Annotated in this window: 48 protein-coding genes and 2 pseudogenes (2 of these 50 cut by a window edge); 22 read left to right on the top strand and 28 right to left on the bottom strand. The window is 58.9% G+C overall.

Annotation, left to right across the window (positions count from 1 at the left end):
- The 6 genes in view from ureA to ureG are tightly spaced (at most 53 nt apart) and all read left to right on the top strand, a layout consistent with a single transcriptional unit that may run on beyond the window.
- Window positions 1-107: the 3' portion of an urease subunit gamma gene (gene ureA, locus PQR40_RS17590; RefSeq protein ID WP_408509499.1), read on the top strand. It extends 196 nt beyond the left edge of the window; 107 of the gene's 303 nt are visible here — the last part of the coding sequence; its start codon lies off the left edge, out of view; its stop codon occupies window positions 105-107.
- A gap of 8 nt (window positions 108-115) precedes the next feature.
- Window positions 116-421: an urease subunit beta gene (locus PQR40_RS17585; protein WP_408509486.1), complete on the top strand. Its 306-nt coding sequence runs from the start codon at window positions 116-118 to the stop codon at window positions 419-421.
- A 53-nt stretch (window positions 422-474) separates the two neighbouring features.
- The gene (gene ureC / locus PQR40_RS17580) at window positions 475-2,181 is read left to right on the top strand and encodes an urease subunit alpha (protein WP_408509485.1); all 1,707 of its coding nucleotides are present in this window, start codon (window positions 475-477) and stop codon (window positions 2,179-2,181) included.
- A gap of 3 nt (window positions 2,182-2,184) precedes the next feature.
- Window positions 2,185-2,910 carry an urease accessory protein UreE gene (gene ureE / locus PQR40_RS17575; RefSeq protein WP_408509484.1) on the top strand — a complete coding sequence of 242 codons (726 nt, stop codon included), beginning with the start codon at window positions 2,185-2,187 and terminating at the stop codon, window positions 2,908-2,910.
- On the top strand, window positions 2,897-3,577 hold the full coding sequence (locus PQR40_RS17570; protein WP_408509498.1) for an urease accessory protein UreF: 681 nt from the start codon (window positions 2,897-2,899) through the stop codon (window positions 3,575-3,577). The genes ureE and PQR40_RS17570 overlap by 14 nt, the downstream gene beginning before the upstream one ends.
- 10 nt (window positions 3,578-3,587) lie before the next feature.
- Window positions 3,588-4,241, top strand: coding sequence for an urease accessory protein UreG (gene ureG / locus PQR40_RS17565; RefSeq protein WP_408237345.1), 654 nt, complete (start codon window positions 3,588-3,590; stop codon window positions 4,239-4,241).
- A gap of 4 nt (window positions 4,242-4,245) precedes the next feature.
- Here ureG and PQR40_RS17560 read toward each other — a convergent pair whose 3' ends face one another.
- From PQR40_RS17560 to PQR40_RS17540, 5 genes are all read right to left on the bottom strand, one after another.
- A complete protein-coding gene (locus PQR40_RS17560; RefSeq protein WP_408509483.1) occupies window positions 4,246-4,995 on the bottom strand; it encodes a Fic family protein in 750 nt (249 codons plus the stop codon).
- A 128-nt stretch (window positions 4,996-5,123) separates the two neighbouring features.
- Window positions 5,124-6,440 carry a lipid IV(A) 3-deoxy-D-manno-octulosonic acid transferase gene (waaA, locus tag PQR40_RS17555; RefSeq protein ID WP_408509482.1) on the bottom strand — a complete coding sequence of 439 codons (1,317 nt, stop codon included), beginning with the start codon at window positions 6,438-6,440 and terminating at the stop codon, window positions 5,124-5,126.
- Window positions 6,441-6,516: 76 nt separating this feature from the next.
- Window positions 6,517-7,401, bottom strand: a complete 885-nt coding sequence (gene kdoO, locus PQR40_RS17550) for a Kdo hydroxylase KdoO (RefSeq protein WP_408237336.1) — start codon at window positions 7,399-7,401, stop codon at window positions 6,517-6,519.
- Window positions 7,402-7,454: 53 nt separating this feature from the next.
- Window positions 7,455-8,456, bottom strand: a complete 1,002-nt coding sequence (gene waaC, locus PQR40_RS17545) for a lipopolysaccharide heptosyltransferase I (RefSeq protein ID WP_408237333.1) — start codon at window positions 8,454-8,456, stop codon at window positions 7,455-7,457.
- A 322-nt stretch (window positions 8,457-8,778) separates the two neighbouring features.
- A complete protein-coding gene (locus PQR40_RS17540) occupies window positions 8,779-10,173 on the bottom strand; it encodes a phosphomannomutase/phosphoglucomutase (RefSeq protein WP_408509481.1) in 1,395 nt (464 codons plus the stop codon).
- 294 nt (window positions 10,174-10,467) lie between these two features.
- Between PQR40_RS17540 and PQR40_RS17535 the strand changes: the two genes are divergently transcribed.
- Genes PQR40_RS17535 through galE form a run of 4 tightly spaced genes read left to right on the top strand, consistent with a single transcriptional unit; the run spans window position 10,468 to window position 14,788 of the window.
- The gene (locus tag PQR40_RS17535) at window positions 10,468-11,730 is read left to right on the top strand and encodes an oligosaccharide flippase family protein (protein WP_408509480.1); all 1,263 of its coding nucleotides are present in this window, start codon (window positions 10,468-10,470) and stop codon (window positions 11,728-11,730) included.
- Window positions 11,727-12,554 carry a glycosyltransferase gene (locus PQR40_RS17530; protein ID WP_408509479.1) on the top strand — a complete coding sequence of 276 codons (828 nt, stop codon included), beginning with the start codon at window positions 11,727-11,729 and terminating at the stop codon, window positions 12,552-12,554. The genes PQR40_RS17535 and PQR40_RS17530 overlap by 4 nt, the downstream gene beginning before the upstream one ends.
- A 50-nt stretch (window positions 12,555-12,604) precedes the next feature.
- The gene (locus PQR40_RS17525) at window positions 12,605-13,753 is read left to right on the top strand and encodes a glycosyltransferase family 4 protein (protein WP_408509478.1); all 1,149 of its coding nucleotides are present in this window, start codon (window positions 12,605-12,607) and stop codon (window positions 13,751-13,753) included.
- Between the two features lie 12 nt (window positions 13,754-13,765).
- Window positions 13,766-14,788: a UDP-glucose 4-epimerase GalE gene (galE, locus tag PQR40_RS17520; RefSeq protein ID WP_408509477.1), complete on the top strand. Its 1,023-nt coding sequence runs from the start codon at window positions 13,766-13,768 to the stop codon at window positions 14,786-14,788.
- A gap of 805 nt (window positions 14,789-15,593) precedes the next feature.
- On the opposite strand, the gene PQR40_RS17515 is transcribed toward galE, so the two are convergent.
- The 3 genes from PQR40_RS17515 to PQR40_RS17505 form a co-directional block, all read right to left on the bottom strand.
- Window positions 15,594-15,959 (bottom strand): HVO_A0114 family putative DNA-binding protein, encoded by a 366-nt coding sequence (locus PQR40_RS17515; RefSeq protein WP_408509476.1) that lies wholly within the window; start codon window positions 15,957-15,959, stop codon window positions 15,594-15,596.
- Between the two features lie 105 nt (window positions 15,960-16,064).
- Entirely contained in the window at window positions 16,065-18,080 is a 2,016-nt protein-coding gene (locus PQR40_RS17510; RefSeq protein ID WP_408509475.1) for an AAA family ATPase, read from the bottom strand.
- Between the two features lie 36 nt (window positions 18,081-18,116).
- Window positions 18,117-18,476: a hypothetical protein gene (locus PQR40_RS17505; RefSeq protein WP_408358841.1), complete on the bottom strand. Its 360-nt coding sequence runs from the start codon at window positions 18,474-18,476 to the stop codon at window positions 18,117-18,119.
- 1,049 nt (window positions 18,477-19,525) lie between these two features.
- Here PQR40_RS17505 and PQR40_RS17500 point away from each other — a divergent pair.
- From PQR40_RS17500 to PQR40_RS17460, 9 genes and pseudogenes are all read left to right on the top strand, one after another.
- A pseudogene (locus PQR40_RS17500) lies at window positions 19,526-20,027 on the top strand (Rossmann-fold NAD(P)-binding domain-containing protein); the annotation flags it as partial.
- Between the two features lie 342 nt (window positions 20,028-20,369).
- Window positions 20,370-21,125, top strand: a pseudogene (locus PQR40_RS17495) (sugar phosphate nucleotidyltransferase); the annotation flags it as partial.
- Between the two features lie 99 nt (window positions 21,126-21,224).
- A complete protein-coding gene (locus PQR40_RS17490) occupies window positions 21,225-21,464 on the top strand; it encodes a hypothetical protein (RefSeq protein ID WP_408509497.1) in 240 nt (79 codons plus the stop codon).
- A complete protein-coding gene (locus PQR40_RS17485; RefSeq protein WP_408358845.1) occupies window positions 21,461-21,748 on the top strand; it encodes a cupin domain-containing protein in 288 nt (95 codons plus the stop codon). The genes PQR40_RS17490 and PQR40_RS17485 overlap by 4 nt, the downstream gene beginning before the upstream one ends.
- Before the next feature lie 224 nt (window positions 21,749-21,972).
- On the top strand, window positions 21,973-22,266 hold the full coding sequence (locus tag PQR40_RS17480) for a toxin-antitoxin system TumE family protein (protein WP_408358847.1): 294 nt from the start codon (window positions 21,973-21,975) through the stop codon (window positions 22,264-22,266).
- On the top strand, window positions 22,263-22,607 hold the full coding sequence (locus PQR40_RS17475; RefSeq protein WP_408358849.1) for an HVO_A0114 family putative DNA-binding protein: 345 nt from the start codon (window positions 22,263-22,265) through the stop codon (window positions 22,605-22,607). The genes PQR40_RS17480 and PQR40_RS17475 overlap by 4 nt, the downstream gene beginning before the upstream one ends.
- Before the next feature lie 1,446 nt (window positions 22,608-24,053).
- The gene (locus tag PQR40_RS17470) at window positions 24,054-25,073 is read left to right on the top strand and encodes an integrase domain-containing protein (RefSeq protein WP_408358851.1); all 1,020 of its coding nucleotides are present in this window, start codon (window positions 24,054-24,056) and stop codon (window positions 25,071-25,073) included.
- Between the two features lie 28 nt (window positions 25,074-25,101).
- The gene (locus PQR40_RS17465; RefSeq protein WP_408509474.1) at window positions 25,102-25,731 is read left to right on the top strand and encodes a hypothetical protein; all 630 of its coding nucleotides are present in this window, start codon (window positions 25,102-25,104) and stop codon (window positions 25,729-25,731) included.
- 224 nt (window positions 25,732-25,955) lie between these two features.
- Window positions 25,956-26,828: a hypothetical protein gene (locus PQR40_RS17460; protein ID WP_408509473.1), complete on the top strand. Its 873-nt coding sequence runs from the start codon at window positions 25,956-25,958 to the stop codon at window positions 26,826-26,828.
- Between the two features lie 1,309 nt (window positions 26,829-28,137).
- On the opposite strand, the gene PQR40_RS39080 is transcribed toward PQR40_RS17460, so the two are convergent.
- Entirely contained in the window at window positions 28,138-28,374 is a 237-nt protein-coding gene (locus tag PQR40_RS39080) for an HVO_A0114 family putative DNA-binding protein (RefSeq protein ID WP_494478197.1), read from the bottom strand.
- A gap of 742 nt (window positions 28,375-29,116) precedes the next feature.
- Window positions 29,117-30,667, bottom strand: coding sequence for a methyl-accepting chemotaxis protein (locus tag PQR40_RS17455; RefSeq protein WP_408509472.1), 1,551 nt, complete (start codon window positions 30,665-30,667; stop codon window positions 29,117-29,119).
- Between the two features lie 269 nt (window positions 30,668-30,936).
- Between PQR40_RS17455 and PQR40_RS17450 the strand changes: the two genes are divergently transcribed.
- Together PQR40_RS17450 and PQR40_RS17445 are read left to right on the top strand one after the other, a co-directional pair.
- The gene (locus PQR40_RS17450; RefSeq protein ID WP_408509496.1) at window positions 30,937-32,034 is read left to right on the top strand and encodes an MraY family glycosyltransferase; all 1,098 of its coding nucleotides are present in this window, start codon (window positions 30,937-30,939) and stop codon (window positions 32,032-32,034) included.
- A 103-nt stretch (window positions 32,035-32,137) separates the two neighbouring features.
- Window positions 32,138-32,983, top strand: coding sequence for a glycosyltransferase family 2 protein (locus PQR40_RS17445; protein WP_408509471.1), 846 nt, complete (start codon window positions 32,138-32,140; stop codon window positions 32,981-32,983).
- Between the two features lie 46 nt (window positions 32,984-33,029).
- Here the strand turns inward: PQR40_RS17445 and PQR40_RS17440 are convergent, their stop codons facing one another.
- The 16 genes from PQR40_RS17440 to PQR40_RS17365 form a co-directional block, all read right to left on the bottom strand.
- Entirely contained in the window at window positions 33,030-34,916 is a 1,887-nt protein-coding gene (locus tag PQR40_RS17440) for a polysaccharide biosynthesis protein (RefSeq protein WP_408509495.1), read from the bottom strand.
- A gap of 12 nt (window positions 34,917-34,928) precedes the next feature.
- Window positions 34,929-35,951, bottom strand: coding sequence for an MraY family glycosyltransferase (locus PQR40_RS17435; protein WP_408509470.1), 1,023 nt, complete (start codon window positions 35,949-35,951; stop codon window positions 34,929-34,931).
- An 8-nt stretch (window positions 35,952-35,959) separates the two neighbouring features.
- Window positions 35,960-36,916, bottom strand: a complete 957-nt coding sequence (locus PQR40_RS17430; protein ID WP_408509469.1) for a UDP-glucose 4-epimerase family protein — start codon at window positions 36,914-36,916, stop codon at window positions 35,960-35,962.
- Window positions 36,913-37,758, bottom strand: coding sequence for a glycosyltransferase (locus PQR40_RS17425; RefSeq protein WP_408509468.1), 846 nt, complete (start codon window positions 37,756-37,758; stop codon window positions 36,913-36,915). The genes PQR40_RS17430 and PQR40_RS17425 overlap by 4 nt, the downstream gene beginning before the upstream one ends.
- A gap of 232 nt (window positions 37,759-37,990) precedes the next feature.
- Window positions 37,991-38,602 (bottom strand): methyltransferase domain-containing protein, encoded by a 612-nt coding sequence (locus PQR40_RS17420; RefSeq protein WP_408509467.1) that lies wholly within the window; start codon window positions 38,600-38,602, stop codon window positions 37,991-37,993.
- 391 nt (window positions 38,603-38,993) lie between these two features.
- Window positions 38,994-40,079, bottom strand: coding sequence for a hypothetical protein (locus PQR40_RS17415; RefSeq protein WP_408509466.1), 1,086 nt, complete (start codon window positions 40,077-40,079; stop codon window positions 38,994-38,996).
- Window positions 40,080-40,088: 9 nt separating this feature from the next.
- A complete protein-coding gene (locus PQR40_RS17410; RefSeq protein WP_408509465.1) occupies window positions 40,089-43,709 on the bottom strand; it encodes a rhamnosyltransferase WsaF family glycosyltransferase in 3,621 nt (1,206 codons plus the stop codon).
- A 172-nt stretch (window positions 43,710-43,881) separates the two neighbouring features.
- The gene (locus tag PQR40_RS17405) at window positions 43,882-47,604 is read right to left on the bottom strand and encodes a glycosyltransferase (protein ID WP_408509464.1); all 3,723 of its coding nucleotides are present in this window, start codon (window positions 47,602-47,604) and stop codon (window positions 43,882-43,884) included.
- 17 nt (window positions 47,605-47,621) lie between these two features.
- Entirely contained in the window at window positions 47,622-48,368 is a 747-nt protein-coding gene (locus tag PQR40_RS17400) for an ABC transporter ATP-binding protein (RefSeq protein WP_408509463.1), read from the bottom strand.
- Window positions 48,369-48,376: 8 nt separating this feature from the next.
- The gene (locus tag PQR40_RS17395) at window positions 48,377-49,159 is read right to left on the bottom strand and encodes an ABC transporter permease (protein WP_408509494.1); all 783 of its coding nucleotides are present in this window, start codon (window positions 49,157-49,159) and stop codon (window positions 48,377-48,379) included.
- Between the two features lie 67 nt (window positions 49,160-49,226).
- Complete coding sequence (locus tag PQR40_RS17390; protein ID WP_408509462.1) at window positions 49,227-50,114, bottom strand: glycosyltransferase family 2 protein; 888 nt, start codon at window positions 50,112-50,114, stop codon at window positions 49,227-49,229.
- 381 nt (window positions 50,115-50,495) lie between these two features.
- Window positions 50,496-51,383, bottom strand: a complete 888-nt coding sequence (gene rfbD, locus PQR40_RS17385) for a dTDP-4-dehydrorhamnose reductase (RefSeq protein WP_408509461.1) — start codon at window positions 51,381-51,383, stop codon at window positions 50,496-50,498.
- A 7-nt stretch (window positions 51,384-51,390) separates the two neighbouring features.
- Window positions 51,391-51,942 (bottom strand): dTDP-4-dehydrorhamnose 3,5-epimerase, encoded by a 552-nt coding sequence (gene rfbC, locus PQR40_RS17380; RefSeq protein WP_408509460.1) that lies wholly within the window; start codon window positions 51,940-51,942, stop codon window positions 51,391-51,393.
- Window positions 51,927-52,820, bottom strand: a complete 894-nt coding sequence (gene rfbA / locus PQR40_RS17375; RefSeq protein WP_408509459.1) for a glucose-1-phosphate thymidylyltransferase RfbA — start codon at window positions 52,818-52,820, stop codon at window positions 51,927-51,929. Before rfbA ends, rfbC begins: the two co-directional genes overlap by 16 nt.
- A 9-nt stretch (window positions 52,821-52,829) precedes the next feature.
- Window positions 52,830-53,891 (bottom strand): dTDP-glucose 4,6-dehydratase, encoded by a 1,062-nt coding sequence (gene rfbB / locus PQR40_RS17370; RefSeq protein WP_408509458.1) that lies wholly within the window; start codon window positions 53,889-53,891, stop codon window positions 52,830-52,832.
- 447 nt (window positions 53,892-54,338) lie between these two features.
- Entirely contained in the window at window positions 54,339-55,250 is a 912-nt protein-coding gene (locus PQR40_RS17365) for a GDP-mannose 4,6-dehydratase (RefSeq protein WP_408225832.1), read from the bottom strand.
- A 202-nt stretch (window positions 55,251-55,452) separates the two neighbouring features.
- Here PQR40_RS17365 and PQR40_RS17360 point away from each other — a divergent pair, with 202 nt between their 5' ends.
- Complete coding sequence (locus PQR40_RS17360; protein ID WP_408390531.1) at window positions 55,453-56,331, top strand: symmetrical bis(5'-nucleosyl)-tetraphosphatase; 879 nt, start codon at window positions 55,453-55,455, stop codon at window positions 56,329-56,331.
- A gap of 9 nt (window positions 56,332-56,340) precedes the next feature.
- On the opposite strand, the gene PQR40_RS17355 is transcribed toward PQR40_RS17360, so the two are convergent.
- Window positions 56,341-57,192, bottom strand: a complete 852-nt coding sequence (locus tag PQR40_RS17355) for a lysophospholipid acyltransferase family protein (protein ID WP_408509457.1) — start codon at window positions 57,190-57,192, stop codon at window positions 56,341-56,343.
- 37 nt (window positions 57,193-57,229) lie between these two features.
- Window positions 57,230-57,671: the end of a dihydroorotase gene (locus PQR40_RS17350; RefSeq protein WP_408509456.1), read on the bottom strand. 839 nt of this gene lie beyond the right edge of the window; only the last 442 of its 1,281 coding nucleotides appear in the window; its start codon lies beyond the right edge, outside the window; it ends in the stop codon at window positions 57,230-57,232.

Raw genomic sequence — 57,671 nt, 5'->3', positions numbered from 1 at the left:
GCGCCGATGTGATGGAAGGCGTGCCGGAAATGATCCCCGACGTCCAGGTCGAAGCCACGTTCCCCGACGGCACCAAGCTCGTCACCGTTCACCACCCGATCCCGTAAGGCGGCCCATGATTCCCGGCGAACTCCTCATCGACGACGGTGAACACGAACTCAATGCGGGCCGCGACACCGTCACGGTGGTCGTGTCGAATACCGGCGACCGTCCGGTACAGATCGGCTCGCACTATCACTTCTACGAAGTGAACGAGGCGCTGTCGTTCGATCGCGAAGCGGCACGCGGCTTCCGCCTGAACATTGCGGCGGGCACTGCCGTGCGCTTCGAGCCTGGCCAGGAGCGCACCGTCGAACTGGTCGAACTGGCGGGTGACCGCGTCGTCTACGGCTTCAACGGCAAGGTAATGGGCAAGCTCTGACGCCCCTTCGGGCGCTCGCGCTGACCACCCTGCTCATTTCCGGACCCACACACATGACATTACGCATTGGCCGCCGCGCGTACGCGGAGATGTTCGGCCCCACGACCGGCGACCGCGTACGCCTCGCCGACACCGAACTGCTGATCGAAGTCGAACGCGACTTCACGACCTACGGCGAAGAAGTGAAATTCGGCGGCGGCAAAGTGATTCGCGACGGCATGGGCCAGTCGCAACGCGTACATGCCGACGTCGTCGATACGGTCGTGACGAATGCGGTGATTCTCGATCACTGGGGCATCGTCAAGGCCGACATCGGCATCAAGAACGGCCGCATTGCCGCGATCGGCAAAGCGGGCAATCCCGACATCCAGCCGAACGTGACGATCGCGATTGGCGCGTCTACCGAAGTGGTCGCCGGCGAAGGCCTGATCGTGACCGCAGGTGGCATTGATACGCACATCCACTTCATCAGCCCGCAGCAGATTGAAGAAGCGCTCGCGAGTGGCGTGACGACGATGCTCGGCGGTGGCACGGGTCCGGCAACGGGCACGAATGCGACGACTTGCACGCCGGGTCCGTGGCATCTCGAACGCATGCTGCAAGCGGCCGATGGTTATCCGATGAATCTCGGCTTTCTGGGCAAAGGCAACGTGAGCCTGCCGCAACCGGCGCTCGAACAGATTGCCGCGGGTGCGATCGGCCTGAAGCTGCATGAAGACTGGGGCACGACGCCGGCTGCAATCGACAATTGCCTCTCCGTCGCTGACGACACCGACACGCAGGTCGCGATCCACACGGATACCTTGAACGAAGCCGGTTTTGTCGAAGCGACGGTAGCCGCGTTCAAGGGCCGCACAATCCACACGTATCACACGGAAGGCGCAGGCGGCGGCCACGCACCGGACATCATCAAGGTCTGCGGTGAAGCGAACGTGCTGCCCTCCTCTACGAATCCGACGCGTCCGTACACCGTCAATACACTCGAAGAACATCTCGACATGCTGATGGTGTGTCACCACCTGGACCCGTCGATTGCGGAAGATATCGCGTTTGCCGAGTCGCGTATCCGTCGCGAGACCATTGCTGCCGAAGACATCCTGCACGACCTCGGCGCGTTGTCGATGCTGTCGTCGGATTCGCAGGCAATGGGGCGCGTGGGCGAAGTGATCATCCGCACGTGGCAAACCGCGCACAAGATGAAGGTGCAACGCGGCGCGCTGCCTGAAGACAACGCCCGGCACGACAACTTCCGCGCGAAGCGTTACATCGCCAAGTACACGATCAATCCGGCCATCACGCATGGTATCTCGCATGAAGTCGGCTCGATCGAACCCGGCAAGTGGGCCGATCTGGTGTTCTGGGAGCCGGCGTTTTTCGGCATCAAGCCCTCGCTGATTCTGAAGGGCGGCATGATCGCGATGGCGCAGATGGGCGACCCGAACGCGTCGATCCCCACGCCGCAACCGGTCCACTATCGCGAGATGTTCGCAACACGTGGCGGTGCACTGGGACGCACTTCCCTGACCTTCGTCTCGCAGATGGCCGCGGATGCGGGCGTCGGTGAACGCTATGGTCTGAATAAGCGTATCGTGGCCGTGAAGAACTGCCGCAAGATCACCAAGGCAGACATGATTCACAACGCGTGGCGCCCGGCGATCAGCGTCGATCCGGAAACCTATCAGGTGATCGCCGACGGTCAGTTGCTGACCTGCGAACCGGCCACTGTGCTGCCCATGGCGCAACGCTACTTTCTGTTCTAAACCATGCGCACTATCAACAAACTGATTGCGCCGCATCTGAAGCTCGCGCCCGTGCTGGTGAAGCGCGCGCCGACCTTGACGCTTGCTTTCGACGAGCGTCGCAAGAGCCGTCTCGCGGCAACGCTCGATAACGGCGAGGAAGTCGCGCTGCTGCTGCCGCGCGGCACTGTGCTGCGCGACGGCGATGTTCTGGTCGCCGACGATGGCGGTCTGGTGCGCGTGGTCGCCGCGCCCGAAACGGTGCTGGTTGTCCGCGCGAAAGACGCGTTGACGCTGACACGTGCCGCGTATCACCTCGGTAATCGTCACACGCCGGTCGAAGTCGGCACAGATTATCTGAAGCTCGAATACGACCCGGTGCTGGCCGATATGCTGAAGCGCATCGGCGCCAGCGTGGATCAGGTGTCGATGCCGTTCCAGCCGGAATCCGGTGCGTACGGCGGCGGTCACAAGCATGGTCACGATGAGACCTTCGCGGAAGACTACGCGTTAGCGCAGCAGGTATTCGGCGAGCATCATGGGGGTGAGCATTCGCACGATCATGCCGATGGTCACTCGCACGAGCACGGACATGACCACTCGGATCATGAGCACGGTCATAGCCACGCGCAGGGTCACGCGCATGAGCATGACCACGGCAACGACCACGCGCACGATCACAAAGACGACGATCATGTCCACGACGAATCGTGCGGCCACGGGCATCACCACCACCATGCGCATCGCTGAACTCACAGCGCTGCTGCATCTTGCGTCACCGGCACTCCCGATCGGCGCGTTCAGCTACTCGCAGGGTCTCGAAGCCGCGATCGAAGCGCAACTCATCACCGACGCTGATTCCGCGCGGGAGTGGATCGCGAGCGGTTTAACCGATGTGCTCGCGCGCGGCGAACTGCCGTTTCTCGCACATCAGATGGAACGCTGGCGTGCGCATGATGCAGACGGCTTGCGAGAGGCGAACAGCGAGTTCCTGGCAAGCCGCGAGTCGGCGGAGTTAAGGCGCGAGACGGAACAGATGGGTTGGTCGTTGCGACAGTTGTGCGTCTCGCTGGAATGGGGCGACGCAGAACGGCGCACGACGCTGGGATCGCTCAAGCCCCTGGCCCAACCCACGGCTTTCGCCTTCGCCGCATACGCACACGATGCAGCACCTGACGCCGCCCTCGCCGCCTACGCCTTTAGCTGGGTGGAAAACCAGGCCGCCGCCGCGTTGAAGGCGGTGCCGCTCGGCCAACTCGCCGGCCAGCGCATCATCGTCGCCTTGCGCGAGCCAATCGACGCCGCCGTCACGCGAGCGTTGGCCACTTCACCCGAAGACATCAACACCTTCGCGCCGCAATTGGGCATTCTGTCGGCGCGTCACGAGTCGCAGTATTCGCGGCTCTTCCGCTCATAAAAAGACCATCATGAACGCACCCCATCACCCCGCTCATCCGCCTGTCCGTACGAAGAAGCTGCCGCCGCTGCGCGTGGGCGTCGGCGGCCCGGTCGGCTCGGGCAAGACCACGCTGCTCGAAATGCTGTGCAAGGCGATGCGCGAGCAGTACGACCTCGTCGCGATCACTAACGACATCTATACAAAGGAAGATCAGCGTTTGCTGACCGTGGCGGGCGCGTTGCCGGCCGAACGGATCATGGGTGTCGAAACGGGCGGCTGCCCGCACACGGCGATTCGCGAAGACGCGTCGATCAACCTCGAAGCAGTAGACCGCATGCTAACGCGCTTTCCCGATGCGGATATCGTGTTCATCGAGTCGGGCGGCGACAACCTGGCGGCGACCTTCAGCCCGGAATTGTCGGACCTGACGATCTACGTGATCGACGTGGCAGGCGGCGAAAAGATTCCGCGCAAAGGCGGCCCAGGCATTACGAAATCGGATCTGCTGGTGATCAACAAGACCGATCTCGCGCCAATGGTCGGCGCGAATCTGGAGGTGATGGCGTCGGACGCGAAGAAGATGCGCGGCGAGCGGCCCTTCGTGATGTCCAATCTGAAGGCGCTCGACGGACTGGATGTGGTGGTGAAGTTTATCGAGAAGAAGGGGTTGCTGAAGGTTTAAAGTCTTACTCGCCCGGATGGCATTCAAGCAGAAATGCCATCATCTCCGTCGCGTCTTTCGACAGATAAAATCGCACCATCTTCTCGTTGAAATCGCCAGCGCGCTGCGCCGGTACACTGATCGCGTCGATACCATTCGACATCAATATGCCGTTCATCATGAAGCGTGACGTGCGTTTGTTGCCGTCGAAGAAGAACTGCTGCAACGCGCCGAACAGGAAGAAAGCGCAACCCCGTTCAAATGCACTTGAAACCTGATCGGTCAGCGCACGCGTGCCAGTGGCAAAAACCCGGTTGAGTTCAGGGGCGCCAGGCAAGGTCGGTAGCGGTGTGTGCCGCCCTGCTTCACCTAACGCAACATCAGGCGTGTATCGCGTTTCCTCTCCTTCGCCGCGGAACATACCCCACTCGAGAGCCTCATTGCGCGCAACAAGGCGATGCAGGTCGCAAAACGTCGTTTTATCGAGCGCAAACCGGCCGTTCTGCACGATAGCAAGCAGATGTTTCGAACTTTCCGCGAGATTCAGAACCTGTTCCTGATCAGAAATCTTCCGTCCACCAACCGTTACACCGTCGAGCAGCGTCTTTACCTCAGGAAACGTAAACGGATTGCCTTCGAGCACGCTCGCATCCCACACGAATTCCGGCAGCATCCGATGAAAGCGAAAACACGCCCGTTTAATCGAATGGATCGGCAAGTCTTGCGGGATCGCGGCGCGATCCCATTGAAAGCCGAGGTCGGTGAAAAGCGTCATGGTAGATTGGAAAAAAGGCAGTTTGGATCACAGGGCCATCAACGCTTAAGCCCGGTGTTGGCAGAATATACGATTTATCAGCACGCGAAGCGATAACGCGAGCACCACCTTAGCGCCGCTCGAATCCCTCACTCCGGCAGCAACGCCATCAATACATCGACAGTCCGTGCCGTCGCGCCGCGATGGCGCGCGGCGAACGCCGAGGCCGCACCGCTCATCGCCAGCCGCCTTGCCTTGTCGCCGAAGAGCTCGCGAAGCGCCCGTGCCAGATCAGCCGGATCCTGCACCTGCACCGCCGCACCCGCCGCGACCGCGTCTGCGGTGGCCTGCGTAAAGTTGAACACATGCGGCCCGATCAGCACCGGCACGCCGACCGCACAGGCCTCAATCAGATTCTGCCCGCCCAGCGGCAGCAAACTCCCACCGATAAACGCCAGATCCGAGGCGGCATAGTAAGCGCCCAACTCGCCCATCGAATCACCGAGCAGCACGTTCACGTCGGAAGACAGAGCGGACGCACCGCCGCCTGCAGTTGAAGCTGCAGCCGATGCCACCGTAGCAGCAGGCGCCCACGTCGAACGCCGCTCGAGATGCAAGCCGGCCTTCTCGACCAACGCCGCCACTTCGTTAAACCGTTGTGGATGACGTGGAACCAGGATCAGCAACGCATCGTCGATGCCCAACGCCGCGAACGCCTGCAGCACCAGTTCCTCTTCGCCTTCGCGCGTACTTGCGGCGACCCACACAGGCCGCGTGCCGATCGCCGCACGCCATGCATGACCACGCGCCGCCAGTTCCGGCGGCGTGCTCATATCGAACTTCAGATTGCCGAGCACTGCGGCGTTCCGCGCGCCGAGCGCAGTAAGCCGCTCCGCATCCGACGGACTCTGCGCCAGCACCCGCGCGAATCCACCGAACACGTCCCTGGTCGCATTGCCGAACTTCGCCGCGCGCTTGTAGGAACGTGCCGACATCCGCGCATTGGTCAGCACCAGCGGCACATCCGCGCGACGGCATTCGTCGATCAGCGTCGGCCACACTTCGGTTTCCATCACCAGACCGAGCGACGGCCGCCACGTCCGCAAAAACCGCCGCACCGCATGCGGCATGTCGTACGGCAGATAGCTGCGCAATACACGGTCGCCGAAAATCTGCTCGCCGGTGGCGCGGCCACTCGGCGTCATATGCGTCAAAAGAATTCGCGCGTCGGGACGCGCCTTGATCAGCGCGTCGATCAGCGGTTGCGCGGCACGCGTCTCGCCCACCGACACCGCATGCACCCAGATCAACGGCGCGTTATCTTCCGGCAACCGGCCACGCGAGTAACCAAAACGCTCGGCGATATGCTCGCGATAGCCACGCTCCTTGCGCGAACGGATCAGCAAACGCAGCACGGCAACCGGTGCGACGATCCACCAGAGCGCGTTATAAATCACCCTCAGCATCGGGACTCCGCACGCCCGCGCGCGAATCCGAATGCAAGCGCGCGTTTCACCGCGCGATCGAAACAGACAGCGGCGCTCAAACGAGAGCCCTGCCCTTCAGGCGCTCGAGAATGCCGAGCGGTGCGCAGTCCGGCTGCGCCATCGCCTTGACCGGCAGGAAGAAGGTCTGCTCCAGCATGAACTGGCCGGACATCACCGCATGCGAAGTCTGGTCGGAGAAACACACCCAGACGCTACCCGGCGGAAACGGCATGGTCTCCTGCTGGCTCGACTTCTGATACTCGAGGTCGGCCTTCATGCCGTCGTGCAGATTGAGCATCAAATGGTCGTATTCGCTGCGCGGCGACTTGGTGACGTGCAGCAGGTTCAGCAGCCACGCGGAGCCCGGCATCTGCGGTTTGATGCGCGGCAAGAAGCGCTTGGCCATATCCTCGAATGGTTCGCCGACGCGCCACACACGCGGTGCGCCATGCGGATTCACATTGGTGAACACGCGCAGAATGCGCTCGCCGTAATTCGGCCGCGACGGGAAGGCATCGACATGCAGACGGCTATCGTCCTTACGCCAGGACGTCTCGCGCCCTTCCACCTGATGCAGCCGCAGGCTCGTTGGCGCGACGCGCAACTTGCTGTTGTATTCGGGAAAGAGTCCGTCAACCAGCGTGCGCGCATTGGCCTGATAACGCGCGATCAACGCGCGCACCGCCGATTGCGTGACCGCGTCGCCGGCCACGCCGTGCAAGGCACCGCCGTTCGGCTCCAGACTGATGTTCTTGCGGCTCGGATCGGCCAGTGCGGGATCGAGCAAGGCCTGTTCGCCGCCTTCGATCGCAAAGCGCAGATTCGGGAAATACAGCACTTTGCCGCGTTCGACGCCGGCCAGCAGCATCTCGCGCGGCACGGACAGATTGCTTCCGTGCCAGTCAGCGTTCGCTACTTCGATGATCTGGGTTTCGTTCATGGTCGCCCTTGAAAACGGATGGAGCGTAAGGCGAAGCACGCCGCGTCACAACACTACAGCAGGCCGAAACCGGCCAGTGCGGACTTGACTTCCTGCAACGTGGGCAGCTTGCCGGCCGTGCCGAGATTGACGACATTCGGCGACCAGTAGCCGCCGGTACGCCACGCAGTGGCGAAATTGTACAACTCGACTGTCGGCCGCTTCAGCGCCGCGGCAATGTGAACTAGACCTGTGTCAACCCCGACTGTCGCGACGGCGCCTTCGATCAGGCCGACCACCGCCGGCAACGACAGCTTGGGCGGCACGATGGCCGCGGCGCCGAATTCCTTCGCCAGGCGTTCGCTGGTGACGCGCTCTGCCTCGCTACCCCACGGCAGCACGATCGACGCGCCGCGCCGCACCAGAGACTGACCGAGTTCGATCCACGCGGTATCGGGCCACTGCTTATCGGCGCGCGAGGTGGCGTGCACGAACACCACATAAGGCACTGGCAGGTTCAGATTGGCCTCCGACAAAGCCAGCGCCGCGCGCCCGGTGTCGATGCCGAAGTCGATTTCGTCGGTGGGTTGCGGCTGCGGGTCGTCCAGCGCTGCGGCCACCAGTTGGCGCGTGCGCTCGACCACATGGGTACGCGGCTCGATCGGCACCCGCTTGTCGTAGAAGAAGCGCACCGGCCATTCGAAACCGGCGCCGTCGGTACGGTTCGCGAGGCCGACCAGCGGTCCGCGCGCCATGCTCGCGACCCACGCAGTCTTGATGAGCCCCTGGCAGTCGATCACGAGGTCGTAGTTCTCGGCGGCGAGCGCGCGGCGAAACGCGCCGATCTCGCGCCAGTTGTCGATGGACAGGATGCGCTTGCGCCAGCGCCGCAGCGACACGGGAATCGCCCGCCGCACGCCGCTGACGAGCTCCACGAGCCCCACGAAGCTTTCCTCGACGAGCCAGTCGATCTGGGCGTCGGGATGGCGGCGTCGGATGTCGGCGATCGCCGGCATGTTGTGAACGACGTCGCCTAAAGACGACACCCTCACGATCAGTATCTTTTGCACGCTCAAGTGTGGGAAAACCGGCTATCCGGCCCGAAGTGCGTTAAGAGAGCCCCCAAACCTGCCGCTACGCGCCAGGCCCCCCGAGGGGGGTGAGAAAACTTGGGACGGCCCGGCGTTTTAGTAAAAGCGCCCCCAAACCTGCCGCTACGCGCCAGGCCCCCCCGAGGGGGGTGAGAAAACTTGGGACGGCCCGGCGTTTTCTCACGAGGACCGCAATTCTAGCGCGACACGGGTAAATGGCATGAAAAAACGCGGCGCGGTAAGTGGAACCCGCGCCGCGTTCGACAGCAGCCGCAGCTCATGAAGAACCGCGCCGCCGCTCAAGCTTTCAGAACGGCAGCTTCGCGTCAGGCTTCTCCGCCATGATCACGCGGCGGAAGTCTTCCTGGATCCGCTTGAGTGCTTCGTCGCTATCGGCTTCGAAACGCATCACCACCACCGGTGTGGTGTTCGACGAGCGCGCAAGGCCGAAGCCGTCCGGGTACTCGACACGCAAGCCATCGATCTTCACGACCTCGTCCGCGCCTGTGAACTTCGCGTTTTGCTGCAAACGCGCGATCAGTTCGAAGTTTTCGCCTTCTTCGAGCTTCAGTTGCAGTTCCGGCGTGGAATTCGAGTTCGGCAGCGAGTTCAGCAGCTTGCTCGGATCAGCCACGCGTGTGAGGATTTCCAGCAGACGTGCGCCCGTGTACAGGCCGTCGTCGAAACCGTACCAGCGGTCTTTGAAGAAGACGTGGCCGCTCATTTCGCCTGCCAGCGGCGCGCCGGTTTCGCGCAGCTTCGCCTTGACCAGCGAGTGGCCAGTCTTCCACATCAGCGGTTCGCCGCCCTTGTCCTTGACCCACTTGGCCAGATTGCGCGTGCACTTCACGTCGTAAATGATCTGCGCGCCCTTGTTGCGCGACAGCACTTCTTCGGCGAACAGCATCAACTGGCGGTCCGGATAGATGATCTGGCCGTCTTTGGTGACGACGCCGAGGCGGTCGCCGTCGCCGTCGAACGCGAAGCCGATTTCTGCATCCGTTTCCTTCAGCGCGCGAATCACGTCCTGGAGGTTTTCCGGGTGAGCCGGATCCGGGTGGTGATTCGGGAAGTTGCCGTCGATCTCCGTGAACAGTTCGACCAGTTCACAGCCGAGCTTCTTGAAGAGCTTCGGCGCGAGGCCGCCTGCCACACCGTTACCGGTGTCGACCACGATCTTGATCGGGCGTGCGATCTTGACGTCGCTGGTAATGCGATCCAGATACGCATCGGCAATGTCGTACTCAGTGTACGTGCCACTACCTTCAGAGAAGTTTTCGTCGACGATGCGCTGATGCAGCGCGAGGATCGTCTCGCCGTAAATGGCCGCGCCGCGCAGGACCATCTTGAAGCCGTTGTAGTCAGGCGGATTGTGGCTGCCCGTCACGACGATGCACGAATCGACACGGCGTTCGCCGCCATCGAGCTTCAACGGCACGCTGGCCGCGAAGTAGCCGACCGGAGTCGGCACCATGCCGACGTTGACCACGTCGACGCCGGCCGCACGCAGACCGTCCGACAGCGCCTGAATCAACTCTGGACCCGACAGGCGGCCGTCACGCGCGACCACCACGGCGTCGCCACCTTGCGCCCGCACTTCGCTGCCGAATGCGCGGCCGATCGAACGTGCTGCGTCGGCGTCGAGCGTCTTGCCGATGACGCCGCGAATGTCATACGCCTTGAAAATAGATTTGGAGATCATGTTGGCTCACTTGCGTGCAATGGAAAATTTTGACCGGCGCATTGCCGAGGGATCGGTAAAACTATCTGAAACCCGAGCGATGCGCCCTTGCCGGAAGCGATCCGGTTCCAACTTATAATTGCGCTTTTCGGACATACCCTAATAGACGCCCATTCTAATGCTTAGACGCCCTGCTTTTGCAAAGTTGCCGCGACAGCCGGCCAGGTGGGCTGTTACACATTGCGCCCTGGAGCACGTTGCGTCCCCCGCACAACACATGCAACGCGCGCAACCGGATTGGCGAGCGGCGACCGGATGCTGACGCTCAAACGCTTCGCCAATCCCGACGTCACGCGCGCCTTCACCAATATCGTCTGGCTCGGGCTGGAGCGGCTTACGCAGATCGGCGTGGCGATCGTGATCAGCGGCATGCTGGCGCGCTACTTCGGGCCGGACATCTTCGGCAAATGGCAGTACGCAAACACGCTGCTGCTGGTGCTTTCGCCGATCACCTGGGTGTGCGGCGCGGAAATTCTGGTTCCTACCATCGTTGGCCGGCCGCCAACCCAGTTGGGCACGGTGCTCGGCAGCGCCTTCGCGCTGCGCCTTTCGGTTTCCGTCGGGGCGCTGCTGCTGACCTGGCTCGGCATCGCTTTGCACTTCTTCGACCCGCTGGTGGGCGCCATGCTCGCCGGCCTCGCGGTGACGATGCTGTTCCGCGAGCCGTTCGTCGGCGTGATCAACGCATGGCTGCAAAGCATGACGTATAGCAAGCCGCAGTTGCTTACCAGCATGAGCACCGCGGTGCTGAAGGCCGGCTTCGTCTATCTGCTGGTGCGCGCAATGGCAACACCCGCGCGCTTTGGCTGGCTGTGGGCCGCCGAATCGGCATTGATCGGCGCGGTTCTGCTGATCTATTACATCCGTCGGCATGGCGGCAAGCTCGGCTGGCGCCTCGACCGTTCGCTCTTCAAGCACTTCGCGACTGCGGGCACGGTGTTCTGGCTCGGCCTGATCTGTATGTATCTGTTCCTGAAACTGGACAGACTCATGCTAGAACGGGCGATTTCCTTCGCCGACCTCGGCCGCTATTCCGCCGCGCAACAGTTGAACGAAAACTGGATCACGCTCGCGTTGATGCTTGCGCAGACGATTGCGCCCGCCTTTGTCTACCGCGTGCAGGACGCCGCGCAATTGCGCCGCAACGTGTGGCGGCTCACCGCAATGACCGCCGCGCTGATGGTGAGCGGCGCGATCGTGCTGGATCTGCTCGCCGGCATCATTATCCGCCGCGTGTTCGGGCCGGACTTCGAAGGCGCGATCGAGATTTTCCGCTGGGCCGTATGGCTTTCCGTGCCGGCCGGGGTCGAAGCGATCGGCAATCTGATCGTGCTGAAATATCAGGCCAAATTCGTGTTGCTCTCGAAGTGGCTGCTGGCGCTGGCTGTTGCGTTCATCGTCAATCTGCTGGCGATTCCGCGGTTTGGCGCTTACGGTGCGCTGGCCGGCCTCGCGGCCGGTTATCTCGCCGCTGCGTCGGTTAATCTTTATTACATTCGTTTCAAATTGCGCCCATGACGAATTCATCCGCCACAGCGCTTTCCCTCGACGACGTCGCGGTGCTCATGCCCGCGTACAACGGCCAGGCCGACGTTGATCTCACGCTGGCCTCGTTCAGCGAAAGCGCGCTCGTGCATGTGCTGATCGTCGACGACGGCAGCACGCCACCGATCGTCGCACCGGCGATCCCGAACATGAAGATCGAAGTGCTGCGCATGCCACAGAATGGCGGCATCGAGCGCGCATTGCAAACCGGCATCGACGCCCTCGCCCAGCGCGGCTTTCGTTACGCAGCACGCATCGACGCGGGCGACCGCAGCGTACCGCAGCGGCTCGCCAAACAACGCGGGTTTATGGAGTTGCATCCGCACGTGGCCGGCCTCGGCATGTGGACGCAGGTCGTCACGCGTGAAGGCAAACCGCTCTTCATGCTGACGCCGCCTGCCGAACCGAATGAGATCCGGCGTCTGCGCTTCTTCCGCTCATGCTTGGCGCACCCTTCGATGATGCTGCGTATCGACGCGATCCGCACGGTCGGCAACTATCGCGCGGCCTATCCGTCCGCCGAAGACCTCGATCTGTTCGTGCGTCTGATGGAGCGCTACGACTGCGCGAATCTGCCGGAACTCGGACTCTATTACGAGCTGAACGAAGGCGGCATTAGCGCGACCAAACGGCGCCGCCAGGTCAACTCGACGCTCCGGCTGCAACTGCGCTACTTCAACGTCGCCAATCCGTACGATTGGCTGGGGCTCGCTAAAAACCTGCTGCATCTGGTGACCCCCTACCGCGCATTGCAGCGGGTCAAACGCACGTTGCTCGCGCCGCGCGCGAGCCATTGATGCCGTTACCTCGTCATTCACCCGTCACTCACCGTCGAGCCCGTTCCCGCATGAAGCCTGCCTTGAAGTCGACGCCCGCGCTGCGCATTACACTCGTCTGTAACACCGCCTGGGCAATCTATACGTATCGGCAAGGACTGATCCGCATGCTGGTCGGACGCGGCGTCGACGTGACGGTGCTCGCGCCGCGCGACCGTACGTTCGAGTTGCTCACCGCGATGGGGTGCCGCTGCATCGAATTGCCGGTGGCGTCCAAAGGCACCAGCCCGCGAGACGACCTGTGTACACTTTTGTCGTTGTATCGTTTGTATAGAAGCATTCGCCCGCACGTCGTGTTCCACTACACGATCAAGCCGAACATCTACGGCTCGGTCGCGGCGAAACTGGCGGGCGTGCAATCGGTAGCGGTGACAACCGGGCTCGGCTACGTGTTCATCCAGCAGAGCCGCGCGGCGCAAGTCGCCAAAAAACTGTACCGTTTCGCCTTCCGTTTCCCGCGCGAAGTCTGGTTCCTGAATCGCGACGACCAGGCCGCGTTTGTCGAGCAGAATTTGTTGGTGCATCCTGAGCGTGCGCGGCTGCTGCATGGCGAAGGCGTCGATCTCGAACAGTTCGCCTTCACGCCGCTGCCGGAGCAGGCGGAATTCAAGTTCGTGCTGATCGGGCGGCTCTTGTGGGACAAGGGCGTCGGCGAATATGTCGAAGCGGCGCGGCGTTTGCGCGAACGTTATCCGCAGGCGCGGTTCCAATTGCTCGGCCCCGTCGGCGTCGACAACCCCAGCGCGATCACACGCGAAGAGGTGGCTGCGTGGGAGCAGGAAGGCATCATCGAGTATCTTGGCGAGGCGCACGACGTGCGGCCTCTCATCGCCGGCGCGGACTGCGTCGTACTGCCGTCATATCGCGAAGGCGTGCCTCGCACGCTGATGGAAGCGTCGGCGATGGGCCGGCCGATTGTCACGACAGATGTGCCCGGCTGCCGTGAAGTGGTGGCGGACGGCATCAATGGATTGTTGTGCGAAGTGCGCAATGTAGAAAGTCTCACGGCGAAGCTGGCGCAAATGCTCGACATGAGCAGCGCCGAGCGCCGCGCAATGGCTGAACGCGGACGACAGAAAGTCGCGCAAGAGTTCGACGAACGTGTGGTCGTCGAAACGTATAAAGACCTGGTGCAGAAAATGACGGGCGTTTTACTTTAACGGAGCAACAGCATGACCACGAAGGGTACGATTCTGGTAACGGGCGGTGCAGGATTTATCGGCTCGCACACGTGTGTCGAACTGCTGAACGGCGGTTACGACGTCGTGGTAATCGACAATCTCGTGAACAGCAACCGCGAATCGTTGCGGCGCGTGGAGAAAATTACCGGCAAGGCCGTGAGCTTCTACGAAGCCGATGCGCGCGATGAAGCGGCGCTCAACCGTATTTTCGACGCCCACCCGATCACCGGCGCGATTCACTTTGCCGCGCTGAAGGCGGTGGGCGAATCGGTCGCCAAGCCGATCGAGTACTACAGCAATAACGTCGGCAGTTTGCTGGCGCTGCTCGGCGTGATGCGCGATCGCAACGTGAAGCAGTTCGTGTTCAGCTCATCGGCAACGGTGTATGGCGTGCCCGAGAGTTCGCCAATCGACGAATCGTTTCCGCTGTCGGCCACCAATCCTTATGGGCAGTCGAAGCTGATTGCCGAGCAGGTTTTGCGCGATCTGGAAGTGGCGGATGCTTCATGGCGGATCGCGACACTGCGATATTTCAATCCGGTTGGCGCGCATGAGAGCGGCTTGATTGGAGAGGATCCGGCGGGTATTCCGAATAACCTGATGCCGTATGTGGCGCAGGTGGCTGTCGGCAAGCTGGAGAAGCTGCGGGTGTTTGGTGGCGACTATGAAACACCGGATGGCACGGGAGTGCGGGACTATATCCACGTTGTGGACCTGGCGCGTGGGCATCTGGCCGCGCTGGATGCGCTGGTTAAGCGCGATGCCAGTTTTGTGGTGAATCTCGGGACTGGGCAGGGGTATAGCGTTATTGATGTCGTTAAGGCGTTCGAGAAGGCTTCTGGGCGGCCTGTGCCTTATGAGATCGTGGCGCGACGGCCGGGTGACGTGGCTTCGTGTTTTGCGGATCCGGCGGCGGCTTTGGATGTGCTTGGATGGCGCGCTGAGTTCGGGATCGAGAGGATGTGCGCGGATCACTGGCGGTGGCAGGAGGGGAATCCGAACGGCTTTAACTGATCTCCATCGCATGCACGGATGCCGTGAAATGCGGCATCCGTGCATAGCTGCCCTCTTCGTCCCGCCTCCTCCTGCTTTTCCCCCGCTTCCTGCCCGCCCCTTTCTGTATCCGCCACGATGCTCCCGTTGAGCCAGTAGTCCGACGCCTGATTCAAGCTAGGGATGTCCGCTGCGTGCGTAAAGAAGCCCGCTGTCGCTCCGGGCGCGGTGCCGGCATTGTGGCCCATCGGCATCGGCGGGACGAGCGCGGGCGCAAGCGCGCTCGGCGCATGGCCAGGGCTGGCTATGAGACCTTGCGCTATAAGACCTTGAGCGGCAGCGCGGACGCTTGCTGGAAACAGTTCGACCAAGGTCGGTCGCACCGGCGACCCAGATCGCCGACCTCCACAGTGTTTAGCGTCGCAGGAAGCGTCGCCCGGGGGCGAAGGGGGCACCAGGGTTTTCGTGCTCGCCGCAACATGGTCGTCCCGTTCGCCACTGCAGCCACATGATCGCGTTTATCCGGATGCCATCTCCCAGAGCGTTAATGAGCTCGCGTCGTGAACCGGATTTTATGAACCAGCCGAAGGCGTCGCCATGAGCGTCGAGCGGCAAAAGACACACCGCCCCGGTGCGCCGGCTCACGCACGAACCAGTCCATACCTTCGCCGCAATGGGGAGCACTGGCGAGGTATAGGCCATCTGATTCGATGAATGTACCGGAGGTGCAGCTTCCCGTGCGCCGGAACCGACTGATACACGAGAGGGCTGATTCGGATGGTGCCCGATTGATGGAATGCAAATACCATTTCGCATGTGTCCGTGTTCAGGACTGCGCCCCCCTGGGTTCAGCGTGCGGGAATTGCAACCGGATGCTGATACCATCGAACCCGAACAGGTAACGTGCATCCCGATCGAGGTCGATGATTTCCGAGTCGAGAAGCGCGTCGAGATCGTGGCCCACCATCATCCCGCCGCGCTTCAGACGCACGGCAATCGCCTCCGCCGTCATCGGTCCTTCGTCGTGCAGCAGCCGGATGATCTCCATGCGTTTCGCAGTAACGGTCCCAAGCAAACCCTCTGGCTCATCGAAGAGTATCCATGTTGAATCAGGATGTGTGCCGTTGAGGATTGCATCCATACGCTCTTTCACGGCGTCAAATGAAGTGGTCTCGAGGATAAGAAGTCGCATCGTAATTCCTTCTCTATAGGGAGTTGTGCGCCGTTGTTGTGGCGCACATCGTGACGATATCGCGCCAACTCTGGCGTGCAAGGCGACAGGCTTGCGGCGCTGTCTTCAACCTAGGGCGAACCTGCTGCGCAACGCGGTACGCACATCCTCCGCAGTGATCACCGCAGTGCCTTCACGTAGATGCCGCACGGCTGCCGCGTCAATGGTTCGCTGCAACACCGCGTCAGCATCAGCAATCGAATGTCCTTTCAGACCGGCGACAGCGCAGTCCATCGTGTGGCGTGAGACGGCGAACACGTCGCCCGCCATGATCCTGAAACGCATGCGGACATAGGACGCGAGCGCGTCATACTCGGGTACCGAGAACTCGACCTTCTCTTCAAGTCGCCCGCCACGAAGCGCGGCCGGGTCGAGCGCATCCTGATGGTTCGTTGCGCAAATGTACAGAACGTCCGGCAGCCGCCCGTCCGCACCGTCCAGTGTCGTCAGCACTTTGTTCGTGAGCGGGGCGACGCCCGACATACGGCGCTCGCCCAGCACATCGTCCGCCTCGTCGATGAAGACGATCGCTGGGCGCAGGTCCTTCGCGTCCCTGACGAGCCCGTCCCATGCGCAAGGGTTCGCGAGCAGCTCGGCGCCCGTCGTCTTCAGAAACGCGTACCCACTGGCTTTGGCCAGTGCCAGGGCCGCCTGCGTCTTGCCAGTACCAGGCGGCCCGTAAAACAGCACGCCGCGCGGCAGGCTGCCGCCGAGGCGCTCGAGGCCGTAGGCGTGTCGCAACCTGAAAGCGAGATCGTGCAGATCGTTGCGCGAGACATCCGGCATGATGATTTCGTCGATCGACTTCACGTTTTCAGGAAGCCGGCCTTTGGAGCCCTGTAAGCGTCGCATCGCGCGCATCGCAACATCGAAGCTCAGGCTGCCTTCGCCGATATCACCCTCACGACGCATGTCAGCCAGCTCGCGCCCGATCGCCGTGAGGCGTGCGGCGCTGAATCCCTCCCAGCGGGCTGCGAGATTTGCGAGCATCGGTGCGGTGAGCGCATGGAACCCCATTGCTTCGGCGACCGCGTGACGGAGTATGGCCTTGCGGGCTTCGAGATCTGGCGCAGGCACCTGGACCTTGAAGTCAAACCGGCCCTCGCGAATCGCCGCGCTATCCAGCGCGGCGACGTTGTTTGTCGCGGCGACCAGGACGATTCGCGTGCCGTGCATGCGTACGATCTCAGTGAGCATCACATTCGTGAGGTCCCGGTCCATGGGGTGTGTTCCCTCCCCGCGGGGTTTAACGTAGCTATCGAATTCATCGATGAAGAAGACCCCGTGGCCGAGCTTCAGCGCCTGAGCGAATGCAGCCTTGACCTTCGCTGGCGTCTCGTTGATCCACTTGCTTGCGACCGAACCGTAGTCGAGTGCGAAAAATGGCACGCCCAGTTCGCCGGCGAGCGCCTCGGCGAACATGCTCTTGCCGTTGCCGGGCTGTCCGGACAGGAGGATGCCGTTGCGCGCGCGCTCCGGATTTCCGATGACGTCGCGTGCGGCACCGAGCAATCTCGCTTTTGTCTGAGCCATTCCGACAATCCGGGAGAAATCGAAACGCGGCTGCGCGACGAGTTCATCAAAACTGTAGGCAGGTTCAGCGGCACGAACTGGATCAGGGACGGACGCAGACGCTGCGGGTTGCGACGGCCGCGTCGGTGACGCTGCTCCGGGAAAGACAGCCTGGAAGTAACTGTCGCGTCTGGCGTCGGGGACGGTTGCCCTGCGAGTTGCCGGCAAGAGCGGGTGGGCCCATCGGTACCAGACGCCCGCTGCCACCGCGAACACCAGACACCCGGCAAACGCCGCAAGCCAGGGGCGATCCAGATGGACAAGAGATTGAAGCGCCGCCAGTCCGAGCACGAAGAGGACGACGCGCCGAGCGAGATGATATCTGCGATGCAGGAACCAGAATAGCGCCGCCAGTGCGACGGCGACGCCTAGTAGCAACGGCCGGTTTCTGGCAAGCATCAGCTTCCCCGATGCGAGTTCATGCAGGATCGCGCATGCCCAGCCATACAGCACTGTCGCAAGTATGAAGTGCAGGACGAAACGGGATACAGAACGGACGAGGTGTTTCATGGTTGCTCCAGGTAATGGTGGAAGGACGTCCGCCGGTCAGCGCAGCCACAGCTGCAGGATTTCCTCGCACGTCTCGTGGATGAGCCTGCGCACGACCTCCTCCCACTCGTGCCGCGTCCAATACATCGTGAACAGCATCTCGACGCCAAATATCACCGCACCGGTCCTGATCATCGACATCAGGGCGGACACGGCTCCGTATGCGGCGGAGCCGAAGAGCGCCTGCAACTGGTCTGCACCCCACACCGCGGCGAAGCACGGGATCAGCACCGTCAGGTACGGAGCAGCCAGGCCGATCGCGCCCAGGCTGTTCAAGAGCCAGTGGAGAAACCACGGGAATTCTGCGTAAGCCGGGTCAACGAAGTTAAGACGGGGCTGAGGACGATTGCTCTGCATGAAGTTTCTCCTTGATGAATGGGACAGGTGGTTCGTTCGGATGCGAAGAACACAGGTCCATCTTCACGCACGAAAACACAGATGCAAGTCGACGAATCAGGGTGCGCAGGAACGGTTCCGTCGATTGACGACCGCGCAAGACGCACGGTGAGCTGATATTGGAGATGGAGATGCGGCGTGCTTACGCGAAGGATCGCAGTACGAATGACGCAGAAGGGAAACTCAGGAGGAGCCAGGCGGAAGGAATCGTGGGCGCGTGTGGAGAGAGATATTCACCCGGGTTTCGCAAAATATTAATTCGCACTCCATTTTATTTAGTGCGGAAAGTTAGACTACTGCGAGACGGAAGAGGCAGATAACCGACGCAATGCCAGTCTCCCTCCTGAATAACTGAACGCGAAGTCACGAGTGCGAGTCGTTAAACGGCTGATTCCACGTCAACAAAGCACTCTGCCGGATAAAATTAACCTCTTTTTGCGACTGCGGCTCAGGCGGCATGCCATTGCGACTGGAGGTTTGACGCACTCCATGAAGAGGGCGAAGCACTCGCCCCAGACTACGCGCCAGAATGTGCGGATACTGGCCATTGGGTTACCTCGGTAGTGGCGGACTGCAAGGTGCACGCCAGCGATGGAAATGAGGATCGCGCTCCTCAATCGCATCCACCGCGCGGGCCAGGCGAAGTCGGCTTGTCACACGCGTGCCGCTCACTCTGCTCGACGCGCACGACGCTCCTGTCGGATGGGAAGAGATATCCAGCAAATCGTCTTTTCATTTTCATGGGGATTTCATTCTTATTGATGCTGGTTCTCGATCGTGACTCTGCCGATACAGCCAGCGCACAGTCGCAAGCCTGGTGTCGGGAACTTGAGCGAATGCAACCAGACGCAGGCTTTATACGATGAGCCATCGGGAGATGCAGAAGCCGGGCCTCGCGACGTTGGAGGCAGCCGGGGGATCGCTGCGAAGCCAGTCGAGCACTACCGCACAGCGGCCGCGTCAGTCTGCTGACCTTAACCCGACGCGATGCGCGATCTGTAAATCCCGGACCCAACTTGCGGATTGCGCCGCTGCGCTATTTCAATCCGGTGGGCGCGCGGGATACCGTTTTGATCTGCAAAGATCAGGCGTGGATTCCGAACAATCTGATGCCGTATGCAGCGCAGAAGACCGTTGGCAAGCTCGCGAAGCTACGGAGGTTCGGCGGCCAGCATGAAACGCCGGATGGTATAGGCGCGTACGACTATGTACACCAGGCGGATGTTGCGCGCGGACATCTGGCCGCGCCGGATGCGCTAGATGCGCTGGATGCTCAAGCCAAAGCGTGACGCCAGCTTTGTCGTAAATCCAGGGACCGGGCAACGGTATGGCGTGATTGGTGTCAAAAAAGGCGTTCAAGAAAAGGCGCCGGGCGGCCTGTGTCTTACGAGATCGTATGGCGCCGCCCGAGCGACGTTACCTCGTGCTTCACCGATACTCCGGCGGCGGAGAAAATCGTCGGCTGGTGCAGGGTATGACATCAGGCGGATATGGATAGGTCACTGGCGCTAGCAGTCAACGGGTGTGCCGAGGGATTCGCCTGGGTTGATTGCACTTCGAAGGCCGCGTCAGCGAATCGCCAGACAAGGGCTGCGCCACCGTCAATTGCGCGTCAATGAATGGCATCATCACCCGCAGGCACGCCCTCAGGCGGCAGCGCGCTCGCGCCTTTGGCACGGCATGCAAAGCGCACGGACGTGAAAGTATCCATGAGCAACGCCGCGCCCCAATGACACGTTTGATTCCCGTGCTCACATACACATCTCCGGATACAGAAAATCTTAGACAGGGAGTGACGCCATGTACATTCATCCAGTGATTCTTTGCGGCGGAAATGGCACCTGACTTTGGCCAATGTCAAGGGGAGCGTATCCGAAGCAGTATCTCAGGTTAAGCGGCGAAAACACGCTGCTTCAACAAACTGTATTGCGCCTGCGCGGTATCAAGAACGTCGCGGCTCCCATCGTCGTCACGAACAATGAACAGCGCTTTCTGGTCGCTAACCAGTTGCGACCGGTAGACATTGCAGCTGCATCGATCGTACTGGAGCCTGTCAGCCGTAATACCGCACCTCCCATTGCAGTTGCCGCGCTGGCCGCGATGCGCGAATCAGCGGAATCCATCCTGCTCGTTCTGCCATCGGATCAAGTGGTTAACGGCGAGACGGCGTTCGTCGAGGCAGCGGAAGCCGCGGCGGAGATCGCGAAAAAACGGTTATCTGGTCACTTTCGGTATTGCACCAACTAAGCCGCACACCGGCTATGTGTACATGCGTGCGGGCGCGCAGCTTGACGGCGACACCCGTGCGTTCGCGGTGGACGCATTCGTCAAAAAACCGCGGACAAGGCCGCAGCGCAGCGTTTCCTCTGTGAAGGCGGCTACTTCTGGAACAGCGGCATGTTCATGCTGCGGGCTTCGACCTTCATCGAAGAACTGCGCCTTTACGAACCGGAAATCGCCGCACGGGCAGAGCTTGCGCTCGACGGGGCGCAGCTCGACAATGACTTCACGCGTCTCGACGTTAGAGCCTTCGCCGCCTGTCCGAACGTTTCGATAGACCACGCTGTGATGGAGAAAACGAAACGCGCTGCGGTAATTGCCACAGCAGACCTCGGCTGGGACGATATCGGCTCGTGGACTGCGCTTGCTGACATTGCGGAACACGATGCCCGAAGCAATGCACGTCTTGGCGACGTCTTCACCGAAGCGATGGGCAACTCATACGTGCGCGCGGAGCACCGACTGGTGGCCGCCATCGGACTCGACAATGTCGTCATCATCGAGACCGCTGATGCCGTACTGGTTGCCAATCGGGACCAGGTCCAGGACGTCAGGAAAATCGTTGTCCAGTTAAACGCGGCGGGCCGCCACGAGTCAGTCACGCATCGTCGTGTGGCAGTCCCTGGGGCTCACACGAAGGCATCGACGGCGGCGAGCGCTTCCGGGTGAAACGCATCGCGGTGCGCCCTGGCGCGCAGCTGAGCCTGCAGATGCATCATCACCGTGCCGAGCACTGGGTCGTCGTGAAGGGCACAGCACTCGTGACGAACGGTGACAATAAGATCATCCTCACAGAGAACCAGTCGACCTATATTCCACTTGGCATCACGCACCGCCTGAAGAACCCGGGCAAGATCCCCCTTGAGCCAATCGAAGTGCAATCCGGCGCTTATCTCGGCGAAGATGACATCGTGCGATTCGAAGACACATATGGGCGGGCGGAAAAGACATAACGCCCATAAGAATCTGACAACTCAATAAGGCGTTGTCCGATCAAGGTGTTCGCGTCGCGGTAGTGCGTGGACGGAGCTTTCTTTCCAGCCTGGCCGGTTACCGTGCCAACGCCGCCAGCGGCCGTCGAACTGGTCCACCTGAAATACCTGTATGAACCAGAAGCCTGAAGAAATGCAGGGTATGGCATTTGACGCCATAGTCTCGGTATGGCATGATGCGCCATATGCATAAGAAAGCGACTTTACTGTTTGAGGACCGGTCAGCATACCCGGACGGAGCGATCCTCGAAATGCGAATCTGGCGCCTGCCGGGCGCGGACGCCGAAAGACCACACGGCCTGAAGTACAGTCTGTTTTACGGTCGGGATGGCGAGCGAATCATCGGTTACGACAATGAGCGGGGAAAGGGAGACCACCGGCATTATCGGGACCGCGAAGAGCCCTATGCCTTCACCACAGTCGAACAGATGGTTGCTGACTTTATAGATGATGTGGAACGCGAAAGGAGCGGGAAATGAACAAACTGAATGTACATGTAGGCACCTTGCGCGATATGGGCGACCGCTTCATCAATGCCTGGAATCGCGCGGAAGCAGGTGATGACGTTAAGGAGCGGCACGTAACGTTCTTCACGTGGGAAGAGCTGACCGCGACGCTCACGCCCAAGCGTCTGGAACTGCTGCGCCATCTGCACCGGGAAGGCGCGGAAAGCATCAGTGCCCTCGCCAAGACACTGGCGCGCGACTATAAGCGCGTCCATGAAGACGTCACGGATCTGGAAGTGGCCGGACTGATCGTGCGTGAAGGCAATCGGCTGAGCGCACCGTGGGACACGCTGGCGACAGACGTAGCATTATGACAAGTAGCGCCGCAGCGTGTCCTGGCCGGGATATCCCGGGGATGGGAAGCCGGCCTCAAAATGGTCGGCTTTTTTTCAACCAACATTGTCAACCAACAAGCCGGCGGTCGAGCCCGTCAGGCGTGTTAACGGGTGGGCAACCGACTGGGAAAACGCCTGATTCTGGACGAGCCTTTAGATCTGACTGGCTGTCACCTTCAGGTCGCGACGTGTCGCTTTTTTACGACACCGGCTCGCACGCTCTTGCCAGCCGGCCTATTTGTATGATTGAATTGCCTTCATCGCAGTACCTGTTTTACAAAGCCTTTTGGTGGGCATGATTCACCGGTTCCCGCCTGTTGCTCAGGGCACGAATCGTAATGGGATTGGCACGATGGACACTTTTGCCCATCCTTGCGAAATGAACGAGTGGTCGTGGCTCATCTGACGGTCACGGATCATGAAAGTAAAAGCCGTGCTGTTACGGCTGAATGACCATCAAGATTGCAACAGCATACCGGCGTGTTTGCGTGCGCGGGTTCTGTCTGCACTATTTTTCTCAGCAAAATGGACGCGAGAGACACAGCCATGTGGCTCTTCAACCGTCCAGACGTGAATCCAGGGTAGCAGCCGGGCCGCATGCACATGCGGCGGGCACGCATTGTTATGGCTGGAGCCATCCTGCCTGACAGCGTATCAATAGAACTCACCAGACCGCCTGCGTCAGCCGCAAGGCTGCACTGCTTGCTGCGGTCGATAAACCCTTCGTTTTAAACCGTCGTATCACGTCGGGTGCAGCCCATAGCTGCGGCCAGGATAGTCATACTTTGCTGCGTGTCACCGCTTTCGCGGTAACGCAACTGACCGTCCGGCCGCCTCGGCTTCGAGCCCCGCCTTGCACCCAGCGTCTCCATGCCGTTACTGGCATTTCTCCGAGCCCCCGGTCGCACGCAATCACTCCTCCCAGGACACGTTGTGTGCGTTCCGTGCAGAAGTTCCGCACGCACCCGCGGCTCCCTCCGACCCCAGCAGACATTGCACTGAGAATCTCAAACCGGATCTCGCCGGTTCTCCCAACTTAACTCCAGATTCCCCTGCACATCAGCTACCCATCAACAGCAACCGCAATCCCGGACGGCAGTCCGCTTTCCCGCAGCTCGGGGAGCGCCACCTCTGCCATTGGCATCCCTGGCCCCAACGCAAGTACCTGCGAAGTCCGCGCCCAGAGCTGCACCTGTTTCCCGCTGGATGAGTATGCCCACCCAGCTTTGCCCCGGAGTGACTGATGACCACTTGCATGCTGCCTCGCCCGCTTCACCCGCTTGACTCGCTTCATCCGCTACACAAACGCCCCAGCCGCACCGCGCAGCGCAGTGCACTGCGCGGATTGCTGATTGACGATAGCTGTGCGTTTCCCCGCACAGATACGCATGGGCCCGCCCATGCAATCTCAAAAGGAGCAGAAAAATGAGCTGGCTTTCAAACTATGTGCACGAGATCGGGTGCGGCAAGCGTAGAGCAGAGGGTGCCTTTGCGAGTCATCGCAACACGATGTGCGAACTCACTGCATTCGCCCGCTTCATGCGAACCCTCGATATCAAGCCCAGGCGCGTGAAGGACACACCCGAGTTAGCAATCCTCCTCTATATCCAGCACTGCGTCGCGAGGGGTGTTGCGCCGGGGACAGTGCGCAACACGACCACGGAAATCCGGTGCGCCCTCAGGCGCGCCGGACGGAATATTGACTATCTGACAAACGCGGCGATGGGAATTTCTTCGCGCGACCGCAACGGCCAGAAAAGGGCGTTACTGCCGTCTGAAATCGATGCGTTCGTCGCGCGCGCCGCGCGATTGAACATGGGGTTCGCATTGCTGCTCCTGCTGCAGCGCCTGCTGGGCCTCCGCCGACTCGAAGCGCTGCGCAGCGCACCGGACCTTCAACTCTGGCTTGACTGCATCACAGCCGGTGACCACACCGTACCAGTCAGCCGCGGTGTAAAGGGCGGCAGGTCGCGAACGGTCACCATCCTGATGCAACGCCGCGAAGAAACGATCCGGGTACTGCGTTCAGCTGTTCAGTACTGCAATGCGAATGGTGGCCAACTGATCACGGGCCGCCGCAACTCGCTTGAGAGCGCCCTGAACAGATTGAAGGCACTCTACACCGCCATTGGCATGACAGGACAGACCTCCTCGCATGCAGCACGTTATTCGTACGCACAGGACAAGGCGCTCGAATACCTCCAAAGCGGCATGGATGAACACGCGGTGCTCATTCACGTGAGCGCCGATCTTGGGCACGGACCATCCCGTCAATCCTTCACGGCTCGCGTATACCTGCGTGGAATTCTTTCGCATTTCTCGCGAATCATGCAGGGAAGCCGGTTTATGGGTTGCGCACGGTACCTGAGCGAAGTCCCGAACGACCTGCGGAACCCGAATTCTGCCGAAAAGATGCGCAGAAAGTCTCGCTGGAGAAGAAAATGAAACCGGCAAGTGATAGTACGCGTGTGCGATGCGATATCCGTTGCAATTCGTTTTATATGGAATCCTCTTCAACCCAAGTCAGAAAAAATCTGCCGGGAGCAACGCAGTTCGCTTTCAGGAAAACGACGCACCCGGCACCAACGTGCATTACCTTTCCTTTGACCTTTCCAACCACGTTCACGCTATCCACCCTCAACCCCTGGTGCCCATTCCTATGCATTACCCTGACCTGAAACAGCAGATCGACCGCATTATCAACTCTTACTCGCGAGGCGGCGAGTTCGCCCGGCTGATAAGTCCCGCGTGGGAGATCTTTGACGCGTTTATCGTAAGCCAGGACGCCGCTGACCTGAAGAGCCTCGATGAAATCCCGACGTCGATTCTTGCGCCGTTCGTCGCCCACTGCGAGGCCTCACAGATGCCGGACTCACAACTTTTCATGGTACTCGCCGCGTTGCGCACGCTGCTGGTTCTCTCAGGTCGCGATCAGCGCGATCTTGCTGGCCTGGTTGCCCCGCGCAAGCGCAAACGAGTGAAAAACGCCGACGGCGGTACCTATCAGTTTGAATATTTCCCCAAAGACGCCGGTGCAATCCCGGAAAACGTTGCAGCGGACACCGGGAACACGAGGAACAGCTCGAACGATGAACCTCACTAGCGATGAAAAGCGATGGCTATGGCTACCCACGCGGCAGGACCCACCATGAAAAGTGACACCACCAATTCCAGCGCCCGGGGGCCGCCAGGCCCGATGGCTATCGACACCGCCGCATTAAAACGACGTCCCGGTGAGTACATTGACCATCGCTGCGCTCCCAGCCAGAAGGGGCGGGAGCCGGCGTCAGGTCTGTTGCCAACAATCCAACTTACACACTGCCACAGATGAAACCACAATACATTCTTCTAACCGCACCGACCACGAGCGATAACCTAGAAACGACCTGCTCACTGGCACAGGCACATTTTGGCGGGCAGGTAGTCACCGTCAGCAACCAGCGTGGCGGCAACGCAAACGCTGAACCCGACACGCAGCGCTTCACACCAGCCCGCTTCAACGAAGGCTACAGGAAGCTTAGCTGCACATCCGGCCGCGCCATCCTCTGCATTGCCCCCAACGGCTTCGATGCACTGTGCGAATTTGCATGCGAAACGCCTGGAACGCTCGGCGACCTTCACAGCGTCATCATCACGTTCACCCCTCGCGAGGACTCCCAGCGTGGCGCGATCACACAGATCGCGAAGCTGACCGAGGCAGGCATGATGCCTGGGCAACTGCGCATTCTGCGCACCGGTGTCCCGACCATGAAGTCGGGCCAGGAAAACACGGGGTGGTTCGAGACCCTCGATACCTACCTCTCCCAGAACCCACAATTCATCCACTGCAGCCCGAACGCAGTCATTCAGGAGTCCACTGTAGTCTCGGCGCTGGAGCGGGCTCACTTTGCGATCGGTGACGCCATGCGGGAGACCGTCAACTATGAGTCGCTGCTGGCTGAGGCTCACAGCCAGGGCGCGGGCGAGGGTGAGCTGGCCGGGCTGGTCGACCGGATGATTCTGCAGAGGCGATTCCAGGCACTCAAGCCCGCGCTCACGCGAGCGCTCGACATGGTGCTACCGCAGGCCATCCCGTCTATGGCCTCCCACGAGCAAGCGGGCGAAGAACGGTCTGCCAAACCAGCCGCCAGCGAAGTCGCGCCGCAGTCGACATCGGCGGGGCACTTTGCCGACGAACCACAGGGTTTCAAGCCGGTATAGTTCCGCTCACTTACCGGCGCGAAACATGTGAGGTGAGCACGTGTGCCCTCACAGATGAAGCAAATCCGGAACGCGCGATTTTGCCGCCCTCTGGATTACGGCTGACACTTGTACTGCCACACCTGCTGACCAACAGGGATTGCCCGCAAAACGTTGCTCGTCCACCGCGATCATCTTTGAGAGCTCGTGGTGGACGCCGACAATCACGATGGCAATACAATCCGCAATCTGCCTGGCGCTATCCGTCGGGGCGCTATCCACCAGGGGCCGCCTCATTGAGGTTCTCCACGTCAACCCAGATCCCGGGGATGCGCAGGAACGGCGCCATGGATGGGCGATTGTGAAAGGCACACGGTAGGCTGGTATTGAAAACGAAGATGCGGCATGCAGATGCGATGTTCGCAGTGTGGACGACGCGAAAGGGAAAATCAGGAAGAGATAAGAGGAAGGATTCATATGGCCTTCCGCCCACACCGTCTCGGGTGTGGGCGTAAAGCGGGTGGCAGACTACAACCTATTTTTTCCTAAGCAGCCATCGCGCGACGACGACCAGCGGCTGCACGCAATCAAGGAAAACGGCAATACATTCTGTCCAGAAGACATGCCGGTAGAAACCAAATTTTCGCATGTGTATTTTCTCGCTTGAGTTGGTAAAAATCTCGCGCGCTGCGGCGGCTAACGGATCTGACCGTTGCACATCTTCTCGCAGCGTTCCAGACAATCGTGCGGCATCACATCCGACGCTGGCGATGTGGGAGGGGAATGTACAATCCATAACACTATGGCGACGACACCACTGCTTAATGTTGCTGCCACGATGGCGAGCAATGGAAGATCGATATCACCGCTATCGGATGGAAAGACACATTCAACTAGTTTTCTTAATAAATTCATTCGGATTCCATTTTATTGAGAATGAAAATGAGACTGTTGAGCGGCGCAACAGACGGACAGCAGCTGCAATGCCAGTCTCCCTCATGAATATCTGAGTGCAAGCCCACGAGCGCGTGCCACCGGAAGCTCGATAGGCAGGTTGCCGGTTTAAAACAACCGTAGTCTTTAAGATTGCTAACCATGACGCGCATTGCCGGGATCGGAGGCTTGATGCAAGCGATCACGAGAACGACCCGCTCGCCCCAGGAGCGGCGCCAGTATGTGCGAACAATAGCCGTATCCACACGTGCAATAGCTCTCCTCTGAGGTGCCAGTCCGGAAAACACCATCAACTTCAATGAATCCGCCCGAAGGCAGCTTTCCGTCCTCCCCGAGCGCCTCCTATTCCAGGCGGATGATCGGCACATCCATCGACTCATTCAAATCTGGAGGGCGAGTATTGCAACACTACGCGAATGCCCTCAAAACCAAATGCGTAACACGCATCACACTCAAGGTCGATGATTCGCTCGTCGAGAACTACTCCTAAGTCTCTGCTGACCATCAACCTGTCACGACCAAGACATGCTGCAATCGTGTCGGCTGGCGCAGATCCCTCTTCGCGAAGCAGTCTGATGATCTCCAGACGCGCGGGGGCTAATATCGCTAGCAAGTGTTCTGTGTCTTCAAAAAACCAAATTCAGGTCGCGAGGCCGATCATCGCGAAAAGCGGTGATGGGTAAATTAATTGTGCCCAAGGACACACAGCCGAGGGTGAGAAAACTCATGATCACGCCTTCGCGCAAAAATCGGGGCTAGCCGCACGGTCTGGAGCGACCAAGGTCGAAGTGCTGCACGGCATTTAAATTAATGTGTCCAAGGGTCCTTCGTCACGCTGATCGGCTCAAGGAACCGGCAACCCGGCGACGATGAATGATATCTCCGACAGGATCCGGCCGAGCGGCGGCGAGATCGAGATGGGCGTGAACACCGCCTCGAAATGGATCACGCGCGGTGACGCGGACACGGATCTGAAGCACGAGATGGTCGATCTGTTTCCGCCCCTGATCGACCGGCCCGTAACGGGTACTTACTCCGGAGGCAAGCCACAGTGGGCGATGAGGCGTGATAATGTTGAACCGAATTTTCCACTACCCGATGAACCGTCTCGACTGAGGTCGCACCATCGCTCGTCAAAAAAACTTTTCGCACCACTGCGAATCTCAAAAAGCCAGGGTGGCACGAAATCGCGACTCCAGAAATCCGGCACTGCTGGGCTCAATGCGCACGATTTCGGTTGTGCGCTCGAGAACAGCATGATCGCCGAGTATCGCTGGGCAAGGGAGCCGCGCACTGGTCCTTTGGTGACCGTGGCTTTTCTGGAGACGCGTCGGTGCGGCTTTGTAGGTCAGACGCTAATCCTCTACCCGAAACACCGCGACTGCATCACGCAACGCAACCGCGTGCTCTTCCAGCGATTTGGCCGCCGCCGCAGCCTCTTCGACGAGCGCCGCATTGTGCTGTGTGACTTCGTCGATCTGTGAGATCGCCTTGTTGACCTGTTCGATCCCGTCGCTCTGTTCAAGCGCTGACGCCTCGATTTCATTCATGACGCCCGTGACGCGTTGAACCGCGTCCATGGCTTCGTGAATCGTCTTCTGTGCGTCGGACACGAGCGATGCCCCCTGTTCTACCTTGGTGGCCGATTCACCGATCAATTCCTTGATCTCCTTCGCAGCCGAGCCGGAGCGCTGCGCGAGGCTACGCACTTCCGAGGCCACCACCGCGAAGCCGCGCCCCTGCTCGCCCGCCCGCGCCGCTTCCACAGCCGCGTTCAACGCGAGTATGTTCGTCTGAAACGCGATCCCCTCGATCATGCCGATGATCTCAGCCACCTTCCTCGACGACTCGGTGATCCCATCCATCGTCTCAGTGACACGCGACACCACGGCGCCACCACGCGTTACCGTATCTAACGCACCCTGCGCCAAACGGTTCGCCTGCTTCGCGTTATCCGCATTCTGCTTCACCGTCGCCGACAACTGCTCCATGCTCGCCGCGGTCTGTTGAAGTGCCGCTGCCTGCTGCTCGGTCCGCGACGACAGGTCGGCGTTGCCTGCCGCAATCTCGTTCGCACCTTGCGTAATCGCCGTCGTGCTGCCGCGCACCTTTGCTACCGTCTCGACGAGACCTTCGCGCATCTTCGTCAGTGCGCTCAGTAACTGGCCCATTTCGTTGCGCGACCTGCTTTTGATTGCGATCGTCAGATCGCCGGCGGCAATGCGCTCGAAGTGCTTGATGGTTGCATTCACCGGCTTGATCACCGCTGCCGACAAGCCTATCCGCGCCATCACGCCGATCACGATGGAAATCGCGCCGATTGCCGCGAACAGTAGCGTCGCAAGCTGGAAGCGCTGCGCCGCCGTCTCGGCCTGCTTGCGCTGGCTGTCCGTCTGCAAACGCTGCAGCGCATCGATAGCCTTCGAATAGGTCGCGTAGAAGGCGTTCGCCGTTTCGCCCTGGATATTGCGGAAGGTGTTGAAGTCGAAGTCGGTCAGCGCCTTGAATTCAGGTTCGATCGCCTTGTCGACGAGTGTGCTGCGCGCCTGCTCGACGTTTTGCGCGAGCTTCTTCTCGTCGTCGCTTGCGAACGGGCCGACCATGTAATTGGCGAAATCCTTGTTCGACTCGACCAGCACCTTGTGCGCGGCCGGCAACAGGTCGTCAGTCTGCTTGCCGACGCTGAAGAGTGTCTGATAAGTGCCGAGTGCGAGCTGCACTTGCAGCAGCTTCTCCGAGCTCGCCTTCAGATGCGACAGCGCCACAGCGCTATGCTGCGTTTCGTCGAGGCTGCTATTCGCGAGCTTGAGCGCGCCATAGCCTACGCCGATCACGGTCAGCAGGAAAACGACAAATACGCAGATCACTAGCGTCAGGCCGCCACGAATGGTGATGTTGTTAAGCATTGGGTCTCCGGAACGTCTCATTGATCGGCGGCGAACCCCGTGATGCGTCGGCGATCGTCTTTTTCGCCGGCAACTTACACTTCACCGCATCTAGGTTAACGGCCCTCGCGAGACCTCGCTGCATAGGTGGAATCCATGACAGGCATGGCTTTGCGGGCAGCCAAAACCTCACTATCTGGGATTTTTCGCCCGCTTGGCGCGAACGCTGCTTTTCTGGGGGTCATGCGTTTCGTTTGTATAATTCGGCGTCTTCGCTCAGGCCCACTTTCATGCTTAGTTTCGCGCTCGGCTTTCTCGTTTCACTGCTGATCACCCTGTTGATCGTGCGCTATGCGCATTTGCATGAAAAATTCTCGACGGATACCGATCTGGCCGGTGTGCAGAAATTCCACGTGCGCCCGGTGCCGCGCATCGGCGGGGCCGGGATTCTGGTCGGGCTGATCGTGTCCGCCGTGCAGTTGCATCATGCGTATCCCGCCGTGTCGGGCGGCATCCTGGGGCTGATCGCATGCGGCATGCCGGCGTTCGGTTCGGGATTAGTCGAGGATCTGACCAAGCGCGTCTCGCCGCTCGCACGGCTCGTCTGCACGATGGCGGCCGCCGCTCTCGCCTACTTCCTGCTGAATATCGCCGTGACGCGCATCAGCGTGCCGCCGCTCGACTTTCTGCTCTCGTATGCGGTGATCTCCTGCGCGGTCACCGTGCTGGCCGTCGCGGCGCTTGCAAACGCGATCAATATCATCGACGGCTTCAACGGCCTCGCGTCGATGGTCGCGTTCATGATGTTCGCTTCGCTCGCTTACGTGGCGTTCGAGGTGTCCGATCCGATCGTGCTGTCGGCGTCGTTCATGATGATGGGCGCGGTGCTCGGCTTCTTCATCTGGAATTTTCCGGCGGGGCTGATCTTTCTCGGCGACGGCGGCGCGTACTTCATCGGTTTCATGCTCGCCGAGCTGTCGATCATGCTGGTAATGCGCAACCGCGATGTGTCGGCGTGGTATCCAGTGCTGCTTTTCATGTACCCGATCTTCGAGACCTGCTTCTCGATCTACCGGAAGAAGTTCATTCGCGGGATGTCGCCGGGGATTCCCGATGGAGTGCATCTGCATATGCTGGTTTATAAGCGCTTGATGCGCTGGGCGGTCGGCACGCGCACCGCTCGCGAGTTGACGCGGCGGAACTCGCTGACGTCGCCCTATCTCTGGTTGCTGTGTCTGATTGCGGTTGTGCCGGCGACGTTGTTCTGGCGGCATACGCTGCATCTGTTCTGTTTTGTGGTGGTGTTTGCGCTTACCTATGTCTGGCTTTATGTGAGTATTGTGCGGTTCAAGTCGCCTAGGTGGATGGTGGTGAGGAAGAAGAGATAATCGGGAAGGAAGCCTCGCAGTCGTAGTCTTTATCGGCCTCATCGAGATTCCTCAGCCTTTAGGAGGCTGTTAGAAAGCGGCAAGTAACCATTAAAAACCGGCCATGTCGAAAGTCTCCATCGTTGTACCCTGCTTCAACCAGGAAGAATTCATCGCAGAAGCCCTCGAATCTGTCTTGCGCCAATCCTATAGTGACTGGGAATGTATCGTCGTGAATGACGGGTCTACTGACGGCTCTGAGGCCATCATCGAGCGGTATGCAAAGAAGGAGCGCAGGTTCCGCTCCTTCACCAAGGAAAACGGCGGAGTCGCGTCAGCACGAAACTTCGGCTTTGCGCAGGCAAAAGGCGCGCTTTTTGTGCCGCTCGATGGCGACGACAAGTTGCACCCTGATTTTCTGCGACGCGCTGTCGGGTGTTTCACCGCGCATCCGGATACCGATCTTGTCCACACAAAGACGAAGCGTTTTGGCGAAAGCCGCAAGGTGTGGCATTTGCCTGAATACAGCTATGAAAAGCTGCTTTGGCAAAACATGATTGTCAATACGACCATGTACCGGCGCGAAGCGTTTCTGCGCGCTGGCGGGTACTCGCCGGAAATGGTCTATGGCTTTGAGGACTGGGAGTTTTACGTGCGCCTCTTGAGCCCACAATCTAAGGTCCGCTATATCGATGCCCCGCTGTACCTCTACCGCATTAAGAAAAGCTCAAGATCAACCGAACTGGTTCAATTGGGCAAGGTCGATGAGTCGCATCGCCTCATCTACGAGCGCAACCGTCCGCTCTATGAGCAGTACGCTGCGAACCCGATCAGTGTTTTCGAGAAACGCATGAAAGACTTCGCGCCGTCTTACACGGCGCGCTACAAGCGACAGGCCCGCTATGTTCACGCGGCGTACTGGGTCGTGATTGTGGGCCTGGTTGGAGTCGGCATTCTGTTAGTGCGGTAGTCACAAGAGTCTGACAGCACTCGGGATCACACTTTCGTCGCGGGTTCTAGGAAGCCCGCGTGACCGGCGCGACGTTGCTCACACTACGCAATGCCGGCGCGCTGGCCGGTTGATATTCCGGTACCCAGCGGCGCAGATCGCGGCGAACTTCGTCGTCGCTTAATACGCGGTGTTGCATGAGCCAGGGCAACAACTTGTCCAGCAGATCATCCGACACTTCCCGCGCACGCGCAGTCCGCAATTTGGGATGCGGTGTACGCGTTGTCGTTTCGTCGCAAGCCAGCAGTTCTTCATAGAGCTTTTCGCCAGGCCGCAGGCCGGTAAACACGATCCGAATCTGCTCCTCGTTAAAGCCGTACAAGCGAATCAGATCGCGAGCCAAGTCGACGATCTTCACCGGCTCGCCCATGTCGAGGATGAAGATCTCGCCGCCGTGCCCCATGCTCGACGCTTGCAGCACGAGTTGCGACGCTTCCGGGATGGTCATGAAGAAGCGCGTGATCTCGGGGTGCGTCACCGTAACGGGACCGCCCTTCGCAATCTGCTGCTGGAACTTCGGAATGACGCTGCCGGCGCTGCCGAGTACGTTCCCGAACCGAACTGTCTCGAACTGTGTGCGCGCGCTGGTCTGCTGCAAAGCCTGACACGCCATTTCCGCCAGACGTTTGCTCGCACCCATGACGTTAGTCGGATTGACTGCCTTGTCGGTCGAGATCAGCACGAAATGTTTCACATCGTGGCGAATCGCAGCGCGGCCCACCCGATACGTGCCAAGCACGTTGTTACGTACGGCCTGCCATGCGTTCTGTTCTTCCATGAGCGGAACGTGTTTGTACGCGGCCGCATGAAATACGATGTGCGGTGTGTGCCGCGACATCACCTGATCGAGCAGCAGCGAGTCCTTGGCATCGCCGATAACCGGAATCACCGACACGCCTGGAAAACGCTCGCTCAACTCTTCAGTCAGCCGATAAATCGCGAATTCGGACAAGTCATAAGCAATGAGTTGAGCCGGTTGGAAGCGCAAAATCTGGCGGCACAATTCGGAACCGATCGACCCACCGGCGCCCGTGACCATCACAATCCGGTCGTGGAGCAGTGCCTCTACATGGGGCGTATCGATATGGATCGGATCACGGCCGAGCAAATCTTCAAGGTCGATTTGCCGCACGCGCGACAGAAAAGCCTGACCTTGCGTGACGTCCGTTAGCGCCGGCAGCACGAGCGCGCGCACGCCAGCCCGGACACATAGCGTCGCAACGCGCCGCTGCACATCCACCGTGGCGGAGGGAATGGCGATGATTGCGTATTCTGTCTTCAGCGTTTCCGCCAATTGCGGCAATTCGCTTATCGAGCCAAGTACTTTGTAGCCATAGATCTCGCGGCCGTGCTTGGAAACATCGTCGTCGAGCAAGCCGACGAGACGCCATTCGCTCGAACGCGATAGCTCACGCGCGAGACTCGCGCCCGCATTGCCTGCGCCGAGCACGACGACCGGCTTACCCTGTCCAACGAGCCCGCCATACAGATAGAACTCTTTGGTCGCACGGTACAGCGCGCGTGATCCGCCCATTGCGAGAAACAGAAATAACGGCGACACCACCAGCACCGAGCGCGGCACGATCGGCATGGGTTGGACCAGCACCGAAACAACCATGGCGACGAGCGCCCCAGCGATGACTGCTTTCGATATACGTACGAGATCCGGCAAGCTCGCAAAGACCCACATGCCGCGGTACAAGCCAAAGATACGGAACATGACGCCGTACGTCGGCAAGACCCAGAGGAGCGAGTGCATCGCACCCGCCCGAAAGTCTTCCGGGACCAGGCCGTTGAAGCGAATGACGTACGCAACCAGCCAGGCGGCCGCGACTGCGCATAAGTCGAAAAGGAAAGCGCTGAACGACAGCCAGACGGCCTTGTTTCTAAGCATCAGCGTCATACCTCAGTTATCGGACAGTTTTGATTGGAAACGACGCCAGCGCAAATCGACCAGGGCGCCTGCCGCACAGAGAATGGCGATCCAGAGGGCCAGCACGGATGATTGAAAAATCATCGAGCGGCCAAGTGCACAAATAGCAAGCATTATGCCAGCTACCATTAGTACATACCACGTCACAGCTGTCCTAGCGTGCCCGATTCCGGAACGCACCATACGTTGATAGTAGTGCTCGCGGTGGGCTTGCCAAAATTTTTCACCGCGCAGCAGCCTGCGAGCAAGCGTGATCGAGGCATCCGCGATGAACGGCGCGAATACGAGGATTGGGAACCAGACGGGCCAAACTCCTCCGCGCCACCCCCAGTAACCCAGCGCGCCGGCTAGAAAACCCAGTGAGATCGATCCAGCGTCTCCGAGAAAAATGCGCGCTGGGTGAAAATTAAACAGCAGGAAGCCGAGCGCGGCCCCTGAAATCGCTGTCGCGGACCACGCCAGCTCCGGCAAAGGATGGTCGCTGAGCAGCGCGCCCGCAGCGTAACCGGCGAAGCCGAACACTGCCATGCCGCCCGCCAGACCGTCCGCGCCGTCCATAAAATTGTAAAGATTAACCAACCATGTCATCAGAAAGGCAAGAATTACCAGGACCCACCAAGAGGCATCGGCAGGGAAAAGTACAACCAACCCGACCACGGCAATCAGATGCGCGGCGAACCTGACTCTGGCAGGCAATCCGCGCCGGTCGTCGATTTGTGAAATCGCCGCCAGGAAAGCGGTGCCGAGCGCGGCGTACCAGAGACTCGGCGACAGCAGCAAAGTCGCCGCCACAGCCACCGGGACAATGCCCCAGCCGCCCACGCGAGGCGTTGGGGCGACGTGTAGCGAGCGATCGTTCGGGATGTCCGTGGCAAGCCGCCACGCTATGCCGGTTCTGAGTAGCGCCCATAGGATGGCCGCGCATGCACATGCTGCGCCGAGCGCGACCAGCGTGACGGTCAACTCCGTCGGGAGTGTAAAAAGGTACGTCAACATGCGCGCCCTCAATGCGTGGATCGATACCAGCGGGCGGTTTCGGCCAGCCCTTCGTCGGTGGAATACGGCGGCTGCCAACCGAGCGTCGTGCGTATGCGCGTGGTGTCGAGTTGCAGAGCGCCAACCAGCCGGTCCACGTGCGCCGAGTGGCCTGTCAACCGGCCTGCGAGGTGCAGCAGGCCCAGCGGCACCGGCAACAGGCGTGCTGTCTTTTGCAGATGCCCAGCAATCGAACGGGTCAACTCAGCGACCGTCGGAGCAGCGGCGTCTGCGACGTGAAAGCATTGGTGCGCTGCGCGTGGATCTACCGCGCAATGCATCAAGGCGTCTGCAAGATTCTTTACATAGATCAGACTGCGCCGCGCACCTATCGAAGCTAGCGGCAACGGCACACCCTTCCAGACCGCGTCCATCAAACGCAAGAAATTGGCGCGTACCTGCGGTCCGTACACCAGCGGTGGGCGCACGATTACAACATCCAAGCCGGACTCCTCGCCATAGCTCGACAACGCCTGCTCGGCGGCGAGCTTCGAGCGCCCGTATGCGTCCTGCGGCATCGGCGGATCGTCTTCGCGTAGCGGACGGCCGGGATCGCTTTCGGCCAGGGCCTTAACGCTGCTGACAAAGACAAAACGCCTTGCACCATGACGCCACGCAGCCTGCGCAACGCGTAGCGCGCCGTCAACGTTGGTCGCGCGAAACGCTGCGTCGGGATCGGCAGACTCTTCGTGCATCACATGTACTCGTGCTGCAAGGTGCACGACACAGTCCACTTGCAATGCGTTCGGCCATGACGCGTCGACGCCGCCGAAATCCACACTAACGTCGACCCATTCGTTCACCTCGTTTTCAAGCTGCCCTGCACGCCTGACAAGGCCGGTGACCGTGTGTCCAGCGTCAAGCAATGCGCGGCATAGCGCATGACCGACAAATCCATTGGCTCCCGTTACGAGCACATGACTCATAGCCACTTCCAGCCAAATCGGTTGAAGAACTTGTACGCCGACGCGGCAAACATCCGGATATGCGTCAATCCTTTGCGCGCGGCACCGCCGCCGTGATGCAGTATCCGTACCGAAGGCACATATGCGACCCGCGCTACATCGTGAGTTCGAAGGCTGAGGTCATAGTCTTCGAAATAGAGGAAATAGCGCGGGTCGAAACCGGCGAGTTTCTTGAGCACCTCTGTTCGGAACAGCATGAAGCATCCGCTGACGATTGGCGGGTCCCACACGATGTCCCGGTCGTTGATCTGATCACGCATTTCGTAGCGGTCGAAACGACGGCTAAACAGACCACGCAACGGAGCTGGAAAAAAACCTCTTGCCAACAGATCGAGCACGACCGGATACCGGCGACACAGATACTGCTGCTGACCGTTGCGGTCGCCGACCCATGGCGTCAGCAGCCCAGCGTCCGGCTGCGCATCAAAAAAATCCAACGCCCGGACAAACGCTGCCCGATCTATATCAATGTCGGGGTTGAGCACTAAATGGTAACGGCTCGTCGCCCGCTCGATGGCAAGATTATGTCCGCGCCCATAGCCCACATTGCCATGACCTGCGATCTTCGAGCAGACGATATCGTGCGCGCGCAACCCGTCTAAAACGGAATCAACGTTCGGCACACCGCCGTTGTCAATGAGATAGAGATCGACCGGAATGGTCGGCCGGAACTCACGCAGAGCCTCGCAAGCAGCGCCGAGACCGCTGAGTGTCCGGGTCAACTGGCCGAGGTCCGGACGAAATGCGACGACGGACACGGACAATCCGGCGATTTTAGAGCTCGACCCGTTCGTAGCATTCATGAAGAGATAACACCCTGCCGCCTCTGCGACTTTGGAATTGATGAGCCCGCAGCAAAGCTGCAAGTCAGCTCAAAAGTGCCCGCGCAGGCGACTTGGCTTGCTTTTTGTTACTTAGCCTGTAGACGGCGCCTTTTAAACGGGGCGCGTACAAACTGCGACACATGCGTCAACAGGCCGGAAGTCACCAACACGATAATTTTTGAGCTAAACGTATTTTAATTTTTGCTAACGCCTATGTGGATTGCTGCAATACGCAGTAAAACTCGATGCAATCCTCCACACCGTCTAGCGCCGGCTGCGACCATACATCTGCGAAAGGACGAACGTTCGCTCCAATCCAATCAACCATTTGCATGAAGGACTCGTAGGTCCAAGTGTGGTAGTGAATTGGAAAAGCTTCCTTCCAGCGAGCAAGCCAGTAATCTTCGTATGTCTCTGAGCTCACAGGCATGGCGACCCTATAGAATTCCTTGAAATGCTCGCGATCACGCTCTCTTTGCGGATCCTTGAAATCGTCGATCAAGTGCTTTAGCGGCGTTCTCTCGCGCGCTCGATCAAATGTCCGCGTCATGTCAGGAATGACAAGGGCCATCTGACCGCTCGGCTTGAGCTTGCTCATGCCGCGGACTATCGCTCCAATCGGATCACGTGTGTGTTCGATTACGTGGCAAGCCACGATGAAGTCGAGACTGGCGTCCGGGATTGCACCTAAGTCTTCCAAACTCGCTTGAAGATCCGGCGCGATCAAGTCATTAACCTGCTGCCCATCGTAGGAGTTCTGCCGAAGCTCCTCGGCCGAAAACACGTCCGCATACATCACGTCACAATCGAGCGGTATCGGCATCGGACTAGCCCCTGGGCCAACTTCAACACCCCTGCCTACGAGCTGAGAGACGCAAACCTCTCTCACAGTCGCGGTAGTACTGCCGCGTACGGTTCTCCAATCTGATGCGTCCCATTTGCGGGCCGTGCGCCGGCCCGGGCGGAAAGCCTCCAGAATCGTGCCATCCACCTCCTTGACGTCATCGGGCCACACGAAACCGTTCTCCACCAACCACTGCGCGTCCATGACCCAGTGCCGGAAGCCGCGAGAACAATAGAAAACTCGATCCCCGAAACGACTTTGTTGCGCGCGAAGCAGTACCCCTGGTCGCCCATTGGAATGGACACCCACAGATTGTCTGTTGGTCACTAGATTCATTTTTCTCGCCCGAAAAGTACTCCGATCGCCATCCTCATCGATGTAACTGCCGTCGAAATTCACGGCGACGCCTTAAACGTTCCAGCAACTGCAATGTAATCGTCCAGTAGATGACCTTAATGATCTTTCGTCCCACCGAGGCTAGTAGAGGAAATTGCATCCCGAAAACACGTATCGGTTTCGTCACGCGCCAGCTTGTGGATAAGTGCATCTCGTCCAACTGTGCCTTAAGCTCCTCTGCATAACGGGCGAATTTCAACTGCTCCTGTTCAGCGTGTTCAGCACGTTCAGCGCACTCGGCACTGTCTTCCGCGTCTAGCCGCCGCTGCCTCAATGAAGCTGCGGTCGCATCGGCAGTATTCAGAACGCTGCTCAAACGATGCTGCACCCCAAGCAACTCACGTTTAAGCACGTTGCAATGAGTTGACATCGTCGCCAGCTGCGCCTTCAATTCTCCGTTGGCAGCCTCGCTCTGGCGAAGCGATGCCCCGTCCTGCGCGATCTCTGCGCTCAGGCGCTCCACCGCCAACGCTTGTCGGCGCGCATCTTGGATCGACTCAATATGCCTCGCGAGTTCCACAGGATCCCCCGCCGCGCCTCGACTCACCTCAAAGAGAAACGCACCAACGCCAAGATAGCCGGCATCATAAGCAAGAACCGGATCGAAGTTAATACGCTTTAGCTTTTGCACCAGTTGCAGCGGCGCAATCGTGTCCGCCTCCCGTTTGCCTATTGGCGCGACGAGCAGGCGATCCGATTGCTTCAAAATCGCCGCAACGTCCTGCGTCCGATCTCCGCCGTCACCCAGAAGCCGTGTGTCCAACCAGACGATCAGGTCGCTATGCTGCGCGTCTGCAGCAGCGGTAATACAGAACGACCTGACGTCGATCCGCACGTCCTCGAGATCGGCCGTCGATCCGACCACGCCGACCGTCTCGATTCCACGATCCCAAAGCGCTTCCACCAACAGTCCGACTTTGTTGCCGACGACGATAACCTTTCGGGGCGTGAAGCTTCTGACAATATTCTCCGCCGCCCGCTCAAAGAACAGATAAGCATCGGTCGTGCGAAACTCCAGCGCACTCGCGTCGCCATCCGAAGAAACGTCATTTGTAATCATTTAGGCCCTTCACTCGTTACTTGCAGGCAGCGCGGACACCACTCTGCCGAACAGGTCACAAACATGGCTGCACGTACTCTGCCAATCGTTGTACTGTTGTTGGATAAGCGTCGCGCCTGCTTGCGCCACCGACAAGCGATAGTTCTCGTCGTCTATCGCCTTACGCAGCGCAGCGGCAATATCGCCTCTGACCGCCTCGAACAGACTGCAATTGACACCGTCTTGCAACAACCAAGCTGTATGCGGATTCCGATTGGTCACCACGTGTGCGCCGCATGCCATTAATTCGAATGGCAGATAGGACGGGTGTCGAGTGGACATAGCAACCAGACCGATGTCGATCGCCCGATACAACGCTCCAGTCTCGGAATACGACAATAATCCGAGATGCCTGATTGTGCCAACGAGCCCGTGCTGCACGGGATCCCATTCGGCACCTGCTGTAACAATATCAATCCTGTTACCGTACTCTTCCTTAATGTCGCGTAGTGCAGCGGTCAACACTTCGAAACAGTTGCGTGGATGTCCTGGGCGGGCATAGCAAAAAATTGTGATTGGATCCTCTGCCGACGCCCGCTTCGGACGCCGCGCATAGAAAATCTTCGGATCGGTTGCGGGTACAAAATTATCTGCTTTGCCACCGAAACCTCGATACGACTCGGCGAGCGAAACCGTATTGCAAATGGCATGAAACCCAAATCGATAAGTCGCCTCGACCATGGCACTCAAAGAGCCAGCGGGATAAAACAACGGCTCCCAATCCTGGAGGAAGTGGAACTTCCGATGTGCCGTTTGCATGCGAAGGACGGGAAGCGCTGTCGTCCACAGTGTTGCAATCGCAGCGTCTACAGGCCCAATCGAAGGAATCTCATCAAGCCGCTCCGTGACATATATTTTCGCCCCGTCACGCAGTGCTGGAAAGGCCTGTCCAATACGCGCAGCGTATTTTTCCGGCAAACCTCCGCCCACCACGACGAAATTCTGTTCAATGCCGCGCTCGCGCAAAGCGAAGTCAGCGACACGAAAAATAGTATGAAGTCCACCATAAAAGGGATTGTCGAAATCCGGAACAAACCACGCCATACTCCGCAATTCCCTCGGATCAGAGACTGAAACGCGCTCGATCGATTTCCGAATGTCCTCCCTATCAAAGTTGAACAACCCAGCGAAGATACGCGCCTCCGCGGCATAATCATGGACAGGAGAAGTGATCGATCTTCGTGCAATCTGGATTTCCCCGGCATCGTTGACCTCCAAAGCGGGGTGAAAGTAAGGATCGCCCGACGGAAATTTAGCCTGCACCTCTGCACATACTTGCTGCGCGTAAGCAAATCGCTCAAAGCCGCCCGGCTCTTCCATACGGAACTTGGCATTCGGGTTCAAAAGCAGCCGACCGTGATTCCCTAGCGTTGCCCGTAAACAGAAGTCTAGGTCCGGCCTATTTTTTTTGCGTGCGCTACCAAAGGGCCCGATCTTCCTCCAAAGCTCCTTTCGAAAAGCAAGGCACGATGCAGATGCCGCAAGAACGTTTCGATACCATGTCGCACCGCCAAATAGACCATAGTGCGACTTATGGTGCCCACGGAATAGCGGACGACCCTCTCCGCCCTCGAACAGAAAGCCGAAGTCGATGATTTTTTCAGTCAAATCGACCGTCTGACCGCTCACAAGCGTTATTGCTGGATTTTGTAGTGGTCCAATCAGCTCATCCAATACATTGTCAAACAACGGTGTTGCCCTAGCATCTACAATAATCACAACTTCGCCTGTCGCACGAGCAATAGCAGCATCCAGTTCTTTACCTTCTGCATCCGCCGTAACCGGAATAAACTGGAAGGCATTTTTCGAAGCCAGATACTTTAAATCGCTCTCAGGATTTTCGCCAAAGCTAATGAGAGACACTGAAGGTCGCCATTCAGAACTCCAGTTGATATGAATCTCGCCGCGGTCCAAGTCCGGCGTCGCACCTGGCCACCCTGCTTCGGGAAGATGCTTTGTCAACGCGACGAGTTGTCCATTTGCCGCATACGGTTTCACTGACAAACCGCCTGCTGCAACTGAAGTCGGCGCCTGGCGCCAATGGTAGAGCACCTGCGGAACATGCTTTACCTTCCCCTCGCGTCCGATTACGCGAAGAAATATATCCCAGTCTTGCGCGCCGTCAGTGTCGGGGTCCCAACCTCCCAACTCATGCAACCGATCGACTCGCATCGCAGAAATGTGCGTCAAGTAATTTGCGTTGAGCATCATGTCGGGAGACCACTGCGGCTTAAACAAAGGCCACATTGTCCGCTGGCTGTTCACATCAAGTTGATCCTTGTCGGAATACAACATGACGACGTTGGGATCATCATTCAGCGCTCTTGCCAATTCGAACAACGCATTAGGCGTCAGCGTATCGTCGTGATCCAGAAGAACAGCCCATTCGCCGCTTGCAAGTTCGAGAGCGGCATTTGAGTTTCTGGAAATACCTCCATTTGAGGTGAGAACCCGAAGTTTGATACGCGGATCGTACGTTACGTGCCGCTGGATGCAACTCAGCAAATCGGCACTTCCAGCATCTCCGAACGCAAAGCACAGCTCCCAATTTTCATAGCTTTGACACTTAACGGATTCGATAAGCTCTTCCATCCAGATAACCGGCACTTTGTATACCGGCACCAAGATGCTAAACGTCGGTGCATACGACAAGGCCTTACCAACCCGCCGCTGCAAAATCAACTCTTCTCTAGACGCAGCTTTGGTGCCACTCCATGCCATGTAATGGTCTGTTTGGGAAGCCGGCAAGTCAGCGGGTGGCATGACGGACAGGTCTAACGCCTTAACCAGCCGGTCGATCTCGGCAAGCCGCTCTGCGACTCGGCCTGTTAGCTCGGCAGCCCGACTATCGGACAGACCACCAACCGCCGTAGCGAGCTGCTCACGGAGGCCGCGCAACTCGCTTTGGTGCGTAATCTCGAGTTGATTGAACTCTTCCCCGAAACGACCGATACGTTGCTCGCGTTCGACCAAAGCCATGCGAAGTCTGATGAACTGAGCAAACAACTGAAGCGTCGATATCTCCGGCGGCTCTTCAAATCTCCTCAAAACAAACGCATGCGGCGCCAGGAAGCTGGCATCAAATAGGCAGTCGGGCGCAAACCCTCGCTCTGCAAAACGACTCAGCCAATAGATGGGAGGTTTCACATTGATATGAGTCGGCTCCGTCAGGTCGGTCGGCGACGAAGAAAAGAGGATCGTTGTGGTCACCTCGCACATGCGATCGATCGCCTCCAGCGCGGCGTCTTCCGGCAAATGCTCAAGTACTTCGATACACGTCACCAGATCGTATCGACCGGGAATGGGTTCCGTGATCGAACCCACCGAACAATACGGCGCAATGTCGTTGCGGACCTTGGAAATCGCAAAACTGGAAAGATCACGACCGCGAGTCTCGACGCCCCGATCCCAAAGCGACTCGACCAGAAAACCATGTGCACAACCTGCGTCAAAGGCGGTTTTTGGCTGTAGTCCCCTGATCAGTTCATCCGCTACCCGGCCGAAAAAGTTGAGCCAGAAAGAATTCCTCTCATAGGGCAAAGTACCGCAGTGACTAGAGTAATATTCCGCCCCGTAGAGAGCTTCGCTCATGTGCATGCATTTTCCCCTGCTCTTCGCAAAATACAGTTAGCGCATCGTTTTATGGAACAGTCATTGCAGCCAGTGACGTGAACCACCCACCACAAACCGTGGCTTTTGGAAGCTACATCATGACAGCCAGCTGGCGAATCGACTGACATCCGCCATCGACACGCCTCCAACTTCAATTTTTCAATACTATGTCTATAACGGTATGGGTTGGGTGCCCACGCTCCGCGACAGCTTCGCCCATTCCGTCTGGTTGAACCTGCTCGCTCGCTACTACATGCGCAAGCAAATCACGCAACTCCGTTGCCTGGTCGTCGAAAGTGCGAATTTTCGATCGGTAGGGATTCTCATATCCATCGAGTACAGATGGATCTCCTAGTAACTTTTGGATCGCGGCACGTAGTGCGCTACCGTCGTCGAACAACGGAATGACATCGCCGTTCTCGCCATTGACAACGTCCTCTACGGCGCCGCCCGCATCCGTCGTGATGACCCACACGTTCCGAGCAAGGGCCTCGCGGACGGTCAGCCCAAAACTCTCTTTACATTGCGTGGGAAACAGCAGGATGTCTATCCCGTTAAAAAACTCATCCATGTTTTGCTGATTGTAGGCAGGCACAATCGTCACTTTACCTCGCAACTTCCACTGCGACGGGTAGATGGACCTATTCCCCATATTAAGCATGTTGTCGACCAGAATTAATTCATATGCATCACTTTTGATCGACTCAAATGCTTTCTTGACCAGATGAATACCCTTAACGTGCGAGTCCCCTCCCACATAACCAAAACGCAACCGACCCGCGCGGCGGCTTCGCGAAGTCACACCAAGTGTGGAAGGTGGAGTAATGCCGTTACCATTGACAACGATCTGCCCTGGCGAAAAGTCATTTTCAATGTAAAGGTCACGGAAAAATTTGCTCGGCGCAAGGAGTAACGAGGCGGAGCGAAGGGCATCGTGCAAACTGAGCTGACGATATGTGTTAAGCCCACCATCGTTTACGCATTTCTCGCACACATTCACGTCGATCTTGCGCTGATTGCAATATTGCTGCTCACCGGTAATCATGAATTGCCGACCGCATATCCACCAGGCGTCGTGAAGCGTCACGACAAACGGCACATTGTGCTTACGGCAAACGTCTGCAACCAATGCACCAATGCCTTGAATCGCGTGCAAGTGCACAACATCAGGCTTCACCGCGAGCAACGCGGCTTCAAAAGCTTCGGCAGCCTTCTTGTTTTCGAAAGAACTGACGGGATCTCGCTCGCCCGGAAGTCCCATACCGAAGATATGCGTTGCTTTCGCAAAATAGCGCACCAGTTTGTACGCGGGAACGATGTCTGTCGACAGCGTGGTAAACATGTAGTACTCAGTGTCTTCCCGCGCGTTAAGCCGCTGCGTCATTTCCTCAGCAATGATTGTCGCGCCACCAAAACTGCGTGGAGCGAAATATATATTCGCACCTAGAATCCGCAGCTTCGATTCCCGGCTCGCATAGGGCAACAGCACCGGCGCCACTTGTTCCTGAGCTACCGTAGCCGGAGCGTAATGGGCTAATACACTGTCGTGTGCCCGCTGGGCCATTTCCCCACGGAACGCAACGTCGTCGATAAGCTTAAGGAGCGCATCCGTCCACTCCTGGGCCGACTCCGCGAGGAACCCATTAATACCGTTTTCAATAGCGGAGCGGAAAGCCGCGCGTGGCGAGCAAACGGACGGCAGTTGCACCGCTGATGCTTCCAAAAATTTGATATTGCTTTTGGAATCGTTGAAGATGCTGTTTTCTAGCGGCGCAATACTGATATCGCAGTCAGCAAGGCGCCCCAAGTAAGTCGAATAGTCGGACAATGGCAGACGTTCAATTTGAGCGTTGAAAGCATCAAAGTCGGACGACAAATTCAGCTCTCCGATAATGCACAGCCTGACGTTCGGACGTTGCCTTAGCACATTCAGCAGTGCAGGGACCGCGGCGCGAAAGTCCGCGTCATGCGTCTTCGTACCCGAGCCGTAGCCGATGCGCAGATAACCATCCTTATGCCTCGGTCGCGCCAATATTTTTTCGGCGGTCCGAGTCGTCTCGGTATCGAGCGCATTCTCGATGACAAAAGTACGCTCTACGCCCGCTTCGCGCATCGCGCCCGCCAGCCCAGTGGTGGAAGCAATACACATATCGCACGCCAACATCGCTTCGCGGTATAGCGGCACGCCAAAAAGGACCCCACGACGAATCTCAGGCGAGACGTCCCGCAGGTTTCCGTTCTGCAGGTATTTGGCAGCATCGAAGATCAGGTCATCGACTTCCCATATCGTCGTCACCCCAATCTCGCGGGCGTGATGAATCAGGCTGAGAGGTTCGGGAAAGGCCGGGACCCGATAGAAAATAGCAAGCGAGTGCGTTTGGAGCGCATTCCTACAATCTTCGAAATCATTCCAGCTAACGACCGTGCAGTCAAAGCCCAAGCTTTCGATCATCTTTTGCTTTTGGGTCACACGGTATTTCAAGCATTGCGGAATACTTGTCTCAGCGATAATCACCACTCGCAGCGGCAGCAAGCCGTCAGCAGGTACCGTACTCTTCGGCAACGCCGCAGACGCTGTCAACGATGAACTACCTGCTTCAGCATTACGAAAAAGCGCGTGCCAGTCGCGACGACGCAGCACCTCTATACACTTTCGGATCGTCCCGACCACACCGCGCTGACGCAGAGAAAAGCGCAGTTGCCGAATCATTTGACGAGCCCTTAAGGCAGCAGTGTGCGGGTTGCGCGTTGCGCGCATGATTAAACGTATCGGCGCGGTTATGCGCCAAGACGTGGAAGTGAGAAGAGCGCGATTGTCGGCCGTAACCTGCTGCAAACTATTGGACAACTCGCCCACCTTATTCGCACTCTCGAGCAACTCGTCTCTCTCAAGTTCCAAAGACGCTACCAAGTTGGTATTTTTTGACACTAATCTCGCAAGTTGCTTACGTTCCTCGCGCAACTTCTTCACCAAATACTGCGAACGGCCGAACGCCATCGCGAGGGCTCGGACATCACGAGAGACGCTCAAGACCGACTCGGTCGCCCCGTCCGCGCGCTTATCACGTAGTAGTACAGCGCCAGCTGCTTGGTCAAGCGAAACTCGCGACTCGTGCAGCGCACAGCGCAAAGTAATTGCGGCGCCGAGTCTGGCATATATGCTGCGGATCTGCGCCTGGACGCCTTCGGGCCCAAGTGACAGAGCTCGCAGTACTGGAGGCGATTCCGCTCCTAGTAAAAGCACCCTCAATCCGCCGCCGTGAGAAAACCCAAACACAAGATCGGTATCGATCAAATCCCGCGAATCGGTCGAGCCATTGAGCACGCCCAAGGCCGCCGGGTGAACAAGAACAACGGCGCGCCTAGACAACTTCGGACGCCAAAGGTCTAACTCGCGCCGAGGGATCCCGTTCCCATTTGAACTGCGCAGATGGAGTAGGTCGATCGACTCATCGTCGAACAGGCTCGCCGCAGAATCTCCTCGCGACGCCACGATTTCGGAAAACGAAGCGTAATGATCGGCGTGGTATTCCTTGAATACCCGCTGATACGAAGCAGTCGGAGCATCGCCAGCTTCGCCGCTCGGAGAAAGCATATCCACTGCATAGCAGCGTGTGTCCAATTGGAATCTTTCAACCGCCTGGCACCAGACCAGATAGGAATAACTGTCACTTGCTCCAATTTCGACGATGCGGGACGGACGCAATGCCCCCACCAGCCAGAAAGCAAATGGCGCATGTTCAAGCCATGTCGATGGAACGATAGTAGTCGGCCACCAAAAAGAGGCTGACGAAACAAAAGCAGCGCTGGCATCAGCTTTCACCGACTCGAATTCGTCAGCCCGCCCCAAGCTCACATCGTTTCCGATACCCATTTATCTCTCGCAACCAGTCACACTTGTGCTTCGTAAGCAGACACCACCTCTTCGACCGGGCCAAATGCACGCACTCGCCCTCTCTCCATCCATAGAACCTTGTTGCACACGCGACGGATCTCCGCGTTTGCATGCATCGCCAGCACAACTATTTCAGCCCGACTGTGCAAGTCCTCCAGGCGATCTTTTGCCTTGTGCATGAAGGAGGCGTCGCCGACGCCCATGACTTCATCCAGAAGTAGAATTTCTGCATCGACCGCTGTCGACACAGCAAATGCGAGTCGTACGCGCATGCCGCTCGAATAAGTTCTGAGCGGTAGATCCAGGTAGTCGCCAAGTTCGCAAAACTCTGCGATCTCTTGCTGCTTAGTGCGGATCTCCTCATCCGTCATACCGAGAAGCAAACCGCGCAGCCGGATGTTTTGGAGACCCGTCGAGTTTTCATCCATTCCGAGGCTAATGTCTAGCAATGGAACTATCTTGCCCTCGCTATTGACCGTGCCGACGCTAGGTGAATAGATACCGGCCAACGTTCTCAGTAAAGTAGATTTACCCGCGCCGTTGGGTCCGATTAGGCCGATCCGATCCCCGCTCTCGAAACGTACGTCAATGTTATCAAGTGCGCGGACAACGACAACACCGTCGTTGTCTTCGGCAATGGTGTTGCGACGACCCAGCCGCATCACTTGTTTCTTCAGCGAACGACCACGCACGTCATAAATAGGCAAGTCGAGCGTCGCGCCCTTAAGTTCGATATACGCCATGTTTGTTCTCAGACCCAATACGGAATGCGTTTCAAATACCGCCCTGTAAGTAGCAACGCAACGAGCCAGCCGATCACCGCCATTCCTATCGCCACCGCCCAAGTCATTGCACTCGGCACCTGCCCAATCAATGGTGCGCGCACGAGCTCAATCAGATGAGCGAGCGGATTCAAATCGACGATAAGAGAGAATCGGGCCAATGCGTTTGGACGGTAGATGATCGGCGTGATGTAAAACGCGATCTGCATGACAGAAGCAACGATTTGCGGCAAATCACGGAAGCGAGCCGACAGCAACCCGACTACCATGACGATCCATTGCGCGTTCAATATGTACAGCAACAAAGCCGGAATGAAAATAGGTAGCGTTTCCCAGCTTTTCACTCCAAACACTGCGAGCAGTAACACGATGATCACGAAGTTGTGCGCGAGAATCACCAGATTGCGCCAAACCACCTGAAGCATGTAGATCAGCTTGGGGGTGGACGCCTGGCGAATATAGGTAGCACTATTGATGTACGCGGTGCTGCCTTCGATAACCGTCTGTGAGAAAAAAGTCCACATCACGAGGCTAATCGAAAGAAAGGGCAGATAGTCCGTCATCTTCTGTCCGAACAGCGTACCGTAGACCACCCCGATAGATGCGATCATCACACCCATACTGATGGTCAGCCAGAACGGTCCGACGCGCGAGCGCGCATAGCGCTGCCGCACTTCGAGCCAGCCGAGCAATGTCCAAAGCCGCCACGACGCGATGCTTGCTCTCAAATCGGTAAGTATTAGATTCAACATTGAGGTTGTAAGTATTCCTGTTAAACAAAGATGCGACCTGGACATCGGTGCAGGCCCGTGCCTGTACCTAGAGTTCGCCGGTCCGCCCCGTCAAACCGTGCCAAATACCCAAGATAGCCATATGGAGGTGGCTCCCTCGGGGCCGCATGAACAGCGCATAGAGCACCAAACGAACCGGAAACTTCACTAGCTCGGTCGACTTCCAACTCCACGGAATGTAGCTACGCTTCACTAGTGCGACCGCATTCCGGAACATGTAGTAATGGCGTACCGGACTATGACTCGGATAGGTCCGCCCGAAAATTCGCAACGGCTCACCACCCAGCGCGTGTACAAGTCGTAGCGTCGGTGCACCTAACACAGCGTAGCCCTTCGAGCGCGCTCTTACACACCATTCAAGATCGACGAAATCGATAAAAAGTGTGTCTTCCATTGGGCCAATATCGCGCCACGCCGCCAAGTTCAGACACGACCCCGAGGTTATCAAGAAATCCACCTCAATCGGTTCGAAACCGGTCGGTTGTATCCGCCGGAGCTTTAAACAGCCAAAGCGCACGAACGGCGCGACGCCACCGAGACGGCTATCTTCGTAAGCAGGCCCGATGACTGCCACACGCCCCCCCTTTCGCAACTCTACCTCGAGCAACCTTGGCAAGCGAGTCAGCAATTCTGGCGACGGGTCGCTATCCTGGTCAAAAAGAAGCGCGGTCGTGCACTTTGCTGCGATTAGGCGCTCGATACCCTGATTGATAGCCGTTGCAATTCCACGGTTTTGTCCGTTGGGCACATACACGATACGATCATCGAGACCTAATTCCGATGCGCTTCGCGCTTCCTCGGTATTGTCGATAACGACGCAGCATCCAAACCCTACCAATCGATTTGCGTTCCGCACGCACTCGCCGTCCGGCCGGTAAAAAACGACGACAATGCCAGTCCCTTGATGTCCGGTCACGTTAATCGTTCATCCGAGTCTTGCAGCATTCTGTACCTTCCCGCATTTTCAGAGACGCGCACATTAGAAATGACCCGCAGCGGCCGAGGCAGCCCGTCCACACGACTTGCAAGCGCCGCAAAGACGGTGAAGCACTTCACGTGAACCGATCACTATCGCACTTTCCCCTACGATGCGCGAGAACCGGAATCGTTGATACCTTGCGGCCAACCAAATCAACAGCGCGAACCGCTATCGCGGTAATGAGTTCGTCTGTGGCTTGAAATACGTGAGCAATCTATATCCAAACACGTTCCCACCCGGCGTAGAAAAAGCACGGCCAGCGCCACGCACACATCTGAGAGATATCGCGTGAAAGGACACAGCTCGGATAAGTGCACGTCAATTGGCCAAGCAAAGCCGCAAGGCATCTTCCCACGCTGGCAGAGAGAACCCGAACGTCTCCGAGAGCTTGCGATGTGACAGCCTCGAGTTTGCTGGCCGCGTGGCGGGAACCGGGTATTCGCTCGCAGCGATAGGCGTCACCCTTGGCCCCGCTCCCTCCATAGCCAGATTGAATATTGCCTCGGCAAAACCAAACCAAGACGTTTCCCCAGCGGACGTCAAATGAAAAGTGCCGGAGCGGGCCCGCCACCACTCGGCGGAATCCTCTGCGGAGATGCTCTGGGCTACGATGTGAGCAGTCGAAGTTGCGATCGTGTTTGCCCAGGTCGGCGCGCCGATTTGATCCGCGACCACGCGCAATTCTGGTCGCTCGGCGCCCAGTTTCAGCATGGTTAGGAGAAAATTCTTACCTCGCCGACCATAAACCCAACTTGTTCGTAAAATCAGATGCGCACAGCCACTTGCCGTGATTGCCTGCTCTCCAGCGAGCTTGCTGCTGCCATACACGTTTTGTGGATTGGTCACATCGGTTTCTTCGTAGGCACCCGCTTTGGTGCCATCGAATACGTAGTCCGTCGAATAATGAATGAGCGTGGCCCCGCTTCGCGCGGCCTCCTCCGCCAACACGCGAGGTGCATCAGCATTGATACGCATCGCGCCGTCGACATCAGTCTCCGCTTGGTCGACGGCCGTATAAGCCGCCGGATTCACAATAATTGATGGTCGCAAGTCGCGAACGGTCGAGCGCACTCGCTCAAGGTCGGACAAGTCCATGGAACTACGATCCATGGCGACAACGCGCCCGAGCCCTTGCAGCGTTCGCGCCAACTCGAAACCGACTTGGCCGTTGACACCGGTAATGAGAATGGTGGCTTCCTGGTTCATCGCGACCTCAAGCGAAAACTTCAGCTTCGCGCAACCGCTTACCTGCCGCATCTTTAGCCGCCAGCAACGGCTCGAAGTCAATCGGCCATTCGATGCCGATTTCCGGATCGTTCCAGACGATGCTGCGCTCGTGTTCCGGAAACCAATAGTCGGTGGTTTTATATAGGAACTGCGCCGACTCGGACAGCACGACGAAACCATGTGCAAAGCCTGGCGGCACCCATAATTGTCGGTGATTGCCGACCGACAACGTCACTCCGACCCATTTGCCAAAATTGGGCGAGTTTTTGCGGATATCCACTGCGACATCGAACACTTCGCCTTCGACCACGCGCACCAGCTTGCCCTGTGCATGCTGAACCTGGTAGTGCAAGCCGCGTAGCACGCCCTTCGCAGAACGCGAGTGGTTATCTTGCAAAAACTCGACGTCGGCCTCGACGTACTCAGCGAATTCGCGCGCGTTAAAGCTTTCGAAGAAGAAGCCGCGCGTATCGCCGAAAACTTTTGGCTCGATAATCTTGACTTCAGGCAGCGCGGTAGCAGTTACTTGGATGGCCATGCGACTTGATCCGTAAGAATGGTTTGCAGATACTGCCCGTAGGCGTTCTTCGCGAGAGGTTTGGCGAGCCTCAGGAGTTGATCCCCGTCGATCCATTCCTGCCGGTACGCGATCTCTTCCGGACACGCAACCACCAGACCCTGGCGCTTTTGCAGCGTCGCGATGAACGTCGCCGCTTCGATCAGCGAATCGTGCGTGCCCGTGTCGAGCCACGCATAGCCACGCCCCATGATCTCGACATTGAGTGCGGCGTTGGCCAGATAACGCGAGTTGACGTCGGTGATTTCAAGCTCGCCACGCGGCGACGGTTTGATGTCCGCCGCGATATCGCAAACCTGCTTGTCGTAGAAATACAAGCCGGTAACAGCGTAGTTCGAGCGCGGCTTGACCGGCTTCTCTTCGATCGACAGAGCACGGAACTGCTTGTCGAATTCGACAACGCCGTAACGCTCCGGATCGTGCACGTGATACGCGAACACCGTAGCGCCTTCATCTTTCTCGTTGGCACGTTCGAGCTGCTTCGCGAGATCGTGGCCGTAGAAGATGTTGTCGCCGAGAATCAGCGCCGACGGATCGTTGCCCACAAAGTCGCGGCCAATGATGAACGCCTGCGCAAGACCATCCGGCGAAGGCTGAACCGCGTACTGAATATTCATGCCCCACTGGCTGCCGTCGCCGAGCATGGCTTCGAAACGCGGCGTATCTTGCGGCGTGGAAATGATCAGTACGTCACGAATACCCGCCACCATCAACGTGGACAGCGGGTAATAGATCATCGGTTTGTCGTAGACCGGCAGCAACTGCTTCGATACGACGTGCGTAATCGGATACAGGCGCGTGCCCGATCCACCCGCGAGAATAATGCCTTTGCGCGCCATGCCGTGCCCTTACGCGCGCTGCGCGTAGTTAGTCTCAACCCACTTCCGATACTCACCCGAAGCGACTTCGTCAGACCACACCTGATTGTCCAGATACCACTGAACCGTCTTGGCGAGGCCGGTCTCGAAGGTCTCCGCCGGCTTCCAGCCGAGCTCGCGCTCGAGCTTGCGGGCGTCGATCGCATAACGACGGTCATGCCCCGGACGGTCCTTCACATAGGTGATCTGATCGCGGTACGAAGCGCCCGCCTTCGGACGCAATTGGTCGAGCAGATCGCACAGCGTATGCACGACGTCGAGGTTCTTCTTTTCGTTCCAGCCACCGATGTTGTACGTCTCGCCCGGCGTGCCGCGCGCGAGCACTTCGCGGATCGCGCTGCAATGGTCGCCGACATACAACCAGTCGCGCACGTTCTGACCGTCGCCGTACACCGGCAGCGCCTTGCCGCCGAGCGCATTGGCGATCATCAGCGGAATCAGCTTCTCGGGGAACTGATACGGGCCGTAGTTGTTCGAGCAGTTCGTGGTGAGCACCGGCAGACCATACGTATGATGGTAAGCGCGCACCAGATGGTCGGAACCCGCCTTGGTGGCCGAATAGGGGCTATTCGGCGCGTACGGCGTGGTTTCCGAGAATTGCGGATCGGTAGCGGACAGCGAGCCGAACACTTCGTCGGTCGAGACGTGCAGGAAACGGAACGCAGCCTTGTCGGCCTCGCCGAGCGCATTCCAGTACTGACGGGTGGCTTCGAGCAACGTGAAAGTGCCAACCACGTTGGTCTGCACAAAATCAGCCGGGCCATGGATCGAACGGTCCACATGGCTTTCAGCGGCAAAGTGCAGCACGGCACGCGGCTTGTGCTCGGCGAAAAGCGCGTCGAGCGCGGCACGATCGCAGATATCGGCTCGCACGAACACATGCCGGGGATTGGCCTGTTGCGACTTGAGCGTACCCAGATTGCCCGCGTAGGTCAGCTTGTCCACATTCAGCACCGCTTCGTCCGACGTATCGAGCCAGTCGAGCACGAAATTGGCGCCGATAAAGCCGGCACCGCCCGTTACCAGAATCATGAAATTCCCTTCTAGATGTTGGTGGCAGATCGGAATCAGCTCGCCGATCTACCCACCTCGCGTTGTGGTATCCGATTCTTGTCAACGCCCGCCGCCGCCCCTCGCACCGCGGGCAGGCGCTCAAACGCCAATCTTATGAAGCCCTGATTATAAAGCCGCCCGGAGCAAAAACTAGAACCCTAACAACTTGAAACAGCTTGACAGGTTTGGTTTCCATTGATTTCCGAGGGGGTGGTTTGACGGCGAGTGCCGCCACCAGAGGGCGTGTGCGCAAGCGGACCGAACCGGCCCGCTGCTCGGGCGGGTAACCGGGTTGCGGCGCCGCACGGCCTGCATGAGACACGACGACGCGTGACACCGGTAGTCGCTTAGGCCTAAGCGCGCCACCATGCGACCCCGCATCGCGAGATAACGGTAGATGCCCGCAGATACCGCCGGATGCGCCAGTTAAGCCGCCAACATCCAGCGCAGCGTGTCCATGAACGGAATCGACTCGACCTTCGGCACCAGCGAGCGCAGCTTGGCCGGCGATCCGGCCAGCATCTTCACGTCGCTTTGTCGTACGAAAGCAGGATTGATCTGAATCTCGAGTTCATGTCCGGTCAGATCGCTTGCCGCCGACAGGATCTCCCGCAGCGTATAAGGCGTGCCGGTACAGACGTTGACCGTTTCAGCAGCGGCCGCCGAGTCGAGCAAAGCCTCATAGGCGTTCGCCACGTAGCGTACGTCCGAGAAATCACGCGCCACGTCGATATTGCCCAACTCGATAGTCGGCTCGCGCCGTGCGAAATGCTCGACGATTTTCGGCACGAGAAAATTCGATGCCTGGCCACGGCCCGTATAGTTGAACGGCCGCACGATCAGAATCGGCAAGCGGTCGAACCAGGTCCGCACCATCGTTTCCATTGCCGCCTTGCTGGCGGCATAGTGGTTCACCGGCGTGACCGGGAAGGTTTCGTCGATGGCATCGCTGGTGACATTGCCGTAAACGTTCGCGCTGCTCGCAATCAACAGCTTACGCGGCGTATGGCCAACAGCCGCGCAGGCCTCCAGCAGATTCAGCGTGCCGATCACGTTGACGCGGTAGAAGTCGAGCGGGTCGTTATGGCCGACGAAACTGATCGCCGCCAGATGCACAATGTAGTCGGGCCGCGTCATTTCGATCACGCGGCGGCAAGCGTCGGGCGAGGTGATGTCGAGCCGCAACCGCGTCGGCGTTTCCGGCTCGTCGCGGCCACCCACCGTCTCGATCACGGTATGGCCGCGGCCGAGCAGGTTCTCCACCAGATAGCGGCCGGTAAAGCCACTCGCCCCGGTCACGAGGGTGCGAATAGGTTGCGTCGCATGGGCAGACGACATGCTTTCTCCGTTCACGAGGATCTTCCTGTTGTATTGCAATAATGCACCCGCCCTTGGCGGTCGTGCTGGCTAGCGGCCTCTGACGGCGCAATGCCCGATATTAGCGCTTCAAACCGGATATTATGTCACGCTAGCATGTTGCACCGCCCAACGCGGCACGTCTCGTGCGTACCTGCGTGTATCGATTTGCACCGACTCCCCGATGACAGCACCTACCGCCTTCACTTCCCCGACCCAGCCGCATCCGCTACCGCTCGCCTTCGGCGACCTGCAAGGCTGCCGCACGCCGTTCCAGCAGTTGCTGGCCAAGGCCGCGCCGCCCGATGGCACGCCACTGTGGTTCGCCGGCGACCTGATCAACCGCGGGTCCGAATCGCTCGCCACGCTGCGCGACATCATCGCGCTGGGAGATCGCGCCGTACCGGTGCTGGGTAACCACGACCTGCATCTGCTGTCGGTGTCGGCGGGAATTCGCAAGTCGAAGAAAGGCGACACGATCGACGATATTCTCGCCGCGCCGGATGCGGCCGACCTGCTCGAATGGGTCCGCCACCGTCCGCTCGCGCATTTCGACAACGGCATGCTGATGGTGCATGCGGGTGTTTTGCCGCAATGGGACGCCGCCCTGACGATGGAGCTCGCCGACGAACTGCAGCGGGCTTTGCGCGCGCCGAACTGGAAGGAAACGCTCGCGGGACTCTACGGCAACGAGCCGAATCGCTGGACGCCCGATATCAAGGGCATCGACCGGCTGCGCCTGACTTGCAGCGCCTTAACGCGCATCCGCTTCTGCAATGCCGAAGGCGCGATGGATTTCAGCAGCAGCGGCGGGCTGAATTCCGCGCCGCCGGGCAGCATGCCGTGGTTCGACGTGCCGTCGCGCAAGACCGCGAATGTCACCGTCGTGTTCGGCCATTGGGCCGCGCTCGGCTTGACCTTGCGCGATAACCTGATCGGCCTGGATTCCGGCTGCGTATGGGGCGAGAAACTTTCCGCCGTGCGTCTTGCGCAAAATCCCGCAGAACGCACGCTGACACAAGTCGACTGTGAAACTTGCCGCGTGGCAGGCGGCGGTAACTAAGCCGCCGTGTTAAGCCGACCGGCCGGACTGATCGACTGGTTCGATCAGCGTCGGCGAAACGCTGGAGGCGTCAGACGCGTCGGGCAATGAAATCGACGCAGCGATCGCAGCACCGGACCTCGTCATGCCGCCCTGCATCTCCCGCAATGCCGCTGCAATCACCCCTTCCGCCTCCGCCGCCAGCGTGCGCCTGTCCGCACCCGGCGCAAGCGGCACGCCGACATACACGTGTGCTGTCAACGGCCCCCCCCTCAGCAACATATTCAGCGAATCAGCGAGCGTCAGATCGTCGATATACGCAGGCGCGGTGGATTGCCGGCCCTGCGCATCTTCATACATGATGCAAAGCGGCTGCACCGGCACCGAGGCCGACACGGCGGCCTGGAACATATTCGCGTGAAACGGCAACAGCGCCAGACCACTTGACGTCGTCCCTTCAGGAAACACGCACATCAGCTCGCCAGTGCTCAGGCGGTCGGACAATTCATGCATGATCCGCTTCGCGTCGCTGCGCTTCTCGCGCTGGATGAACACCGTGTCCAGTTGCTGCGCAAGCCAGCCGACCACTGGCCACTGCCGGATCTCAGCCTTCGACACGAACGGCGTAGGCCGCCACGCATTGATCACGTAGATATCGATCCACGAGATGTGATTGGCGACCACCAGCGCGCCGCGATCGAGTCGCACGCTGTCGTTATGCACGACGAGCTGCATGCCGCACAAACGCAGCATTTTCAACGACCATTTGCGGTTGAGCGTCTGCCGCCCATCCGCACCAGCCTTGGGAAAGCGAGTCGCGACGATCCACATGCCGTGCAGCAGATGCGCGATGAGACGGGCCTTGCGTAACGCGAGCTTCATTGTCGGAGCTTTCCGTAACTGGGCAATGGCGCGGATATTAACGCTGTTCGAATGCAACGTGACCGGACACGATGGTCGCTCGCACGCGCGCCGGCAGTTCATAGCCGAGGAACGGCGTGTTGTGCCCCTGGCTCTTCAAGGCACGCGGCTCGACGCGCCAATACGCGTTGCGGTCGAACACGCAGAGATCGGCAACGGCGCCCACGGCGATGCGTCCGGCCACCTCAAGCTTCAGCACGTCGGCCGGCGCTGTGGTGATGCGGTTCAGCGCCGTTGCCAACGGCACGCCCGCTTCGTCGGCCCATTTGAGCGTCAACGACAGGAACAGCTCGAGGCCCGTCGCGCCCGGCGTGGCTTCAGCAAACGGCAGCAGCTTTTCGTCGTCGTCGACCGGCGTGTGGTCGGAGCAGATCGCGTCGATCGTACCGTCGACGAGACCCGCGCGGATCGCTTCGCGATCGCGCTGCTGGCGCAACGGC

Origin of the sequence: Paraburkholderia sediminicola, assembly GCF_046026855.1 — a bacterium.
Lineage (GTDB): Bacteria > Pseudomonadota > Gammaproteobacteria > Burkholderiales > Burkholderiaceae > Paraburkholderia > Paraburkholderia sediminicola_A.
This window is presented reverse-complemented; position numbering and strand designations above follow the sequence as displayed.

What these genes read in the sequence shown, in the direction of transcription:
- PQR40_RS17585 (WP_408509486.1), top strand. Translation starts at nt 116, where the DNA reads ATGATTCCCGGCGAACTCCTCATCGACGACGGTGAACACGAACTCAAT.
- ureC (WP_408509485.1), top strand. Translation starts at nt 475, where the DNA reads ATGACATTACGCATTGGCCGCCGCGCGTACGCGGAGATGTTCGGCCCC.
- ureE (WP_408509484.1), top strand. Translation starts at nt 2,185, where the DNA reads ATGCGCACTATCAACAAACTGATTGCGCCGCATCTGAAGCTCGCGCCC.
- PQR40_RS17570 (WP_408509498.1), top strand. Translation starts at nt 2,897, where the DNA reads ATGCGCATCGCTGAACTCACAGCGCTGCTGCATCTTGCGTCACCGGCA.
- ureG (WP_408237345.1), top strand. Translation starts at nt 3,588, where the DNA reads ATGAACGCACCCCATCACCCCGCTCATCCGCCTGTCCGTACGAAGAAG.
- PQR40_RS17560 (WP_408509483.1), bottom strand. Translation starts at nt 4,995, where the DNA reads ATGACGCTTTTCACCGACCTCGGCTTTCAATGGGATCGCGCCGCGATC.
- waaA (WP_408509482.1), bottom strand. Translation starts at nt 6,440, where the DNA reads ATGCTGAGGGTGATTTATAACGCGCTCTGGTGGATCGTCGCACCGGTT.
- kdoO (WP_408237336.1), bottom strand. Translation starts at nt 7,401, where the DNA reads ATGAACGAAACCCAGATCATCGAAGTAGCGAACGCTGACTGGCACGGA.
- PQR40_RS17540 (WP_408509481.1), bottom strand. Translation starts at nt 10,173, where the DNA reads ATGATCTCCAAATCTATTTTCAAGGCGTATGACATTCGCGGCGTCATC.
- PQR40_RS17535 (WP_408509480.1), top strand. Translation starts at nt 10,468, where the DNA reads ATGCTGACGCTCAAACGCTTCGCCAATCCCGACGTCACGCGCGCCTTC.
- PQR40_RS17530 (WP_408509479.1), top strand. Translation starts at nt 11,727, where the DNA reads ATGACGAATTCATCCGCCACAGCGCTTTCCCTCGACGACGTCGCGGTG.
- PQR40_RS17525 (WP_408509478.1), top strand. Translation starts at nt 12,605, where the DNA reads ATGAAGCCTGCCTTGAAGTCGACGCCCGCGCTGCGCATTACACTCGTC.
- galE (WP_408509477.1), top strand. Translation starts at nt 13,766, where the DNA reads ATGACCACGAAGGGTACGATTCTGGTAACGGGCGGTGCAGGATTTATC.
- PQR40_RS17515 (WP_408509476.1), bottom strand. Translation starts at nt 15,959, where the DNA reads ATGCGACTTCTTATCCTCGAGACCACTTCATTTGACGCCGTGAAAGAG.
- PQR40_RS17510 (WP_408509475.1), bottom strand. Translation starts at nt 18,080, where the DNA reads ATGAAACACCTCGTCCGTTCTGTATCCCGTTTCGTCCTGCACTTCATA.
- PQR40_RS17505 (WP_408358841.1), bottom strand. Translation starts at nt 18,476, where the DNA reads ATGCAGAGCAATCGTCCTCAGCCCCGTCTTAACTTCGTTGACCCGGCT.
- PQR40_RS17490 (WP_408509497.1), top strand. Translation starts at nt 21,225, where the DNA reads ATGGGCAACTCATACGTGCGCGCGGAGCACCGACTGGTGGCCGCCATC.
- PQR40_RS17480 (WP_408358847.1), top strand. Translation starts at nt 21,973, where the DNA reads ATGCATAAGAAAGCGACTTTACTGTTTGAGGACCGGTCAGCATACCCG.
- PQR40_RS17475 (WP_408358849.1), top strand. Translation starts at nt 22,263, where the DNA reads ATGAACAAACTGAATGTACATGTAGGCACCTTGCGCGATATGGGCGAC.
- PQR40_RS17470 (WP_408358851.1), top strand. Translation starts at nt 24,054, where the DNA reads ATGAGCTGGCTTTCAAACTATGTGCACGAGATCGGGTGCGGCAAGCGT.
- PQR40_RS17465 (WP_408509474.1), top strand. Translation starts at nt 25,102, where the DNA reads ATGCGATATCCGTTGCAATTCGTTTTATATGGAATCCTCTTCAACCCA.
- PQR40_RS17460 (WP_408509473.1), top strand. Translation starts at nt 25,956, where the DNA reads ATGAAACCACAATACATTCTTCTAACCGCACCGACCACGAGCGATAAC.
- PQR40_RS17455 (WP_408509472.1), bottom strand. Translation starts at nt 30,667, where the DNA reads ATGCTTAACAACATCACCATTCGTGGCGGCCTGACGCTAGTGATCTGC.
- PQR40_RS17450 (WP_408509496.1), top strand. Translation starts at nt 30,937, where the DNA reads ATGCTTAGTTTCGCGCTCGGCTTTCTCGTTTCACTGCTGATCACCCTG.
- PQR40_RS17445 (WP_408509471.1), top strand. Translation starts at nt 32,138, where the DNA reads ATGTCGAAAGTCTCCATCGTTGTACCCTGCTTCAACCAGGAAGAATTC.
- PQR40_RS17440 (WP_408509495.1), bottom strand. Translation starts at nt 34,916, where the DNA reads ATGCTTAGAAACAAGGCCGTCTGGCTGTCGTTCAGCGCTTTCCTTTTC.
- PQR40_RS17435 (WP_408509470.1), bottom strand. Translation starts at nt 35,951, where the DNA reads ATGTTGACGTACCTTTTTACACTCCCGACGGAGTTGACCGTCACGCTG.
- PQR40_RS17430 (WP_408509469.1), bottom strand. Translation starts at nt 36,916, where the DNA reads ATGAGTCATGTGCTCGTAACGGGAGCCAATGGATTTGTCGGTCATGCG.
- PQR40_RS17425 (WP_408509468.1), bottom strand. Translation starts at nt 37,758, where the DNA reads ATGAATGCTACGAACGGGTCGAGCTCTAAAATCGCCGGATTGTCCGTG.
- PQR40_RS17420 (WP_408509467.1), bottom strand. Translation starts at nt 38,602, where the DNA reads ATGCCGATACCGCTCGATTGTGACGTGATGTATGCGGACGTGTTTTCG.
- PQR40_RS17415 (WP_408509466.1), bottom strand. Translation starts at nt 40,079, where the DNA reads ATGATTACAAATGACGTTTCTTCGGATGGCGACGCGAGTGCGCTGGAG.
- PQR40_RS17410 (WP_408509465.1), bottom strand. Translation starts at nt 43,709, where the DNA reads ATGAGCGAAGCTCTCTACGGGGCGGAATATTACTCTAGTCACTGCGGT.
- PQR40_RS17405 (WP_408509464.1), bottom strand. Translation starts at nt 47,604, where the DNA reads ATGGGTATCGGAAACGATGTGAGCTTGGGGCGGGCTGACGAATTCGAG.
- PQR40_RS17400 (WP_408509463.1), bottom strand. Translation starts at nt 48,368, where the DNA reads ATGGCGTATATCGAACTTAAGGGCGCGACGCTCGACTTGCCTATTTAT.
- PQR40_RS17395 (WP_408509494.1), bottom strand. Translation starts at nt 49,159, where the DNA reads ATGTTGAATCTAATACTTACCGATTTGAGAGCAAGCATCGCGTCGTGG.
- rfbD (WP_408509461.1), bottom strand. Translation starts at nt 51,383, where the DNA reads ATGAACCAGGAAGCCACCATTCTCATTACCGGTGTCAACGGCCAAGTC.
- rfbC (WP_408509460.1), bottom strand. Translation starts at nt 51,942, where the DNA reads ATGGCCATCCAAGTAACTGCTACCGCGCTGCCTGAAGTCAAGATTATC.
- rfbA (WP_408509459.1), bottom strand. Translation starts at nt 52,820, where the DNA reads ATGGCGCGCAAAGGCATTATTCTCGCGGGTGGATCGGGCACGCGCCTG.
- rfbB (WP_408509458.1), bottom strand. Translation starts at nt 53,891, where the DNA reads ATGATTCTGGTAACGGGCGGTGCCGGCTTTATCGGCGCCAATTTCGTG.
- PQR40_RS17365 (WP_408225832.1), bottom strand. Translation starts at nt 55,250, where the DNA reads ATGTCGTCTGCCCATGCGACGCAACCTATTCGCACCCTCGTGACCGGG.
- PQR40_RS17360 (WP_408390531.1), top strand. Translation starts at nt 55,453, where the DNA reads ATGACAGCACCTACCGCCTTCACTTCCCCGACCCAGCCGCATCCGCTA.
- PQR40_RS17355 (WP_408509457.1), bottom strand. Translation starts at nt 57,192, where the DNA reads ATGAAGCTCGCGTTACGCAAGGCCCGTCTCATCGCGCATCTGCTGCAC.